Below are 51187 nucleotides of genomic sequence, written 5' to 3'. Positions count from 1 at the left end.
CAACGATTTCGCTTTGGCTTTTTCTATTAATGATTTTACTGACCTCACCCGGACTCGAACCGGGATCAACCGCTTAGGAGGCGGGTGCCCTATCCAGTTGTGCTATGAGGCCAAAAACAATACATGTCAATTTTCTCATTTATTAATCAACATGTAAAGAAAATTATTTAGTAGTCCGCTTATGCCGCATCCCTTTTCGCTTAGTATGCTTGTTCTTTTTGTGATGTGGTTTTGGCACCGGATTTGAAATTACCGGCCGCTTCTTTTGAGACTTCTGGTTGGCGACCCTTTCTAATCCTTGAGTTGGTCCCTCATCATTCTTATCATCTTTTTCCAGATCCGTTACCGTTTGTTCAGGTTTGGTGTCTGAAAGTTGGTTCCCACTAAAATAAACGTTTGACAAGTCAAATTGATCTCGAACCAGTTGCTTTAAATGACGCAGGTCGTGGTCATCTCCCATGTTAATCACTAAACCGTTTTGATGCATTCGGCCTGTCCGCCCAATTCGGTGAGTATATGTTCTGGCATCCCGAGGCAAATCAAAATTAATAACGGCTGGCAGTTTGGGAATATCAATTCCCCGTGCAGCCACATCCGTCGTTAAAAGAAGTCTCACTTTTCCCTTTCGGAAATCTCTTAATGCATTTTGACGACTGGTTTGATTCTGCTCGCTGGTCAGCTTAGCTGCTTCCCGAACATGACGATGGATTAAAAACCCGGACACTTTCTGAAGCGTATTTAACTGATCAAAAAAGACCAGTGCTTTAAAATCTTTCATGTGTAAAAATCGGAGCAACATTTGTTCCTTCTTCTTATTTGAAACTTGAAGAAGACCATGCTTCACAATTCCCTGGGTATCATCGATGTCCGTTACATCGAATATCTGCATATCTTGATTGAACCAACGATTAACGTGTTTTAAAATATCATTTTGAGTAGCCGAGAAAAATCCCAACTGTGTATCGTCAGGTGCCTGATCAACTAACTCTCGAATCGAATCCAGTGTATCTTCACTTAGCAAATTATCGGCTTCATCAATCACAATTGTCTGAATATCGTCCAATTTCAACTTACCAAGCTCAATCAGGTTCATCAAACGACCGGTTGTGCCAACAATCACATTGGGGTGTTCCTTCAGGCGCTCGATCTGCCGTGAAATATTAGCGCCTCCAACAGCCCCTTGAACTGTCAAACCGGTTAGGCTGCCCCATTCAAGCATTGTTTTTTGAGTCTGCATGGCTAATTCGGCAGAAGGTTCAACCACGATCAACTTAGTACCATCGATTGATTTAATTGATTCAAGTAATGGCAGCGTAAAAGCAACCGTTTTACCGGAACCGGTTGGTGCAATGCCAACAACGCTTTGACCATCCTTCAGTGGTTGATAAACCGCCTTTTGAATTGCCGTCCATTGTTGATATCCCAGTTTCTCAGCATGCTTTTCAAATTCACTAATCAATCTTTTTCTCCGTTCTACTATTTTTCCTCACCCACAAAGAAAATGTGTGCGTCCTGACGTAGGTTAAACAGAATCTTATTGACATAGACACTTAACTGACGCCAATATGCATAATCCTTCATATTTTGGTCATTATTTGGTTCATTAATCACTCTGGCAAAATCATTTGCCTCCGGAATCATTGGATTAGCCCCGTCGTCATCTCCAAGCGTTTGGCGTTTGCCATCCGGATCAATATAATCAACGTGTTGGATCTCCCCGGCATCATCAAGTTCAATTAAGTCTTTCAATCCATATATCTCGGACGTCATATGGGAATTCGATATTTTCGAAAAATTTAAAATAACGGTATATTCGGGATAACTCAAAACAGCCGTCCCCTTTCCATCAACACCCGTGCGAATCAACTGTGGATAATAGGAAACCTCTTCCGGCATACCAAACAGGGTTACTGCATCATAAACAGTGTATACGCCAAGGTCTTGCAAAGCGCCCCCCCCAAATTTTGGTGAAAAAACATTCGGAATTTCACCAGCTAAAACATGATCATAACGTGATGAATATTTGGAGTACGTGAATTCAGCCCCTGAAACAACGTTAAGTTCACTCAACTTCCTTTCAATTGCATGGAAGTTGGGGGTGTGAATATTTCGAGCCGCCTCAAAATACAAGACTTCCGGATGCTTATCAAGCAAATGCTGAATTTCTGCCATTTGCTTTTGATTCATAAATGCCGGTTTTTCAACAATGATATTTTTACCATTTTCAATTGCCTGTTTTGCCTGTTCAAAATGTAAACTGTTTGGTGATGCAATATATACCGTATCAAAGCTGTCACTGGCAAAAAATTCATTTAAATCATCAAATGTATTTTCAGCACCATTTTTAGTCGCAAATTCGGTTGCTGTCTCAAGATGTCGCGAATAAACGGTTGTAAACCCATATTTTCCTGTAAGCTTAACTGCCTCAACAAATTGTTGGGTAATCCAGTTAGTACCAATAATTCCTAATTTAATCATCTAGAAAACCGCCTTTCCTAGTTAAATTGTAACAATGTTTTAACGTGATTAACATCTAAAATATCTAGTATAGTCTTATAATAACGCTATAATGCTATAGTGTGTTGTAAGTATTACTGTGGGGGGATGTTTTTATTGCGTAAAAGAAGCATTGCTATTTTTTTAATTTCTTTTTTCATTGGACTTTTTCATGCACCTAAACGTAAAAAACAGATTGATCACATAGATCCACTGTTTTTTGCCGGAACATGGTTTTTTAAAGATTATCGGGGGCACAACCATAGAATTGAAATTGGGCCCGATCTCAAACTGTCAATCGATGGGGAAGATTTGTCAGCCAAGGTTTCATCTGTCAAAAAATATGAAGTTTCATATGTGGACCGCTATGGGTACACCTTGGAAATTCGGGCAAACGAAGCGCGCCCAACAAAATTTTACGATGAATCGGATAACAACACATACGGTTTATATCCAAATATGGAAATGTTATGAAAGCAGCCAAGGCAAAACAAACTTTGTCATCAGCTGCTTTTATTTTGTTAACTCCCCAGATACCTGGCCCATTGTCGTGCATCACCGTTAAATACGGACATCGGTAAAAAAACAACCTGTCGATCTAATCGAAAATCCTGCTTCTGGGTCACTTGAATAAAAGTTGCATCACCGTTTGGCTTACCAAGCTGACCGTCAGTCGTCCAAAACTGATGAGCATTTGTTGCCTCGATTTTCAAACGCTGAATAATCTCCTGGCTAGTTGAAATAACAACTGGTCGTTGATAATAATGTCGAATATCAGACATTAATGTCCGAACATTTTTCCGCGTTGATTTCCAATGAACCGAGTCATCATTATAGCCCCCATAATACTGAATAGAAATACAAATCGGCAAACTACCTGTATTGGTTTTTACCTGACGCACAAAATTTTTAAATTGGGCCTTCGGCGAGCTGCTAAAACTGAAATAATGGTAAACGCCAACCGGTAGTTGCGACCCTTGACTTCTTTGAAAATTACTTAGAAAGCTGTCATCAGTGTAGGTCGCTCCCTGTGTTGCTTTTAAATAAACAAACTTAACACCGTTGTTTTTCAAGCTTTCAAAATCAATATAGCCATTATCCTGGTTAATCGAAACGCCTCTTATTGGATATCTCTTAAGCTCTTGTTTTGCATGCCACCGCCAAACGGAAAAAGCAGTTATTAATAAGACAATCAACAAAAAAACGCCAAAAATTACCTTACGGGTTCTCACCCGTCGCCGGTAAGTTTCAGCATAAATTGGTTGAACATCTCTTCGTCGCATAAATAGTCATCTCAGTTAATCGGGATTAAGGTATGTCGTTTTGAATCACACACTTTTTAGGACTGCTCCTCAAAACAACACCGCTCCATATAAGGGATTGATTCGAAAAATCCAAATTCGGGATTTCCCCAATCAACGCCTTATACTCCGGGTGTTACCCGTTTTGAATCACACACTTTTATCCCCTAGTACTTTCAATTATATTTTGGACACTGCGAATTGTGTCTTCAGTAGCAGGTCCCATTCGAACTGTTGCCATCATAAATAATGTATCAATAATAGTTAATTGAGCCAACAGTGAATACATGCCTTCAGAGCGATAATTGGATTCATCGCTTGACGAAATAAATGTGATATCACTGTGTCCCACTAATGGTGAGTCTTGATAGCTGGTAATCGCAATGACAGGAACCCTTCGGCGTTTTAACGTCTCGGCAATTTTTATTGTCTGTCGATTCTTGCCCGAGTGTGAAACAACAATTGCGCAATCGTCCTCTCCCAATTTTACAGCTTGCATGAGCTGTACGTCAAAGTCAGGATAATAAAAGCAATCAATCGAAGTGCGTAAAAATTTATGATAACCGTCCAAAGCAACTACAGATGAACCTCCAAGACCAAAGAAGCCGAGTCTGTGGCAATGGATAATTCGAAGAACCGAACGGGCAAATTCATTCTCATCGATCCCCTCACGCGTATCCTGAAGTGCTCGCTGTGAACTGGTAAAAATTTTATCAGCAATGGTTGAAAGCGTATCATTTGCATCAATATCTTTAAATATTGGTAAATTCTGTGGCCTCAATTGTGTATAAGCCAACGATAATGTGAATTCACGGAAATTTGAATAGCCAAGTGTTTTCACTAATCTGGAAACAGAAGCCGTTGACGTTTCTGTTACCGCTGCCAAATCTTCTATATTGGCTTCTGAGGCGGCTTGGGGATTATCAATCACATATTTGGCAATTTTTTTATTTGTTCGACTTAAATTATCGAAAGACTGCTTCAGCATTTGAACTGGCGAGGAACTCATCTTAATCACCTTTCATTTCATTAAAACTAGTAATTACTACGATTTTTATTTCTTGTAAATATTTTACAGCTTTATTGTAAATATTTTACAACAAAATAGTTGCATTGTGAAATTGTTTTTCATATAATATTGTAGTCGCTTACATTTAATAAAAAGAAAGATGCTTATATTTGATGCAGCGCGATAGGCATGGTAAATTTAGTTCGAAGCGATACCGGCACTGTGCTGTGATCGATATTTTTTTGGATATGAAACCAGCTATTATTACTTTGGCGTGTATTTTCAGATTCGAAAACCGGTATTTGTAAATTTAGAACACAGAAAGGAAGTTGTATCGATGGCTTACACATTAGGTGTTGATATTGGGACCACCAGTGTAAAAACGGTACTTTATGATACTAACGGTAAGGTACATGGCTATTCAAACAATGGCTATCCACTTTATCAGGATACGCCCGACATGGCAGAAGAAGATCCAGAAGAAATTTTTTCGGCCATGCAAGACGGTATCACTGAGCTTATTCGAAAAGCAAATTTAAAGCCAGGTGAATTGAAAGGGGTTGCACTTTCATGTGCAATGCACAGTTTAATCCTCTTGGACTCAGACTATAAACCACTCACACGTGCTATCACATGGGGCGACAATCGTGCCGTTAAATACGCAGATGAACTAAAAGCCAGTCCGCAGGGAATGGAAATCTACCAACATACCGGCACACCCATTCACCCAATGACACCCTTAACTAAACTGATTTGGTTACGAAATGATCATCCGGACCTGTTTAAAAAAGCACGTTGGTTCGTTGGCATTAAGGAATATATTCTCTACAGACTCTTTGGCACGTTAAAAGAGGATTATTCAATTGCAAACGCAACTGGTATGTTCAATATTTACAATATGGACTGGGATAATCAGGCACTTAAGTTAGCAGGTGTAACGCGTGATCAGCTGCCTGAATTGGTAGATACAACATATCAGTTGAAGGGCATGCATGATCAATATGCAAAAGTTTTGGGAATTGATCCTGATACGCCGTTTATCATCGGTGCATCAGATGGGCCATTAGCAAACCTTGGCGTTAATGCCATTCAGCCGGGTGTCGTTGCCGTAACAATCGGAACCTCCGGTGCTGTCAGAGTGGTTACGGACAAACCACATACTGATCCAAAGGCACGGGTATTCTGTTATTACCTTGCCAAGAATATGTGGGTCATTGGTGGCCCTGTCAACAACGGTGGTGTTGTATTCCGTTGGGTTCGTGATCAATTATGCGCACCTGAAAAGGTTACTGCCGAGCAGATGCATATTGATCCATATGACTTGTTAACTCAAATTGCTGCTAAGATCCCTGCTGGCTCGGATGGTCTGCTTTTCTTCCCATTCCTTGGCGGTGAACGTGCCCCGATCTGGGATGCAAATGCTCGTGGGTCGTTCTTTGGCTTGAACAGAACCCATACCAGGGCACATATGATTCGTGCCGTACTTGAGGGAATCGTCTATAATCTATACACCGTTATGTTGGCTCTTGAAGAAGTTGTCGGCCGCCCAACCAGTATCCAGGCAAACGGTGGTTTTGCACGTTCTGCACTTTGGCGTCAAATGCTTACCGATATTTTTGAGCAGGATGTTGCTATCCCAGAAAGCTTTGAAAGTACCGCACTTGGAGCAGCAACTCTCGGCATGTACAGCTTGGGATTGATTGACAGTTTAACCGATGTCTCAAACTTTGTCGGAACAACCGTCGTTCATCATCCAGATCCGAAGAACTTCCCGGCTTACCGTGAATTAATCCCAATTTACATTCGTTTAAGCCGTTCTCTCGAACCCGAATATAAAAACATCGCTGACTATCAACGACGTCATGAACATGAAGATGATTTCTCGGGGAAATAATATCAGAATGAAGTCACGTTGAAAATTGAATATAAACGTCTTACAAATTTGAAAGGAGATTGATGATATGCAATTAATTGCACTATTAGCCGGTATCATTATTTTATTGGTTTTAATCATCAAATTTAAAATTAATACCTTCGTTTCCTTGGTATTAACTGCAGCAATTACCGCGATATTCCTTGGAATGCCGCTTGGTAAAATTGCCGATTCAATCACAAATGGTATTGGAAGCCAATTGGGTGAATTATCAATGGTCTTTGGCTTTGGAGCCATGCTTGGCCGACTGGTTTCCGATTCTGGTGGTGCTTACATGATTGCCAGCACCTTGATCAAGCGCTTCGGTAAACAACGACTGCAAATTGCCGTTATGATTGCATCATTTATTCTAGGAATTGCACTGTTCTTCGAAGTTGGAATGGTCTTATTGGTTCCTATTGTCTTTGCAATCGCTGTTGAAGCCGGTGTTCCTATCCTTTACCTGGGGATTCCAATGGCAGCTGCTTTGTCAGTTACCCACGGCTTCCTGCCACCCCACCCGGCACCAGTTGCTATCGCCCAAGTATTGGGTGCTAACGATGGTCGTGTTCTTCTATTCGGTTTTATTATTGCTATTATTGCCGCTTATATTGCCGGACCACTTTTCTCAAAATTGGCACGCAAATTTGCACCCGATGCCTTTAACAGAAAGGGAAATCTTTCATCAATCGGTGAAGTTAAGGAATTCAGTCCGGAGGAGTCACCATCATTTGGGTTATCAGTATTAACCGCCCTCTTCCCAGTTATCTTGTTGGCCATTGCCACAATTTACAAGATGACGGTTAACGGCGGCGCTGAGCCAAAGAATCCTTCATTGCTTGATTCGATTATCGAATTTATTGGGTCACCAAGTATTGCAATGCTGATTTCACTATTCTTTGCAATGTGGACAATGGGATGGGCTCGCAAACGAACAACTGCCCAAATCATGGAATCACTTGAAAATGCCGTTAAATCCATTGCAATGTTGCTATTAGTTATTGGTGGTGGCGGTGCTTTCAAACAAGTTCTGATTGATGGTGGCGTTGGTAAAGAAGTCGCTAAAATCTTCCTTGGCTCATCTATTTCACCATTGATTCTTGGTTGGTTAATCGCTGTTGTTCTTCGAATTGCACTTGGGTCTGCAACGGTTGCATCATTAACAGCTGCCGGAATTGTTGCCCCATTAATGGCTCAATCAGGTGTTGATCCAGCCTTGATGGTATTGGCTATCGGTGCCGGTTCACTTGCTGCATCTCATGTTAACGATGCCGGCTTCTGGATGTTCAGAGAATATTTCGATTTGACAATTAAGCAAACCTTGGAGACATGGACCGTGCTTGAATCGATTATTTCTGTGGTCGGTATTGTCCTTGTCATGATCATGAATCTATTTTTCCATTAATTCACTTGATTAAATAATTTGCTATTTTAATATCGTTTAAAAAAGTCCGATACCTCATTTGAGGTATCGGACTTTTTACTTTGAATCCGTTTAATTCAAGAACAATATCGTCAAAAAAACAAATCTGCATTAAACTTGATTAATCTTTGGAATCCGAACACGTTGGCCAACCAAACAGGCCACAACCACTTTTAACGTATCCCCAGGTATAAATACCAGATTGGACAGCAACGCACTTATTAACGGCATTCCAGAGCCTATTGTCAACCAAAGCGATCCAATGATGTCAACGATTAGCACTGCGCCGATCCAGGCACCCGTCATTTTTTCCCACGATTGTTTCATAAACTTAAATGACATCGAACTCCAAACCAAAGCCGGTGTTAACAGCCAACCGACCAGATATCCCCCTGTCGGCCCCACAAAGGCCGCCGGGCCTGCCTGTCCACCACTTAGTACAGGAAAGCCAATCAGCGCTAAGAAAAGAAATAAGGCCACTGAAACGGTCCCTCGTTTTGGCCCCAATACGATCCCAGCGATCATAATTCCTAAGTTTTGAAGCACAATCGGCACCGGAATAAATCCTAATGGAATTGGCGGAATCATCCCTAAAACAATAATAACTGCTGTTACTAACGCAATTTGCGTTATCTCTCGAATCTTCATTTGAATACCTCCTCATCATCACTCATCAAAGTGATGGTTAATCATTCCTTTATTTTGCTTAACCACTTTTGTACCCAAACGGATCTAGCCATGGTATGGATTCTCTGGTAAAAAGACCTTTTTGACCTCACCACTGGAAATTGTGACCATTTCGCCATCTTTTTTAAGAATAACCAACGCACCTTCACGATTAAACCTCATTGCTGTACCAATTACCGTCTGATTGCCCATCACAATTTCAACCGTCTGGCCAAGCGTCTCAGAAAGCGCTGCATATTCCGATAAGAAATTGCCTGTACGGTAGGTTTGATACATGTAAAAGAAATTATCAATAATACCTGCAACAATTTTGTTGCGATCAACATCACTTTTCTCAACAACCGAACCGGCTTTATGGATAATTTCATCCGGAAATCCATGAGAACTTATATTGAGACCAATTCCAACAATAACATTTTCATGAATGCCATCCTCCAAACTTGAGATTGTTTCGGTTAAAATACCACCACACTTTTTATGGTGCGCTAATATATCATTTACCCATTTAACTCGAAAATCCACTTGGGGAAAGAACTGTTTTAGTGCTCGTACTACGCAAACTGCTGTCCCAGTTGTAATTAAACCAGAATGAATCGTTCTTCGGTTCTGCAGTGGAACCAAAATACTCATGTAAATACCTGTTTTGCTCGGTGAATAGAAGTGACGTCCAAGCCGACCTCTACCATGAGTCTGTGTATCCGTTACAAAAACATGAGGCCTTTCAACATTGACATGACTACTAAATGCTTTTGCGTAATCATTAGTTGAGGTTATTTTCTTGAAGTCATGCACCTCAACTGGAAATGTAGTCGTCCGATAATGATCAATAACCTGCGCATCAAAACATTTAGAATATTGATAACAGTATCCCAATCCCTTTTTTGTTGTAATCCGGTGACCGCCACGTTCTAATTTCAAGATATTATTATACACAGCCGGCCGGCTGATATTCAGCCGTTTTGCCAACTCGTTTCCTGAAATGTAGCGGCCATTGGAGGACAACAGTTCATATAAAATTTTCGATTGATGATCTGCCATTATTGATTCCCCCACTCGTTCGTCAAAAAGCCAGCTTATCTTCACGTTACTTCTCGTGATAAAAAATAATCCGGCTAATTTACGATATGCCATAAACTAAATACCTCTCCGAATAGGTTATTCTTACCCGAGCACTTGATCTGATCCTTCAAATCAAGCACCTGTCATTAAGCTTTACTATTCGGACTGACTATTGATCATAAAATATTATCGCTAATCAGATTTAAATTGGATACCCACTTTATAAAGTGTTCCTCACAATCAATCGTACAGAAAGTACTAACACATTTTACACATCATGGGTATTAAATTTAGATCAGATGCACACCTTTATCTACATACACAACGTCACCAGTCATCCCCGTTGACAAGTCGCTCATCAAGAAAGCAGCAACATTTCCAATCTCAGAAGTTGTGACACTCTTTTGATCAACAGTTCGGGATTCTGATTCCTTAAGTAATTCACTATGGTGTTTAATGCCGGTAACAGCTAATGTTTTAACAGCTCCAGCCGAAATAGCATTTACGCGAACACCACTTTCACCCAAGTCTGAAGCTAAGTACCGAACACTTGACTCCAATGCGGCTTTTGCAACGCCCATCATATTATAGTTGGGAATTGCTCGAGTAGAACCAAAGTATGTCAATGTTAAGATGCTGCCGGGATTGTTTAAAATCGGTTGTGCATAACGACTAACCGCAATCAATGAGTAGGCACTGATGTTTTGAGCCAGATCATAACCATCCCTGGTCGTATTAACCAATCCTGAAGTTAACGTTTCTTTATCAGCATAAGCAATGGCATGAATGACGCCATCAATTTTGCCGTGTTTCTGACCGATTTTTTCAAAAGTTTGTTTAATATTGTCATCTTCAGAAACATCACATTCGATTAATTCAGCAGTTTCTGGAACAAAACGTTGCAAACTTTTCTTAATTCGATCATTTTGATATGTCAAAATAACATTGGCACCTTGCTCAAGAATTGCCTGGGTACATCCCCACGCAATACTTCGTTTATTTGCGACCCCCATGATCACAATTGTTTTTCCGTCTAAAAAGCCACTCATTTATTCGGCCTCCAAATTAATTTTCTCTAAAACTTCCGATATCGTTCCCGACGTTGCCGCAATAATTCATCAGTTGGAAGATTCTTCAATTCATTAAATTGATTATAAAGGAAATCGCGCAACGGTTTCAAATCATCACCCGGTCGATACTCATGAATAATTTGATCAATAATACCACTTTCCAGTAACCGATCCGGTGTTAGTTTAAGTTCTTCCGCTGCTTGAGCAACCTTTGATGAATCCTTCCACATAATACTTGCGTAACCCTCCGGCGATAATACGGAATAAATACTGTCTTCAAACATAAAGACCTTGTCCCCACACGCCAAGGCGATTGCGCCCCCACTACCGCCTTCACCAACAATCATACTAATATAAGGTACCTTAAGCTGCATGCCAACTTGTAGACACTGGGCAATTGCCGAGCCGACACCGTGATACTCGGCGTCAACATCAGGCCAGGCACCGGGTGTGTTAACCAATGCCAGAATCGGTCGGTGAAACTTTTCAGCCTGCTTCATCAAACGCAATGCTTTTCGGTATCCTTCAGGTTCGGGACTTCCAAAGTGGCGTTTAATATTTTCCTCAGTATCCGATCCCTTTCGAATTCCCACAACTGTTAGTGGTTCATCATTTAATAGACCAACGCCACCAATCACAGCCTGATCATCACCGTCTGATCGATCACCATGCAATTCAAAAAAGTCACTAATCAATCCATGGATCAGTTCATCAGTTGAAATTTTTTGAGTGCTCCTTGCAGCCTGAACCCGTTCATAAGCAGTTTTTTTAACCATTTGCATCCTCCTTTTGGTGCAAGGCCAACAACTTGGTTAACACTTGCCTCAAATCACTACGAGGTACAATGGCATCTATAAATCCGTGTTGGAGAACGGTCTCCGCCTTTTGAAAGTTTTTTGGCGGTTGTTTCATAATCGTTTGTTCAATTACTCGGCGCCCAGCAAAACCAACTAAAGCATGTGATTCGGCCAAAATAATATCACCTTGCATCGCAAAACTTGCCGTTACTCCTCCAGTGGTTGGATCACAAAGAACAACGATATATAATAGCCCTGCCTTATTGTGAGCTTCAACTGCCTGGGATACCTTTGCCATCTGCATCAGAGAATGAATCCCCTCCTGCATTCGAGCACCGCCTGATGCCGTAAACATGACAACTGGCAAGTTTTCATCAGTTGCTTTTTCAAACAGCCGTGTAATCTTTTCACCAGTGGCGCTTCCTAAACTACCCATCACGAAAAATGGATCCATAATGCCGGCTGCGACCTGCATTTTATCCAATGTCCCAATACCGGTCAGAACGCTTTCTTTGATCCCAGTTACCTTTTTTGCTTTGGCCACTTTTGCCATATACTTTTCATCCGTATACTGCTTGGGAACCGTAATATCGGAATCAATTTCATTGAAAGAATCAAATGTAAATTTAGCACGTCTTTTAGCAGTTATTCGAAAACCGAAGCCACAGTTCGGGCAGGTACGTTGCTTCCCCGCCCGCATCGAAAAGAACGTAGCATGACATACCGGACATTCCTTCATAATATTGTCGGGGATGTTGTCCATTCGCTTCTTTAATTCCTCACGGCTGGGCATTTTAAACCGACTTTGCAACATCTAATCCCCTCCTGTTGGCAAGCACGTCATTTTCGATAAAGCTGGTCGAATAAGTGCCTTTCTTAAAACGATCCGTTGAAATCAATTCATACAAAAAAGCCTGATTTGTTGTCACACCCGTAATTTCGAGTTCACCCAGAACCCGTCGCATTTTCGCAATGACCGCATCCCGATCGTTTAAATGAACAATCAATTTAGCGATCATCGAATCGTAAAACGGCGAAATAAAGCTTCCGTTTGTAACGCCGGAGTCAATTCGAACACCCAGGGATCCATCGGGGAAAAACAAGTGATTAATTTTTCCGGGCTGTGGTGCAAAATTATTTTCAGGATCTTCTGCATTTAACCGGCATTCAAGGGCATGCCCCTTAACGGCAGCATCTGCCTGGCTAAATGATAATTTTTCACCACTTGCCACTTCAAGTTGTCCTTTAACCAATTCAATTCCGGTCACTTCTTCGGTAATCGTATGCTCAACTTGAAGTCTGGTATTCATTTCCATGAAATAAAAATGGTGTGTTTCGTCCATCAAAAATTCGTAAGTTCCAGTATTGGTGTAACCGAGCTTAAGTGTGGCATGAGCAACAATCTCACCAAGCTTTTTTCGTTCTGCCGGCGAAATTAATACGCAGGGACTCTCTTCAATGACCTTTTGATGATTTCGCTGCAGTGAACAGTCCCGTTCGGGTAAGTAAACTACATTGCCAAAATCATCCGCAATCACCTGCATCTCAACGTGCTTAGCGTTTCGAATCAATTTTTCCACATACATACTGTCATCATTAAAAGATGCCTTTGCTTCTCGTTGCGCCTGCTCAAAAGCGTCTCGAAGCTGATCAGGCCGATCAACTTCCCGGATTCCTTTACCGCCGCCCCCAGCAGCCGATTTCAGCAAAACCGGGAAGCCGATTTTTTCGGCAATCTTTTCACCCTGATCAATCGACGTCACGTCACCCTCACTACCGGGAATAACGGGAACCCCCGCCGATTTCATTGCTTCACGGGCGTTTGCCTTATCACCCATTAAAGAAATCAACTTGTGACTTGGCCCAATAAACTTAATATGGCAAGATTCACACAATTCGACGAACTCAGCGTTTTCAGACAAAAAACCATATCCGGGATGAATGGCTTCACACCCAGTTAAAGTAGCTGCGCTGACAATCTGAGTCATATTTAAATAAGAATCACTGGGCTGCGGTCCGCCAATACAAATGGCTTCGTCGGCTAAATGGACAAATAGACTGTCCTTGTCGGCACTTGAATAAACTGCAACAGCCTCAATGTCCATATCATGAAGTGCCCTGATTATTTGTACAGCAATTTCTCCACGATTTGCCACTAATACTTTTTTAAACATATACTCACCTCTCAATTTGTTCCAGTTAAACATGCTTGTCTCTTATTCCACTGCAAATATTAAATCTGCCTCACAAATGACCTCGTCATCACGAGTAATTGTGCCATGTCCAAGACCGATATTGGCACGTAACTTCTTCATTTCAACATTAAAAATCAATCGGTCTCCAGGGCGAAAATCATCCTGAAAAACAGCATTTTTAATACCACCAAAGAAAACATTTTTTCCATGATATTGCTGTAATGTCAGGATAGCTGCTACCCCGGTTTGTGCCATTGCCTCAATCATTATTGGCCGTGGAACGGCCAATTGATGAGCCCCTTGATTGGCAAAAAACCATTCATTGATCGAAATTAATTTGACTGCTGTTGCGTTCTTACCCGCTTCAACGTTCAAAAATCGATCAATCATTTGAAAGGGATATCTTTGAGGAATAACATCATTGACTTCTGGTTTCATTCAAACTACCCCTTCGTTACCTGAAAAATCGGTTGGCCATATTCAACCATGCTGCCATCTTTGACCAAAACATTTGAAATTGTGCCCGAAACATCACTTTTAACTTCATTGATCATTTTCATGGCCTCAATGACGCAAACGACGTCTCCCTTTTTAACCTTGTCTCCCTGCTTCTTGAAAGCGGGCTTATCCGGATTAGGTGCAAAATAAATCACGCCAACCAAAGGTGCCGTAATTTCTTCAACATTGTCCGGCGAATCAGTCCCTTCCGATTTTAAATCGTCGGAAGCTGCTGATTGGCTCTGTGAATTTTGTTTATGGTGTGTACTATCACTTCCGACAAGCCCAGTTGCCTGAGAGTCGTTTACGGCTTGTTCATCGCCTTCGCGTTTACTCAACGCTAGCTTAAAATCATCCTGTGTTAACTCGAAATTTTTTAAAGACGACTTATCGAATTTGTCTAATAATCGTTCAATTTCTTTCTCATCCATAAGTTACTCACATCCCTTGAATGCAATAACGGCATTGTGTCCTCCAAAGCCAAACGAGTTACTGATTGCGTAATTAACAGGGGCCTTTTTATTGCTTTCATTAACCAAATCGACGGTACATTCCTCATCCTGGTTAACAACGCCGACATTAACGGGCATCTGGTTGTGACGAATTGCACCAATTGCAGCAACGGCTTCGATAGCACCCGCAGCTCCCAATGCATGTCCGGTCATTCCCTTTGTGCTGCTTACCTTAACATGGTCGTTTTTTGCAAAAACTTCATTGATTGCCTTGGACTCTGCACTATCATTTGCATGCGTACTGGTTCCATGGGCGTTGATATAATCAATTTGGGTTGCATCAATGCCTGCTTCGTCAATTGCCATTTGCATTGCACGTTTAGCGCCATTACCATCAGGATCCGGTGCAGTCATGTGATAGGCATCGCTGGTAGTGCCATACCCGACAATCTCTGCCAAGATATTGGCACCACGATTTTTGGCATGATCGTAACTTTCCAGAATTAGCGTGCCGGCCCCTTCGCCCATGACAAAGCCATTCCTGTCTTTATCAAATGGAATCGAAGCCTTCATTGGATCTTCAGTCTTTGAAAGCGCCGTAATTGCAGCAAAACCTGAAATACCGATTTCATTGACAGAGGCTTCTGAACCACCGGCGATCATTGCCTCGGCCTTGCCTTCTTTAATATATTCAAAGGCATTTCCAATCGCATTAGTCCCTGTTGAACAGGCAGTAACAATCGCTTGACTTGTATTACGAGCGTTAAAGGTAATTGAAATGTCGCCGGCAGCCATATTAACAATTGAATTAGGCACAAAAAGTGGTGAAACCCGTTTGGGCCCCTTATCATGCATCTTAATGACCTGTTGTTCAATAGTTGTTAAGCCACCGATACCGGATCCGTAAATAACACCCAACTCTTCCGGCTTAATGTTATCTTCCGTAAGACCAGCCATTTCCATTGCTTCATGAGCACTATATAAGGCGTAGTTCACAAAGAGATCGTTTCTCTTAACTGCCTTCTTATCAAGTCTTTTCAATGGTTCAAAATCCTTGACCTCCCCGGCAACAGAAATGCCGGTCGGTTCGGAATCAAATTTAGTAATTTTATTAATGCCGACTTTTGAATGAAACAAATTCTGAAGGAAACTTTCAACATCGTTTCCAATGGGCGTAACGGCTCCCATTCCAGTAATAACTACTCTGTTCATAAAATTACTCCTTCAATGCTTAAATTGTGAGTCCACCATCAACCGTGACAACTTGACCGGTGATGTATTGATTAGCAATCAAAAATGCAACTGTATCAGCAATTTCCTTAGCTTCGCCAAATCGTTTCAAAGGAATTTGATCTGCAAATTCTTTTTGACGACGTTCACTCATTTTTTCTGTCATATCTGTTCGAATCATGCCTGGTGCAACTGCATTACATCGAATGTTACGAAGTGCGCCTTCTCGCGCAGCAGTTTTTGTCAAACCAACCAAACCTGCCTTACTTGCCGAATAATTGGCCTGTCCAAGGTTCCCGTGTAACCCTGAGATACTTGAAATATTGACAATGGCACCTGTACGAGCCTTTTGCATGACTTTCATCGCAAATTTGGTCATGTTAAATGCCCCAACCAAATTCGTATCAATCACTGCTTTAAAATCTTCGAGACTCAGACGACTCAATAACTTATCCTTGGTTATACCGGCATTATTAACCAAAACGTCAAGTCGACCATGCTTCTCAGTAATGGCCTCAATCATTGATTTGGCATCTTCCTCATTTGAAACATCACCAATCAGATGATCATATTGACCGCTTTTTCCCTCAAGTACTGCCTTTGCATCGTCTGACAGGTCATGATGCGTATTCAATACAACAAAGAAATTCTCATCCAACAATCGTTTTGCAATTGCCAACCCGATTCCTTTACCGGCACCTGTTACCAATGCAACTTGTTTTGCTTCACTCATTATTTCACCAACTTCATGTTTGATCTGACATCATTCAATGTTTCGAGACTGTCCACGTGATATACCTTCACATTTGCAATCGTTTTAGCTGCAAACTTCATTAGTGTGTCCCCCGGACCAATTTCAATCATCGCCTGGGTGTCCATTCCATGAAGAATCTGCAGACAATCCACAAAATGAGTTGGATTAACCAACTGATCAACCAGTGTTTGTTTCGTTGATGCCACTTCAAACGGTTTTTTAGTCGTATTGCTGATAACCGGGAATTTGAAATCATGAAAATAAACATCTTTAATTCGAGTTGCCAGCAAATCACTAGCTTCCTGCATAAATGGTGTATGTGAGGCAACACTCATTTTTAACGGCACAACTCGCTTAATGCCGTGTTCATGCAAATAATCCGTTGCAGCGGCCAATCCATCTTTAGAACCACCAATCACAATTTGTGATGTGGTGTTAAAATTTGCGGGATAGATATCACCTGCCTGTGATCCTACTCGACAAGCTTCCCCAACAATATCAGGATTTGCTTTTAAAACGGCAGCCATTTTACCAGGATGATTTTTACCGGCCTGATCCATATACTGACTACGGTCACGGACAAGCGGCAATGCATCCTCGAATTGAATCCCTCGAGCCGCGATTAGGGCACTGTATTCTCCCAAACTTAAGCCTGCAGCTCCGATTGGTGAGCCAATCTCATTTTCAAGGATTCGATAAATACCGGTACTCATCGCAACAATGGCCACTTGCGTGTTTTGTGGATCGGACATGACAGAGGGATCACTTAAGTTGAGCCCTAAAACATCGGATGCCTCATCAATTGTTTGTCGATAAATATCCTCTTGTTGATATAGGTCTTGTCCCATACCATCAAATTGTTTTCCTTGTCCGCTAAATAAATAACCTAGTTTCAAAATATCAACCCACTATTCAGCTTTTTGCTTAAGTACGTAATTTACCAAATCGTCAACAGTTTCCATACCATCATCTGTTTCAATTTCAATGTCATATGTGTCTTCGATTTTATCAACAACTTCGAAGATGTCCAAACTATCTAAATCAAGGTCATTTTTGAAGTTAGTGTTTTCCTTAATTTTATCAGCGTCAACATCCAATTGGTCTACGATAATGTCCTTAACTTGGTTGAATACTTCTTCTTTTGTCATTTTAAAATTCCTCCGAATAGTTTTATTTTTTTATTGCTTAATCGACTGTTTCAATTTTTGATCATATACGTGACTTAATACTTTAAAATCATTGTACCCACTGTTAATCCGCCGCCAAAACCTGACAGCAAAACGACATCCCCCCTTTTAATGGTGCCGTTAGTGACCAGTTGGTCCAATAAGATTGGCTCACTGGCCGCCGCAGTATTCCCATACTCATCAATATTGATTGGAAACTTGTCCATAGAAACACCCAAGGTTTCTGCAATTTTTTCAACAATCCGGCTATTAGCCTGATGCAAAACAAAATGATCAATATCATCGGTCGTCAGGGATGCCTCGGCTAACGCTTGGTTAATTGATTCAGGAACATTATTAACCGCAAAACGATAAACACGCCGCCCATTCATTTGAAAAAATGGGGAGAATTCATCTTTTTTCTCCATAAATGGCGTTGGTGCACCCGTTTTGCCAGCTGTTAAATAACGACCAAGCTTTCCAAGTGTCTTAAGGTTCTCTGAAATAAATGCGCCCTCTGCTTTAGGCGTATTTTTAAGTAAAACACCGCCTGCCCCATCGCCAAACAAAACAGCTGTTGAACGATCCTGCCAATCAATTAATTTGCTAAGCATCTCACCACCAATTAAGATGGCGTTTTTAGGTGTCTCGGCTATCAAAAGCTGCTTTACCATGTTCAGTCCGTATACGAATCCCGAACAGGCCGCATCAATGTCCATGGCAACAGCATGATCGGCACCCAGGTTTCCTTGAACCATCGCGCTGACAGACGGCGTTAGATAATCCGGTGACATTGTTGCAACAATAATGAGATCAATTTCAGATGGCTTCAAACCAGTCTTTTCAAGAAGCTGTTTTGCAACCGACGTACATAACGAACTTGTTGTTTCGTCAACTGCAATGTGGCGACGCCTAATGCCGGTTCGTTGAACAATCCAGTCATCAGAAGTATCCATCATTGTAGATAATTCATCATTATCCACAACCCTTGTCGGAACTTGGCTTGCAGTTGCTAAGATTTTGAAATTTTCAAATTTCATTTTGCTGAAACCTCACCAATAAAGTCTTCGACGTTAATTAACGCCTGTTTCATTTTTTTAATTGCAGGACCATCAAACCCCTTCAAACATTGTTCGACCAATTTTCGATGAAATGCATAATGTGCCCGATACAACAATCGACCCTTACTGGTTAACGCTAAATTAATAATTCGCCGATCCTGTTGATTCGTAATTCGGGTAATATAACCTTTACGCTCAAGATTGTTCAAATTGGCAGTCAAAGTGCCCTTGCTCAACCTCAATATCCGGGCAACTTCGGAAGTTGTTTTATGGTCATGCAATCCAATCGTGTGAACCAAATGAAGTTCCTTTGCGGTGATGTCCTTAAAACGACTCTTTCTAATTTCGCTCTCTTCAATTCGCATAATCTGATCATAAATGTCCACCAGGGCGTCACTAATAAAGTTGTAATCCGCTTTAATTTCATCACTTTCTGTGGAATTCATTGGCTAATTCTCCTAGTTTCTGGTACAAATTAAATTTTCTTTTTGGGATCAGGAACAATAAACGTTAAAGTTGCGGAGCAGGCTACTTTTTCGTCAACCTTAGCTTCACACTTAACTTTTCCCATATTATCACGTTGTTTTTCCATCTCAACATGAAGTTTCAAAACATCACCGGGACGTACCACTTTTCTGAACTTCGCATTATCAATCGAACCAAGATAAGCTGTTTTTCCTTGATATTTTTCAGTCTTCAAAATTAAAATTGAAGCTGCCTGGGCAAGTGATTCAATAATCAAAACGCCGGGCATTACAGGGTTACCAGGGAAATGTCCTTGGAAAAACTCTTCGTTAATGGTGACATTCTTTGTACAAACAATTGATTCGCCGGGGTTTAATTCATCCACCTTATCCATAAATAAAATGGGGTAACGGTTCGGAATTAAATCCATTATTTCAGATGCATCTAGTACACTCATTGGTTTCTTCCTTTCAGTTGTTAAACTGGTGGCGTAACTTCCTAAATAGTTTGAGAATCAAACTATTAGTTATAAAAAAATGTGGACAGTTACTCCACAGGTATCCGTTTTTTAGGACAAAACACACTATATACTAAAATAGTTTGAGAATCAAACTATTTTAGTATATGGCATTATAGATAATACTATTTTACCTAAACAAATCCCGAAAATAAAGGAATTGTGGGAATGAAAAACGAAATATAAAAATTTAATGAGAAAAAATCATTTTATCGCCAAAAAAGCTTGAGACATTTTATATGTGCCTCAAACTTGTTATACCAAATTTAAAATTTATCTACCACGTGATCAGCTTTTAAAATCACCCATTAATCTTCTACAGACCAACCCACTGTTTCATAAATCAACTTTGGTTTTTTAGCTGTTGCTGAAATTTCAATATTATCATAAAGTATTTTCTTAATGTCTTCAACATCTTTACGGTTACTATGAATCGTTAAGATCGACTCACCTTCGGAAATCGGATCACCAATTTTCTTATTGAGATATATACCGACTGAATAATCGAGTTTGTCATTGGCTTTCTGACGTCCTCCTCCAAGCAGCATGCTTGCAACACCGATTTCATCTGCAACCATTTTTGAAATGATTCCGGTCCTTTTTGCCGGCAGATCAATTTGATAGGCTGCTTGTGGCAAAATATCAGTCGGCTCATCAACAACGTTTGAATCGCCGCCCTGATCCTGAATCATTCTCTTAAAGCTTTTAAGGCCTTGCCCATTATGGATAACAGTTTCAGCAAGTTTTTGCCCTTCACCGATCGTTTTAGCCTTACCACCCATTACAACCATATAACCGCCGATAGCTGTGATCAGTTTTTCTAAGTCAGTCGGTCCGTTCCCTTTCAAAACATCAATCGACTCTTGAATTTCAAGGGCATTGCCAATTGCTCTTCCAAGTGGTTGATTCATATCAGTAATTAGTGCCATACACTGCATACCGACTCCCTTACCGATACTCACAAGTGCTTTGGCAAGTGCTCTTGAGTCATCAAGTGTCTTCATAAATGCACCAGCTCCGGTTTTAACATCAATAATTAAAGCGTCGGTTCCAGAAGCAATTTTCTTACTCATAATTGAACTCGCAATTAAAGGAATCGAATCGACTGTATCAGTGACATCCCGTAATGCATAAATCTTTTTATCAGCAGGTGCAATATTACCGGTTGCGCCAATAATTGCACACTTATCCCGCTTAATTTGCTCAATAAACTTAGCTTCCGACATCTCCACTTGATAACCGGGAATAGCTTCCAACTTATCCAGCGTCCCACCGGTGTGGCCAAGTCCCCGCCCGGAAATCATCGGGATGGGAATGCCCATTGCAGCTATCACGGCAGCTAATGGAATACTGACTTTATCACCAACACCACCGGTTGAATGCTTATCAACCTTAATGCCCGGAATTGAACTCAGATCAAGATGATCACCTGAAGTCATCATTTTCATTGTCAACGTTGCCTGTTCACTGTCCGTCATCCCTTGAAAATAGATTGCCATCAAAAGTGCGCTAATTTGATAATCAGGAATTTCTCCTGACACAACGCCATCAACAAAAAACTGAATTTCTTGATCCGATAACACGTTCCCAGAACGTTTTTTATGAATGATATCCACCATCCGCATAAATAAATCCCCTTTACTATTGTGAATAATGTGTCTACATGTCTAACAGCAATTGTGCCAATCCTTGATCAATAACGACTCGATTTGCGTATCCGGCCTTCAATACCGCATGTACACCTGCTGTTTTCTGTTTTCCAGTAGCAACCAGAATAGCGTATTTTTTATTTCTTAACTCGTCAAGCTTGATGCCAATTGTCCGATCATCAATTTGTTGATTAACGATTTCCCCGTTTCGATCAATAAACCGTGAAAACACATCCCCTATGGCTTCTTGTTGAAGTTGTTTCTTCTCCTCATCATTAAAATAGCCAAGTTGAAAAATCAACGCATCGGATCTAACTGTCCCCACAGTAAACAACGCAATGTCGGCGCTTCTACCCAGATCAAGGATGCGCTTGATGTAGCGATCCCGTTCAACCATTTTCTTTGTTATCTTATTATCAAAAATCACTGGTAATGGTAAATAATCAGGAGAGGTATGATAGACCCTTGCTAATTCATTGACGCTTTCGTACGCCCATGTTTTTTCCTCTGAATAACTGACACTGCCCTTCAATTCAACAACCCGAACATCAGAGACCGCTTGTTCTTCAACCTGCTGGGTAATCGCATGGATCGTTTTGCCCCATCCTAATCCAATAACATCACCATGCCTAACAACTTTCGCCAAAAAATCAGCAGCATATTTCCCAACTCGCTCTTGTAAAGAATGGGAATGCCCATAATTGTTTGAAACAACATAAATATTAACCCCGTATTTTTGCTTGAGTTGTTTCTCAAGTATCTTGGCATCTACTAAGGGATTAACAATTTGAATCTTCACAAGCCCGTTGTCTTTCGCATATTGAAGTAAACGCGAAATTGTTGGTCTTGAAATTCCCACTGATTTAGAAATTTCAGTTTGACTTAAATCGTCTTCATAATACATTTCGGCAACTTTCAAACTCTGTTTTAATTTTTCCAAATCATGAATTTCAGCCATCCGTCTCTCCCGCTGTTAATCTGTCGCAACGATAAATCCCCGTTAGTCATTAATATTTCTGTAGGCTGTTTCAAGTGATAATTTAGCCATTTCATCAAATGACGTTTCGCGTTCTTTGGCTGACAACGCTTCACCCGTTAAGAGATGATCACTAACCGTCAAAATCGTCAGTGCCTTAATATGGTGCTTAGCAGCCAGCAAATACAGACCGGCCGTCTCCATTTCAGTTGCCAAAACACCATAATCAATTAATTTTTGTAAATCTAATTCATCATTATAAAAACGATCTGCGGCAAAAATATTCCCCACTTTTGTATTAATGCCCATTTCCTGAGCAGTATGGTAGGCAGAATCCAGTAACCCAAAGTCAGCAATCGGCGAATAATACATACCGGCTCCAAAAGTATTGGCAATAATCGATGAATCGGTTGTACCTGCCTCTCCCAAAATAACGTCACGAATTTTGACATCCGGACTCATTCCACCACAACTACCAACTCGATAAATTGTCTTAACACCGTATTCTTTAATCAGTTCAGTTGTATAAATTGCCAGTGATGGGATACCCATTCCAGATCCTTGAACGGAAATTTTCTTACCCTTGTAAGTACCCGTGTACCCAAGCATATTTCGAACTTGACTATAGCAAACCGGATTTTCCAAATAGGTTTCGGCAATGTACTTTGCTCGAAGAGGGTCTCCAGGCATCAAAATTGTCGATGCAATTTCGCCGGCTTTCGCGCCAATGTGTGTACTCATTTGATTTCCTCCGTATTCATTAATTCCTTTAGAAAACTTGTGCCAACCGCATTTCCTGAAACATTAAAGTTATCTAAAACAGTTGCACCAAAATCTGCAAACGTTTTTCGAATGCCAAGACTGCCGTTTGACTTCATAGAAGGTGAATAAGCAAGCAGTGGCACTTGTTCACGCGTATGATCTGTTCCCTTAAAGCCCGGGTCATTTCCGTGATCGGCTGTTAAGATCAATAGATCATCATCTTTAAGATTCTTCAAAACTGTCCCAAGGCGCTTATCGAAGTCCATTAATGCCTGTCCAAAGCCTATTGGGTTGCGGCGATGTCCATACATTGCATCGAAATCTACTAAATTAATGAAACAGAAGCCTGTAAAATCTTCCTGCATGACTTTATCAACGTGATCCATCCCATCCATGTTGCTTTCATTATGAAAGCCAACGTCAATACCCTGACCGGAAAAGATATCGTTGATTTTTCCAATACCAATCGTATGAACCTGTGCGGATTTTAAATAATCCAAGTCGGTTTGTCCAATTGGCGCTAGTGTGAAATCATGACGATTTGCCGTTCGGGTAAAATGATCTTTGTCCGGACCAACATATGGTCGTGTAATCACCCGGCCAATCGTATAAGTCGGCCCGTTAACAAGTGATCGAGCATACTCACAAATTTTATAAAGTTCCTTCAATGGAATAACATCCTCATGTGCAGCGATTTGAAGAACAGAATCACCGGAAGTATACACAATTAGATCTCCAGTTTCCATCTGATGCTCACCAAGTTCTGCGATAATCTTGGTACCGGACTCGGGACGATTGCCGATGATCTTTCTGTCAGAAAAAGTTTCAATCTTTTTAATTAACTCACTTGGAAAACCGTTTGGAAATGTATCCAACGGCTTACTAACAGGAAGTCCCATCATTTCCCAGTGTCCATCCATACTGTCTTTACCGGCAGATATTTCCTGCATAACGCCATAATAACCAATTGGTATTTCAACCTTGGGTACCCCTAAAATAGCCTTTCCCCTTAGATTAGAGAGCCCCATTTTTTGCAAGTTGGGAAGTGCCAATCGTCCTTCATATGCTTCACCCACATGTCCCAATGTATCTGAACCAACATCATCAAACTTATTTGCATCAGGTGCTGCACCTGTACCAACCGAATCCAGCACAATCCCGAAAATTCTCTTGTATTCTTTTGTATCCATAACTTAGCCCCTCCCCAAGGATTCAGCTTTATTCTGACAGAATCGCAATTGTTGAGCTAACACCTAAGCGATTCGCACCCGCGTTAATCATTGCCAACGCTTCATCTCGTGTGTGAATTCCGCCAGAGGCCTTCACACCAAGCCTGCTGCCAACCGTTTTTCTCATCAATGCAACGTCATCAATTTTGGCCCCGGCAGAGCTAAATCCGGTTGATGTTTTAACAAAATCTGCACCGGCATCCATTGAAGCATGGCATCCCATTACAATTTGTGTGTCATTTAAATAGGAAGTTTCCAAAATGACTTTTAAAAGCTTACCTTTTGCATGAACAGCTTCAGCAACTTTTAAAATGTCAGCGGTTACATTTTTTCGATCACCATCAATTAATTGACCAATATTTAGGACCATGTCAATCTCTTCCGCTCCTTGGTCCATTGCTGTAACGGCTTCGAACACTTTTGTTTCTGTATTAGTGGCTCCCAACGGAAAGCCAACTACTGTGATTGGTTTAACAGAACTGTTTTTTAATTGATCAGCTACAAACGGAATCCAATATGAATTGATACAAACAGATGCCGTATTGTATTTAATTGCTTCTTCACAAGTCTTCTTGATATCTGTCTGCGTAGCATTAGGCTTTAAGTTTGTATGGTCCAAATATTTAGCTAATTTTGAAGTTGTTAATACTGTATCCATGGCAATGTAACCCCTTTCATTGTTTACAAAACAATCATACATGAAGGATGAACAACTGTAAAGAACTAATTTGAAATAAATTTCACATTGAGCTTTCAAATCTCCTTTTTTTGTCATTTCATCAGCCGAGATAGACCAGCCTAAAAGAATCTCCATATATTGAGTTAAGTCAATCCTCAATGATATGAATAAAATGGTTGCCTGGAAAAAATCATCGCCTAAATTGCATTTTAAGGCATATATAAAAGTAGTGTTAAGCAAAAAACTATCCACCTCATTTGCCAATAGCGCCTTTTTCCTCATTTTCCAATAAAAAAACGACAAATGAATTGAAAGCAAATATAAATTTACCCTTCAATCCCTTTGTCGCTTTTTATCATAATCTGATTAAAACCTATCACTCTTAATGATGAAGCTACATCACACATCAACATCAATTATTTTAAATCAGAAATTGAATTAACATTTTTCATATAAGTTGGAACTGCCAAGCCAACTTTAGCGCCGTGCAGATTTTCACCCAAATCATCAAAACGCCCTTTAAAATCATTGTAATAAAGCCCCTGCGTATTTGGTAACCAAGCACTCACAGTACCGTCAGCAGCTTTAGTTGCAATAGATGTCCACATAGGCTGCAATTCCATCGCCTGAATAGTGACTTTATAGCCAATAGAACGCAATGCGTTAGCAACAACGTTGGTCGAAGCAATTTCCGAATCCCAAGCCACATATGTCAGCTTTAATTTTTGACCATGAACATGCTTAATTCCCTTTGTCCAGGAATTAACCTGTGCTTGATTCTGTTTAATCCAATCGCCGGCAGCTTTTCTTGGACTTTCACCATGATTAACTTTTAGCATCACTGATGACATTTGTTCAGGTCGCCAGTGGAATCGATTTAGTAATTCATAAGCTTCGGGTTTATCCTTTTTTAAGCCTTTTCGAACAATTGTGTTGATATCCTCGGTTTTTCCATATATATTCTTAGGATCTTTCAGGAACTTAAGTTTATATTTGGTAAACATCCAATGAGGCGTCCATCCTGTAATCACGATCGGCTGCTTATATCGAATTGATTTTCCTAACGTGGACAACATAGCAGCAGTCGAGCTTGTTTGCAACTGCCAATTTCCCTTATCCAGCCCATAAGCTTTCATTGCCTTTTGAGTAGTGGCCATTTCACCAGCCCCGGCCTCAATACCGGTAATGGTGTAGTTAATCTGCTTGCCAACACTTTCCTTAGGGTTATATTTCGCCATCTGGCTAGAGCAGCCTGAAAGGAGAACGATGGAAAAGAAGACCGAAATAAATATTAATAATTTATTGGTTATTTTTTTCATTATTAACTCCTTTCTATGCTTTTGGTGATTTGCTCCGATTGATCGCTTGTGTAATTCGATCTAAAATAATGGCTAAAATAACAATCGCCAAGCCGGCCGCAAAACCGCTCCCGGCATCGTTTCTTCCAACCGCAAAGTAAACTTTGTTTCCAAGCCCCATTGCCCCAATCATTGATGCAATAACAACCATGGAAAGGGAAAGCATCATGCTTTGGTTTACACCAGCCATCAAGGTCGATTTAGCCAATGGCAATTGAACTTTAACCAATTTTTGCCAAGAAGTAGAACCATATGAATCTGCAGCTTCAATTAAATCTTCAGGAACTTGACGAATTCCCAAATTGGTCATTCGAATGGTTGGCGGCATTGCAAAAATAACTGAAGCAATCACGCCGGGAACCATACCTATTCCAAAGAATGCAACTGCCGGAATCAAATACACAAAGGCCGGCATCGTCTGCATGAAATCAAGAATCGGTTTGACAATAATTTCAACAACCTTTGATTTCGCCATCCAGATACCGATTGGTACACCGATAACTAATGCAATCAGGCTGGAAGTCAATACTAAAGTCAGTGTCTGGGTCATATCCCGCCAGTAACCTTGGTTCCAAACATACAGCAACCCGATAACTTCAAAACCAATTAATGTCCAGTGCTTTGTTTTCCGGTTAAGCCAATAGGTACCGCCAACAACGAGAACGATAAATAGCCAAATTGGAATCAAGTCAAAGATCCATTGGAATCCATTAATAATGCCCCCAATAAAATTGGTAATACCATTAAAAAAACCGGTAAAGCCTTCCAACCAATTAACAAAATGATTAATCCAGTCTGAAACTGGTAATTGAGGAATATTAGTCACTTACATTCACCTCATTTCCCGAAATCGCACCTAATACTGCACCACGAATAATGATGCCCAACAAATGCCTTTGATCATCTACAACTGCAAAAGGAATTGACGTTTCAGAAATTTTTTCCATGATAGTCGTAATTGGTGTATCTGGTGAAGTCGTAGGTACATCGCGTTGAACAACTGAATCAAGCTTTGTAATTTTCTTACGAATTAAATCCATCACGTGACTTGCGTCAACAATTCCAATAAATTGTCGTTTATTGTTCACAACGTAAACTGATGAAATTTCATTTTCAAGCATTCGTCGCATCGCAATTCTTGGACCGTCTTTATCAATATTGACGATATTAGGTCGAATCATAACATTTGAAGCTGTTAACACTTTCGTTCGATCAACATCTTCAATAAATCGTTCGACATAATCATCTGCAGGCTGTGTTAAAATTTCTTCAGGTGTCCCGATTTGAACAACCTCTCCGTCTTTCATAATCATGATACGATCACCGATTCTCAATGCTTCATTTAGATCATGAGAGATAAACACAATTGTTTTATGCAAATTCTCTTGCAAATCCAGCAATTCATCCTGCATATCTTTTCGATTTAAAGGATCCAATGCAGAAAAGGCCTCGTCCATCAACAGAATTTCCGAATTATTTGCCAAAGCTCTGGCAAGCCCAACTCGCTGCTGCATACCACCAGAAAGTTGAGTCGGATATTGATCATCGTATCCGTGAAGCCCAACCAATTCCAAAGCTTCATGAGCCTTTTTGTGGCGGGCATCTTTATCAACACCTTGTATCTCCAAGCCGTATGCCGTATTTTCTATGATTGTGCGATTTGGAAATAACGCAAAGTTTTGAAAAACCATACTCATTTTTTTTCGCCGAACGCTAAGTAATTCTTTTTTATCCAATTTGGTCAAATCTTGACCGTCAATAAAAATCTTACCAAAAGTTGGCTCAATTAGTCGATTGATCATTCGAATAATCGTAGACTTCCCACTACCGGAGAGTCCCATGATAACAAATATTTCACCATCATTTACATTGAAGGATGCATTATTAACACCCACAGTGGCACCAACTGAATTTAGAATTTCAGCCTTCGACTTACCAGCCTTCACAAGTTCCTGTGCTTTCTGGATTCGTCTGCCAAATATTTTAGTCAGATTTTGCACTTTAAGTTTTTCTGTCATGTGCTTCCTCCTTCTGTCAAAATTAAATTATAAAAAATGACACTCTACTAAGGGTGTCATGTCTTTTCATAAAAGAATAACGATTACTACCATAACAAAAATTCAACTTTCAATCAAACATTTGTCTTAAAGCCACAGCCAATATCAAAAAACTAAATAACGCCAGAATCACCTTTATAATCGTATTCACAGCGATTTCATTATATTTTTGTCATTTTTATCAAAATGGTCATTTGCATTGATAAGTCGCACATTAAAGGCCAAATAATTAAAAAGTAATAGTTTTTTAATTAAAAGGCATTATTCGTGACTTTGGACACTATTCTTTTATTTTGAAAATGGGTGTTATTCTTTTTGATGATTTAAAAAAATCAAAAAAAGCACAAACGAGAAGTTTTCATCTGTACTTTTCAATGACTAATAATCAAAATTCTTTAACGACTTTTTTCAAAAACCGTTACTGATTCAACATGAACGGTTTGGGGAAATTGATCAACTGGTTGGATTGGCTGATTAATTTGATATCCATGTTCAGCAAATAACTTAGCATCTCTTGCAAGCGTTGCCGGATTGCAAGACACATAAATCAATCGTTGAAGCGACATCTCTGCGACACTTTCAATCAGTGATTCATCCAATCCCTTACGAGGCGGGTCAACAACAATAACATCAGGTTTAAGACCGGCTTTTTGCCACTTGCCTAATTGTTCCTCGGCCTTAGCAACAACAAACTTGCAATTTGATATTTTGTTAATATGTGCATTTCGTTTGGCATCTTCAATTGCTTCCGGCACAATTTCAACACCGTAAACCTTTTTAACAACTTTTGCGAGTGATAAAGAAATGGTCCCAATTCCGCAATAAGCATCAATCACAATATCATCTTTATTAAGCTGCGCCTTTTGAATTGCTAATTTATAAAGCTTCTCTGTTTGGATAGGGTTAACTTGATAAAATGAGTTGGGGGAAATTTCAAAGTCCAATCCCATCAACTGATCTGTAATTGTTCCTTTTCCCCAAAGTACCTTATTCTGATTACCCATGAGAGAATTTGTGTTTTTAGGGTTAATATTTTGCACAATACTTTTAACTTCAGGAAGTTGATTAACAGTTTCGGAAATAATTTCTGCTTCACTTGGCAACTTCTTACTCTTGGTGATCAATACAATCATCATTTCATGAGAATAATGACCTCTTCTAACCATAATGTTCCGAATAACTCCACGATGAGTTTGCTCATCATATGGTGTTATCTGAAACTTTCTTAAGATGTCGCGCACAATGACAACGGCTTTATCAATTTCCGGATCTTGAATATAGAAATCTTCAATCGGTACTAAATCGTGGGAATGCTTGCGATAAAAGCCTGTCTGTAAACGTCCATTTAACATCCTAACAGGAATTTGCGCCTTGTTTCGGTAGTGATAAGGTTTGTCCATTCCAATGGTTGGAGATACTTCAACGTCAAGCTTCATTTTGTTAAAATCGTTTAGAATTTGATGACGCTTAAATTCTAATTGTGCCGGATAAGCCAAATGCTGCAATGGTGCAATTCCCGTTTGGGTATAAGCACCATCAATTGGTTTAACCCGATCTTTACTTTGCTGATTGATTTTTAGTGCTTTTCCAAAAGCAAAATTTTTCTTTACTTTTGTCACTAAAATCGTTACTAACTCAGTAGGAAGCGCATCCTCGATAAAAATCGGAAAATCATCAATCTTTGCAACCCCTAATCCCTGGTAAGTCAAATCCGTTACTTCTACATCATATTTTTGATTCTTTTGTACTGGTACTTGTATTTTCATTTATTCACCTTTATTAACCTATAAATAAAAATTGCGAGTCGAGAATTCGAATCGCAATTTTCTTCAACAACCTATTAAACTATTCTTTATCGGGCAACTTGTCAACACCTTTGACGAAGTTCTTTTCAACCTGTTTCATTTCATCCGTTTCTTCAGAATAAGCATTATCCGGAATTTCGTCAAGATTTGCAAAAAACGTGATGTGTTGTTTTAAATCAACAAAAGTCATTGGCGCATCGCCACCATACTCACCATCAAGATTGATTAACATTCTATCCCCATTTTTGGCCGGCTTTGCAGTCACTTTTCTTGTCTTCTTATAGATTATTCGTGGGTCATCCACATGTCGACCACCATTTAAAACTTTTGAGGCCAAATGTAAAATCTCGACTAAATTACTAGTCTTTACGATAATCAAAGTAAACTTCCCATCATCTAAAGATGCATCCGGTACAATCTGTTCAAAACCACCTACAGAATTTGTCAAAGCCAGGAAAAACATTGACGCTTTTCCTTTAAATTCACCTTCATCGTATTTAATGTCCATCTCAATCGGCTTAATCCTTGGCAACAGTTCTGCACCTTTCACCAAATAAGCCAAATATCCAAAGAATGTCTTCAAATCTGAAGGCACATCGTAAGTTAACTCGGTTAAAAGTCCTCCGGCGGCAATATTGATAAAATAGTTTTCACCTGCACGGCCAATATCCATATCGATTGTTTGGTTTTTGTAGATAATCTTTGCAGCATCAACCGGGTCTTCACGCGGTATATGAAGTGCACGAGCATAGTCATTTGTTGTTCCTGCAGGAATAATAGCCATTCTAGGACGTTTCTTTAAAGGGGCAATGCCATTAACAACTTCATTAATGGTACCGTCTCCTCCCGCAGCAACAACAAGTTCAAATCCATCTTGGGCTGCCCGACGCGCTTCATTTTTTGCTGAATCCTTCTCTGGTGTGGTCGCAAAAGCACTGGTTTCATATCCTGCTTGTTCAAAAACATTCAAAATATCAACCATTTTCTGCTTTAAAATTTCTCGGCCGGAAGTAGGATTGTATATCACTCTTGCCCGTTTTCGCATAACAATTCTGACCTTCTACTTATTCATAGAATCCTTTAATAGTTTATTGACAACTTGTGGGTTAGCTTTCCCATGGGTTTCTTTCATAATTTGACCAACCAAGAATCCAATTGCTCGATCCTTCCCATTATGGAAATCCTCAACTGATTGAGGATTTGCGGCAACAATCTTATCAACGATTGGTTGAAGCTGTGATGGATCTGATAACTGAACCATTCCCTTTTCTTCAACAAACTTTTTAGGTTCTTCACCCTTTGTAATCGCCTTAAAGACTTTTTTAGCCATTTTTGAAGAAATTGTACCATCGGTAATTAATTTGATCATTGTTGCCAAATGTTCTGGTGTAATATCAGTATTTTGAAGTTCTACTTGATTATCGTTGAGATATTCATTAACGCTTCCCTGCAGGTAGTTGGCAGCCAATTTAGCATCCGCACCTGCATTGATCATTTTATCAAAGAAGTCTGACATTTCCTTAGTTTGTGTGACAACCATTGCATCGTAGTCAGTAATACCAAGTTCATTTACGTACCTTTGTCGACGCTCAGCAGGCGGCTCTGGCAATTCGTTTGCAATCTGGTCAATCCACTCTTGAGAAATTGTTAGAACTGGTAAATCCGGTTCAGGGAAGTAACGATAATCATCGGAGCCTTCCTTAACACGCATCAATTCAGTTTTGCCGGTTGTCTCATCAAATCGACGAGTTTCCTGTTGGATTGTACCACCGGACATCAAAACCCTTTGCTGACGTTGTTCTTCGTATTCAAGACTCTTTCGAACATAATTAAAAGAGTTGATGTTCTTCATTTCAACCTTAGTACCATATTCTTTTTGGCCAACCGGTCGAATTGAAATGTTGGTATCAACCCGCATGGAGCCTTCTTCCATCTTGACATCGGAAACACCTGTAAACTGCACAATTTGTCGTAACTGTTCCAAATAAGCATACGCCTCATCAGGTGAAGCAATATCCGGCTTTGAAACAATTTCAATTAGTGGCGTCCCTTGACGGTTTAAGTCTACGAAAGAATGCTCTGATTCATGTGTATTTTTACCAGCATCCTCTTCAATATGCATTTCAGCAATGCCGATTTTCTTCTTTTGACCGTCAACTTCAACTTCCACCCAACCATCATGTGCAATTGGTGTTTCAGATTGAGTAATTTGGTAAGCCTTCGGATTATCGGGATAAAAATAATTTTTTCGGTCAAAATGCGGACGTCGCTCAATTTCGGCATGTAAAGCCAAGCCGGCCATAATACCATCGTGAACGACACCTTTGTTAGTCGTTGGCAAAACACCTGGGTATCCCCAGTCAATAACGTTTGTATTTGAATTTGGCTTATCACCAAATTCAACGGGGGAAGGACTAAAAATTTTGGAGTTTGTTTTAAGCTCGACGTGGACTTCTAGACCAATTGTTGTTTCAAAATTCATTAGTTATTTCCTCCCATCTTTGGTGTTTGCTTTGCAAAATCAGTATCTTTTTCAAAGGCGCTGCCAGCCTGGTATACAGTTAATTCATCGTATGGTCGTCCAATCAACTGGACGCCCACTGGTAGTCCTTTTGAGAAGCCGGCAGGAATAGACATTCCCGGAAGTCCTGCCAAATTGACAGGTAATGTTAACACATCATTCATGTACATGGTCATCGGATCCGACACATCTTCACCAATTCCGTATGCCGGTGTAGGCGCAGTTGGTGCCAAAATCAAATCATAGTCTTTAAAGACATTTGTGAAATCGTTGATCATCAAAGTTCTAACTTGAGCAGCCTTTTTGAAATAAGCATCATAAAAACCAGCCGAAAGTGAGAACGTTCCCAACATGATTCGACGCTTAACTTCGTCGCCAAAGCCTTCTGACCTCGACTTAATATATAGATCATCGAGATTTTTAACATCTTTAGCACGACGTCCATATCGAATACCATCAAAACGTTGCAAATTAGAGGATGCTTCAGATGATGAAATAATATAGTAAGCAGCTACCCCATATTTTGTATGTGGTAATGATACTTCACCAACAGTTGCACCTAATTTTTTAAACGTTTCAGCAGTGTCATTAACGACCTTTTTAACGTCTTCGTCTAAGCCTTGTGACATAAATTCTGAAGGGATTCCAATTCTTAATCCTTTAACACCTTTGTTTAAGGTGCTTGTAAAGTCGGGAACTTCCTTAGTAGAAGATGTTAAATCATGGTCATCATGACCCGCAATGGCATTTAATAATGTGGCATTATCGGATACGTTTCGAGTAATTGGTCCAATTTGGTCTAAACTAGACCCAAAAGCAATCAGCCCCCAACGTGATACTCGACCATATGTTGGCTTCATACCAACAACGCCGTTAAAAGAAGCAGGTTGTCTAATTGATCCACCTGTATCCGATCCCAAAGCCGCAATAACCTCTCCGGCAGCGACAGCAGCCGCAGAACCACCTGATGAGCCACCAGGAACTTTGGTTTTATCCCATGGATTATGTGTAATCTTGAATGCGGAGTTTTCAGTAGAACCACCCATGGCAAACTCATCCATATTCGTTTTGCCAACGGTGATAGTCCCAAGATTTTTAATTTTTTCAGCCGCAGTTGCATCGTAAATTGGTGTGAAATTCTCTAGGATTTTTGAAGCTGCTGTTGTTTTCAATCCTTTGGTCACAATATTGTCCTTAACAGCTACCGGCATTCCTGACAAAAGGTTATCTGAGTCAATCCCCTTTTCATCAAGTTTGTTTGCCTGCTTTAAGGCACCTTCTTCATCAAGCGTTAAGAAAGCATTAATGTCACCATCAACCGCTTTGATGTTATCCAGAGTTTGTTTTGTTAATTCTTCGACAGAAATGTCTTTGTTTACCAACTGCTTGTGAATGCTGGTCAATGATTGGTTAAAGTAATTCATTATTCGTTCGACCCACTTTCATCAATAATTGTAGGAACTCTGATGTAACCATCTTGAGTATCCGGCGCATTATCAAGCAGTGCTTGACGCTGGTTCCAATTGTCAGCAATATCATCACGCATCACATTAATTTGATCGGTGACACTACTCGTCGGCTCAACACCATCGGTATCAACCTTACTCAAAGTCTCAAATAAACCAATAATTTTGTCCAACTGGGTGGTAAAGTAAGGAAGCTGATCATCGTCAATCTTCAATTTTGCCAGTTCGGCAACGTGTTTTACCTGATCTTCGGAGATCTTTTCAGTCATTGAAATCCTTCTCTCTTCTGAAAATAGTAAATTTTAGCAACAACGTTCATTTTAACATATAAATTAAGCTAATTTCTTGCAAAATTAGTAACTATTAAAGATATGCGCAGAAAACTTCTTCTCGTTTGTCTTTCTGCTTAAGAAACTTTGAATCCCTTCTGTAGATTGAACAGTAATGTCGATTGGTGCATTAGCCGGAAGGTACTTTTGTGCCGCACTCTGAATATACTGTGTGAAACTAATGATCTCGGTTTGACTATAGAACTGTGTTGTAATATCTATGTTCATCCCTGTCAATGACCCATCCGTGTATTGAGCTTGTGCAGTCACACCACTTAGATTTGGGAAAAACGTTTGAACTTGTGATTTAAAATTATCAAATGAGTCTTCATCATTTTGACTTGGACCCTTTTTATTGGATTGCAACGGGAATACATAATTCTTCTGCTTAACTTTTGTCCATTTGGTAATCGTATTTGCCCCACTGTTGTTAGTAGCATACGCAAAGAAGTTTCCCCCTACGAGGCTGTCATCAGAAGCCTGTTTATACAGTGCGATCACAATGGGAATATTTTTCAGTTTCTTGTTTTGACGTAAACGTTGCAATACCTGTCCGGCAATCTTTTTGCCTTCTTTATTAACCTGTGCGTCTGAAATATGAGTTTCATAAGTGGGTCCATATTGTGTCTTTTTATAATAATCAACCGAATTAATTGCCAAACCAATGGTCATTCCTTTTAAGCTCAAAGATTTCCCATTCTGTGTCATGAAATCCTGTTCATCAATTTGTGACAGATATATTGGGGTTCTTGTATTTGGATTAGTTGACTTGGACTGCTTAGGATTTAAACCAGTTGGATTGGATTTGGATTTACGTTCCAACCAAGCTTCAACCCGTTTAGTAGAAAGATATTGTCCTTCTTGAAAAATGTACTTTTTGGTAGAAAATTGTTTCTTTGAAATATTAAGCAGCCCATTTTCAAAGCCTTTAATATTAAATTGATTTGATTCCTGTTGAACACTTACACCACGTGATTTACTGGTCTGATAGCGACCATTCTTGATAACACCTTGATAATAACCTGTGTTTGTTTGCCCAGTCAGCTGCGTTTTTGCTTTCGAGCTTCCAGAACTATTAGTATCATTTGATAAATTGTCAACGCTCCCGCAAGCTGACAGCAGGATCCCAGTTAGAATAACCGAAATTCCCAGAAATATTTTTTTCAAAATTGATTCCTCCATTGTTACTTTTCATCAGCCATTGCTTCGGCGAATCTATTTTCATCCCAAACATCGATACCTAAGTTTCGAGCTTTATCATATTTACTACCAGGGTCTTCTCCGACAACTACAATGTCGGTTTTCTTAGAAACAGACCCGCTCACTTTGGCGCCGTGATTTTCCAACCATCGAGTGGCCTCAGGACGGGTAATATGTTGAAGTTTCCCAGTCAGTACCAACCGTTTGCCATTAAAAACAGAATCCGATTCTTTCAAAGCCTCATCAGTAGCCCCTAGGTAATCCATATTCACACCAACCTGCTTTAACTGACTAATAAGTTCCTTTGATTGCGGCATTGAAAAATACGTGACAACACTATCCGCAATGATCATTCCCATTGTATCAATTTCAGCAATTTCTTGCGCTGTTGCATCCATAACCTTATCAATATTTTTAAAACGTTGTGCGATTAATCTGGCAGCTTTTGCACCGACATGACGTATCCCAAGTCCAAACAATAAACGTTCACAGGAATTATTGCGGCTGTTGTCAATAGCTGCTAGTAAATTGCCAGCAGATTTTTCACCAAATTTATCCAAAGTCATCAACTGATCAAATGTTAACCCATAAAGTCCTGCAACATCTGTTAACATGTGCTTTTTAAACAATTGTCCAATAATTTTGGGGCCCAACCCATCAATATTCATTGCATCTCGTGAGGCAAAATGTGTTAATCCTTCTTTCAATTGAGCTGGACACTGTGGATTAATGCATCTTAATGCCACTTCTTCATCCAAATGTACTAATTCAGAACCACAAGATGGACATTCAGTTGGAATCTCATAAGGTTGACTGTCAACTTGACGTTTGTCTTTAACATATGTTGAAATTTCAGGAATAATATCACCGGCTTTATGCAGCCTAACTGTATCACCGATTCGAATATCTTTTTCTTGTAAATAGTCCGGGTTATGAAGTGATGCGCGACTAACAGTTGTGCCTGCAAGCGTCACTTCATCCATAACAGCAGTGGGTGTAACAACACCCGTTCGTCCTACTGTCCACTCAATGTCTCGCACGGTTGTTTCAGCTTCCTCTGGTGGGAATTTATATGCAATTGCCCATCTTGGCACTTTCACAGTTGCTCCAAGTGACCGCTGAAGTGGTAGTGAATTAACTTTGATTACGATCCCGTCAATTCCATATGCTAAAGTATCTCGCTGCTTTGTGTACCTTTCAACGTATTGATCAATATCATCCATATTATGGGCAACTTGATAGTCGGAATTAATTGTGAAGCCCAACTTCTTTAATTCCTCCAACATGCCACTTTGGGTGTCTGACTCCAAGTCATCGTAATTAGCAACATTATACATAAAAGTACTAAGCTTGCGATGTGCTGTTACTCGTGAATCCAGTTGACGTAAACTGCCTGCTGCAGCATTCCGAGGATTAGCAAATGGCGCTACCCCCTCTACTTGCCGTTGTTGATTAAGTTCAACAAACGACTCTTTAGGCATATAACACTCGCCGCGAACCTCAATGTTAATTGGCCGGCTAAGACGTTGAGGGATTGATTTGATTGTTTTTAAATTGCGGGTAATATCTTCACCAATTTGCCCGTTCCCTCGAGTAGCTCCCTGAACCAATATGCCGTCCTCATATCTTAGTGAAATTGCCAATCCATCGATTTTTAATTCACAATTATACTCAAATGGCACAGATTCCGAATCAGAAAGTCTGTCAGCAAAAGCTTTCAACTCTTCAATAGAAAATACATCACCCAAAGACAGCATTGGAATCTCATGCGGTACTTTTGTAAACCCAGGAAGCGTGTGATCACCAACTTTTTGCGTCGGAGAATCCGGTGTTACTATTTGAGGAAAGGTTGTTTCTAGATCAACGAGTTGTTGATAAGTTTGATCATATACAGAATCCTCAACACTAGGCGAATCATAAGTGTAGTATTCATCAGCCCACTTATTCAATTTTTCTCGCAATTCTCGAGCGGCACTTTCAGCCTGTTGTTCAGTCATATCTTCAAAAGCCACAATAACACCTTCTGCTAGTTAATCATTAATTATCGTTTACATTATAACTGTTCATTAATTGGCGGCACTTTTTTAACGACACGTCCCGGTGTGCCTACCACAACAGAATTATCCGGAATATTGTGTGTGATAACACTTCCAGCTCCAATAACGACATTATTACCAATCGATACCCCTGGAAGGATTACGACATTACCGCCAATCCAAACATCATTGCCAATACAAACCGCTTTACTAAATTGTTCACCATTTCGTCGTCTGGGTCCTTCAAGAGGATGGCCAGTGACAGATATCAAGACATTAGGGCCACACATAACGTGATTACCAATCGTAACAGAAATATCATCGACAATTGTTAAATTAAAATTTGCATAAAAGTCGTCGCCGATAGTTGTATTACACCCATAAGAAGTATAAAGCGGTCCTTCAATAAACGGACGTTTTCCAACCTGATGAAACAATTGTTTCATCAGTGACTGTCTAGTCAATTCGTCGTTTGGATCAGTTTGATTAAATTTGAAAGCCAAGTGTTTTCCAAGTTGTCGCTGCTTTTCAAGTTCCTTCGCATAATTAATATCTATCGGATCAGTAAAACCACTTTCACGATAGACTTTTCCACTCTCCATTTTACTTTTTAAACTCATAGTCATCCCCAACCTTTATTTTGTCCTTACTCTTGCTTGGTAATAGGTGCGAACGCTGCTAAAAGACGTTTAATTCCCTTCTGCTCAAATGCAATATCCAATTCCATATCCTCACCGATCCCTGAAACTTTGACAACTGTTCCTGTCCCCCAGGCTTTATGTGACACTTTATCTCCTACCGACCATGAAGACTTGTCAGCTCCAGTCCCTTTGGGCTTAATTACTTTTTGGGCTGGTTGATGATAAGTTGTTGCAGTTGCGCGTCTAGTTCGGCGATCAAACGGTGTCGATAATGGTTTTTCTTGTTGATTAACGTTATCATACTGAATCAATTCCGGCTTAATTTCATTAACAAACCGAGATTCAGGATTGTTTTGTCGGCGTCCATATAACATTCGTGAATAAGCATTCGTTAAATATAGTTTTTCTTTTGCACGCGTAATACCAACATATGCCAATCGTCGCTCCTCTTGTAATTCGGATTCATCCTGGGCAGCACGTGAAAGTGGGAAAAGTCCTTCTTCCATTCCCATGATGAAGACAACCGGAAATTCCAGCCCTTTAGCTGCATGCATTGTCATTAACGTTACCTCGGAAGTCTCTTCATCTAAGTCATCCTGATCTGAAACCAATGCCAAATCACTTAAAAAGTTAACTAAATTGTCTTGGCCAACTTGGTCAGGATTATCCTGATCATATTTTTGAGTAACTGAAATGAATTCTTCCAAATTTTCCAAGCGGGTTTGAGCCTGCAAAGACTTTGAAGATTTTAAAGTACTTAAGTAACCACTCTTATCAAGAATTTCTTCTGTTAATTCAGTGATAGTCATTGTATCCAATTTCTTAGCGACATCACTGATTATTTGTTCAAACATTGAAATCGAGTTTTTAGCGCGACTAGAAATTTCATTTGCAAGATCAATATTTTTTGAAGCCTCAAGCAGCGACCAACCATGATCGTTTGCAAAAGTCCGTAACTTTTCAAGGCTCGTTTCGCCGATACCTCGCTTAGGCTCATTAATAACTCTTTCAAAACTCATCGAATCCCTTGGATTTCCCAGTAACGTCAAATAAGCAAGTGCGTCTCGAATTTCTTTTCGATCATAAAATTTATGGCCACCGACCATAGTATACGGAATGTTGGCCTTTAAAAGTGTTTCTTCAATCACACGTGATTGCGCATTGGTCCGGTACAGAATCGCAAAGCTCCCGTAATTACGCTTAGGTTTACCCATTTCTTCTTGGATCTTTGCCACAACATAACGTGCTTCATCATTTTCTGTCTGGCCCCGATAATAAGAAATCTTTTCGCCTTGCTCGTTTTCTGTCCACAAGTTTTTATCAGCCCGATTCAAATTATGCGCAATAACAGCATTTGCTGCATCCAAAACCGTCTTGGTTGAACGATAGTTTTGTTCAAGTAAAGTAACATGGGCATCAGGGTAATCTTCTTTAAAGTCGAGAATATTCTGCATGTTGGCACCACGCCAACCATAAATACTTTGATCTGCATCACCCACCACACAGATGTTTTTGCTTTTTTTTGCTAACGTATTGACCAATCGGTACTGAGCTTCATTAGTATCCTGATATTCGTCAACATGGATATAATGAAATTTATCCTGATAGTAAGATAAAACATCAGAGAATTGATCAAATAACTCAATTGTTGTCATGATTAAGTCATCAAAATCAAGTGATTCATTTTGACGCAACTCAGCTTGATAACGTTCATAAACATCTGCCACAATCTGATCAAAATCGCTATCGGCCTGGGCCTTAAATGCCTTTGGCGTTAATAAATCATTTTTTGCATTTGAAATTGAAGATAATACGGCTCTTGGGTCAAACCTTTTGGGATCAATATTCAATTCACGCAAAACACGCTTTACCAACGTTCGCTGCTCACTTGTATCCGCGATGGTAAAGGCACGATTAAACCCTAATTGATCGATATTACGGCGTAAAATACGCACACACAACGCATGGAAAGTTGATACCCATACATCATCACCACTTTCATCAAGCAGCTTAGACACCCGCTCGCGCATCTCACGAGCAGCTTTATTAGTAAAGGTAATTGCAAGAATGTTCCATGGCATTACATGATTGTGTTCAATTATGTAAGCAATTCGATGTGTCAATACCCGCGTCTTTCCACTACCTGCACCAGCCATAATCAGCACAGGTCCTTCAGTGTGAATAACTGCATCTTTTTGATCTTTATTTAGACCTTTTAATAAACTATCTTCTACCACTAATTATTCCATCCTCTCAAAAGTATCGAGTTAATTATACCAAATATACGTTTGGCTCGTCTTGCCCACAAACATAAAAAAAGCCGGAAAATCCGACATTTTTAATTTTTCTCATATTTTGATTTAAAATCAATATCATTCCAAATACTGGTTGCTTCGACTTTCATTAGCGTGTCCGAAATTGACTTCGTTGGGATTAAAATATGTCCAATAGAGTTATTGGGATTATCAGTTTTATTTCCATAGAAGGAAAAATGCCAATTTCCTTTTATTACCCACTGTGTCTGCACCCTTTGATATTCTTTTTTTCTAATAGCTTGAAAAACGGTTGGAATGCCAGCAATTATTTTAGTTAACGGTAATCCTGCAATTGCACGAATATGTTGCTCAAATTCATTCGTATTAGCTGCAAAATCAAACAAGAAACCAGCAGGACTTAAAATTGGTGCAACCCGATTGACGTAAATCGATCCACTTTTTGCTAAAAAGAGTGATACTTCAAAGGTGCCGACATAATCAATATTTTTGGCAATCTCATTGGTAATTCGATTCATTTCTTTTTCGACACTCGGATCAAGCTTCACGGGTGTAAAGGCTGTCATAATTTGTTCACCATTATATATGACCTCAACAATTGGGAAAACGACTGTTGTACCATCCATTTGACGCGTTACAATGATTGAATAGTCTGTATCGTGCTCAACAAATGATTCCATAATATAAGTCCCTGAATCAAGCAAACCAGATGCAGCAACAATATCGGCTTGATTTTTAATTACCAGTTCTTTGTCCCCCAGCAATCCTCTTTGAATGGGCTTTAAAATTGCTGGATAACCAATTGAATTAATTGCTTGATAAATATCCTCAAGTGTCACAATTGTCGCGTATGGAGCCATATTAATGTTAAGTGTCTCAAAAAAGCTACGTTCAATTAATCGATCTTGAATAATATCCAATAACGAATCACTTTGAGGTACTGAAGTGAACTGTGAAATATAACGGATCACTTCGGAATTAATTGACGGGCTGTTGTACACAACAACATCACAGCGCTCTGCAAACATCTTTAGCGTTTGTTTGTCATCCATGGGTTCAATATATTTATAATCGGCTAAACGGATTGTTTTACTATTTTCATTTGAACTATACATGCCAACATTAAAACCCATTTTTTTGGCAAAATAAAGAAGCGTCGGACTACTAATACTGTCACCTAGAATTCCAATTGTCTGGTCAGGGTACAAGATGTTTGCTTCAGCCATGATTTCACTACTTTCATTTCTCGATTACTTAGAATGAGCAGGAATTACTAATTACCTTACTCCAGTTAATAAAACCTAATAACATTAATTCATTGTACTACTTTATTGTCTAGTCAACAAAAGTGACTTTACCATCGTTCAAAGAAGCAATACGGGCAAGAGACTCTAGTCGAATGCCTGCCTTCTCGATCAGTGTGTGACCCTTTTGGAAACTCTTTTCAATTACGATTCCGATTCCGGCAACTGAAACATCGGCTAATTTGGCAATCTCCAATAATCCTTGAACAGCTTGTCCATTTGCCAAAAAATCATCGATAATTAAAATTCGGTCATCGGAATTCAAGAAGCGCTTATCAACACTAATATCGTTGCTAACTTGCTTTGTATACGAGTAAACACTGGCCGTATATAAATTATCAGTCAAAGTTAGAGATTTATGCTTTCTGGCAAAAATCAGTGGAACCCCTAAATGAATCGCAGTAGTCAATGCAGGCGCGATTCCAGAAGATTCAACTGTAACTACCTTGGTAACCTTCTCATCCTTAAACAGTCTTGCAAACTCAGCTCCAATTTTGTCCATTAGCTGAGCATCCACTTGATGATTCAAGAAATTATCAACCTTCAATACATTTCCAGGTAATACAGTACCATCCTCTACAATCCGCTTCTTTAATAAATCCATTATTTGCATTCCTTTCTAGTCGTCAAACTGATACAGTTTATAATTCTTTATTAGTGAGATAAGCTTTTCGGTGTACGTTGGGTCCGTTGCATAACCATCTTTTTCCAATCCTTGGGCCGCTTGAACGTAGTTATTTGCCGAAACAACATCCCGATATTGATCAGGATTCCATTTGGTTCCGTATGCAAGTAATTTTGCATGTTCTGCTAAGGAATCATTCCAACTGTCATATACCTCAAATCGTGCTTTAACAGTGACGTATCGCCCATCAACATACTCTTGCGTATCCAAATAAACTGATTTTGTATTCGAACTTTGAGCCTTCACGCCAAACAGATTATTGTACTTGTTGGATAGTTGACTAGTCCCCCAATTAGATTCAAGAATTGCCTGAGCTAACGTCACGCTTGGAAGAACATTGTATTGTCCCTGTAGCAGTTGTGCCTGCGGTGCAAGTTTGTTAATAAATTTACGATGCTGTGCCGCTAACTCACTTCTAGCGTTATCAACTTGATTAGACTCGGGAACATTGGCCGATAATAATCGAAAGCCCAAAATAATAAACAACCCGAATCCAATCAATACCAGCATCACAATTAAATTTGATGTTTGTTTTCGACGTTTCCGTCTACTATTATACTTCGCCAATTCAACCTCAAACTTTCTAACTATTAAAATTAATTCTAACTATATTCATCAATAAAGACAATTACTATTTTTAATAAATAAATAGACTATTCATTATTATTGACAAATTCGACAATATCGGTTATGTTATCATCTGACACTTAAAATCTGGAGATGGAAACCAATGGCTAAAAACACCGAAGTATCAGAAGCGCAATCAAAATTCAATGTTGGTGATGAGGTTTCGTTTAAGATTGAAAAACAAACGTTCAAGGGCTTTATTGATAAAAGCTATACGAACTCATTTTTAATCACATTTGAATCTGATGACCCTGAAATCATTGACAAGTATCACAAGAAAGTTGTCATTAACAACCGTCATTTGAAGTTAATTAAAGCTGCACCTAAGATTAAAGAGCCTGACAGCGATAAAGAAGATAAAGATGACAAACCCGCTAAGAAATAATTCTTTTAAAAGGTCACACAATGTATTTCTTCGTTGTTGGCCTTTTTTCATACCATTATCAACTAGTCCAAACGTCCCTTTAGAACTTTCTGAAGCGGCAAAGCGATTAAGGGTGTCACAATGCCACTAAAAATAGCTTCGGGAATACCATTTGTTCCAACAACACCAAGTAAATAAGGCATTAATTCTCTGATATTTATTTGATATAGTTGTGGTGCCTTTGCTTTATAAAAAAGATAAATTAATCCTAATACAAAAATTGTATTTGTCAGGGATCCGAGTATAGCGGCTATTGAAACGCTGACTGCTTGTCTTTTGATCCATTTTCTTAGTGCGTGATATGTGACACCTGCGACTACTCCAATCAGGACTCGCGGTAACACTGAAACAACTGGATTGACAAACACAATGGTCGCTAAGGGACTTGTTGGCCAAATATACGCTCGAATAAATGTAATCAACCCCCAGACGCCTCCAATAATAGCGCCATCTCTCGTTCCCATCAAAATTGTAGCAATTGTGACAGTCGCAGAAATAATTGTAATGCTCAATGGACCAATTGGGATATAACCAATCAAAGGAATCGAGGTTTGCAGAATAATAATAGCTATGAACATTGCCAACAAATTAAATCTTAACGTTTTTTTCTTCTCTGCCATTTTCTATCTCCTGTTTAGATGGGTATATTATACCAGACAATAACACCGTTTCTTGGTATTAAAAATGAGCTTATATTTTTTTTAGAATATCCCTAAACATTTCCAAGACCAGTTAAATGAATTTTTGAAATATCGTTTCTCAAGCCTCGAAATGATGACCAAAATATACTCATCTGATACCTTTGTTCCTGTCTTAAATCTTCAAAATTAATACTAACATATAGTGGATTAAATTATTGAAGCATTGGTTTGCTACTTAGTTTACTTTAACAGGTTAACTCATAAACACTAATAAATTACAGCTAAATAAAAAACACCTTCTCTTTGAAGGTGTTTTTCATAATAAATAAAGTAAATATTAACGCTTTGAAAATTGTGAAGCTTTACGTGCCTTTTTAAGACCTGGCTTCTTACGTTCTTTCATTCGAGCGTCACGAGTTAACAAACCCGCACGCTTTAATGGTCCACGGAAGTCTGGGTCAACTGACAGCAATGCACGTGCAATACCATGACGAGTTGCACCTGCTTGTCCTGAAAAGCCACCACCATTAACATTAACTAATGTATCGTAGTTACCAAGTGTTTCAGTAACGTTAAACGGTTGTACAACAACCTCACGTAAATTAGCAAATGGAATGTAATCTTCAATTGCTTTATCATTCATAATAATTTTACCAGTTCCGGGTACTAAACGTACACGCGCAACTGAATCTTTACGACGGCCAGTGCCGCGATATTGTACTTGAGCCAAAGTGAGTTCCTCCTTAAATTAGGTTCTTAATGTCTAATGCTTCTGGTTTCTGTGCTTGATGATCATGTTCAGGACCTGCATAGACATGTAACTTCAAACCGATCTTATGACCTAATGTTCCATGAGGAAGCATTCCTTTAACTGAAGTTTCAATAAGCTTTTCTGGGTTCTTTTCACGGAACTCACCAGCTGTCTTTTGCTTTAAACCACCAATGAAACGAGTATGGTGATAATAAATCTTGTTTTTGTCCTTACGACCTGTTAATCCTACCTTACCGGCATTGATAACAATGACATTATCACCAGTATCAACGTTTGGAGTGTAAGTAGGTTTATTTTTACCTTTTAAAATTGAAGCGACTACTGATGAGAGACGTCCTAACGATACGTCTGTTGCGTCAACAACGTACCATTTACGTTCTACTTCACCAGGTTTTGCCATATATGTTGTACGCACTTTATATTCCTCCAAGTTCTGTGTTTGTTCGACACCAAATAAGTTTCCGGGGCTCATCGTGGGGCAAACAATACCAACTAACATAATACAAATAATTCTGCGGAAAGTCAATTATTTTTCAGTAAAATCGTTAACGTTTAGGCAATTTTGTTGGGTGCTCAGGATCGTCGCCCTCATAGAAGACACGTTTCAAGTAAAGACCGGATGCAGGCATCGTTCTTCGAGCCTGATCACGATCCTTTACTTCAAATAATCTTAGAACATCACTTTCTGGACGCATTCCTGAACCGATTTCAGCTACAACTCCTACCATAATTCGAACCATATTGTACAAAAATCCATTTCCATAAAACTCTAAATGCACTTCATTTTCCGCCTGGTCTAATTTGGCAGATGCAGAATAAATCGTTCTAATATTAGAACGGGCCGTCGATCCAGAAGCAACAAAGCTTGAAAAGTCATGTTCTCCCACTAAATCTGCTAATGCATGATTAACTTTCTCCATGTCAATTGGAAATTTCCAATGTCCTGTATAGTTTCTCTTAAACGGGTTTTGAAATTCTCCAAGATACATTCTATAAAAATATTTTTTCCCAGAAACATCATAGCGTGCATGAAAGTCATTACTGACTTTTTCAACTTTCGTAATTTCCATGTCTAATGGCAGCATGCTATTCAACCCGCGATAAATAGCTTCAGCCGATAAATCAAACGGAAAATCAAAGTGAGCAACTTGTGCGACTGCGTGAACGCCTGCATCGGTTCTCCCCGAACCATATATAATAATCGGTGGCTCAGGCAATTTTGCCATCACATTGACTTTTTGAGTTAAGACGCCTTCAATTGTTCTTCTGTTAGGCTGTCTTTCGAACCCACTAAAATTTGTACCATCATACATAAAAGTTATTTTGTAACGACTCGTAATTATGACCAACTACTTTCTAATAAATATAACAACTGCCCCAATAGCTAAAAAAAAGAGCCAGCTGATCGTATCTTTTACTTGCCAACGATACTGCCGATATTTAGTCCGATGCTCGCTGTCTGAAAATCCGCGAGCTTCCATTGCTGTTGAAAGATTCTCAGCATGGTTAATAGCACCTGTAAATAGCGGCACCAGCAATGGAACAGCAGCCTTAACCCTATGTTTTAGACTCCCTGACCCAAAATCAACTCCCCGCGCACGTTGAGCATTCATAATAGTTTCCATTTCGTCCATTAGTGTAGGAACAAATCGAAGTGCAATGGATAGCATCAATGCTAATGTATCAACAGGAAATTTCACTTTTTTCAATGGCTTAAGTATCGTCTGAACACCATCAGCAATAGCTAGAGGAGTGGTCGTTAATGTTAAAACAGTCGATATCATAATAATCAGTAAAAACCTCATAAAAATGAAGCCACCGTTTATCAAACTTTCATTAGTTACAGAGAATGGGCCAAAATGCCAAAGGACTCGTCCACCACTACTAAATAAAATTTGAAGTAAGACGGTAAAAATAATTAACCATATTAATGGCCGAATTCCCTTTAGAAAATACATAATTGAAATACCTGAAAGTAAAATGACAATAAGAATAAGAATAGATAGGATTCCATAAGAAATAAGATTGTTTGCAAAAAAAATAATAATAACAAAATAAAAGCTTAATAATAGTTTCGATTGGGGGCTCATCTGATGAATCCACGAATGACCGGGAAGATATCGTCCAAAAATGAAATTACTCATTTGGTATCTCCTTTCCCGACAAGTCTCACAATTCTGTCTGCAAGAGCATCTATTGTTAACGGCAACTGACCAATATTAACCCCTGCTTTTTTTAGCTGTTGTGCAAATTCCGCACTGCTTGGTAAATCTAGTTGCATACCGTAAACCCACTTTGGATCACTAAAGACTTGTGCAGGTGACCCAACCTTAACAACTTTTCCCTTATCCATCACGATAACATTTGTCGCATAATCAATAACATCGTCCATCTGGTGAGTAATGAGGACAATTGTCATTTGCTTATTTTTATTGAGATACCGAGCAAGATCCATGATTTCTTGATGTCCTCGCGGATCTAATCCCGCAGTAGGCTCGTCCAGTATAAGAATTTCAGGATTCATTGCCAACACCCCGGCAATTGCAACCCGTCTCATTTGTCCACCCGACAAATCAAACGGTGATTTATCCGCCAATGCCTTATCCAAGCCCACTAACTCCATCGCATTAAAGGCAGATTTTTTTGCTTCGCCATCATTTACACCATAGTTCTTAGGGCCAAACATGATATCTTTTAAAACTGTTTCTTCAAATAACTGTTTTTCCGGAAATTGAAAAACCATTCCGACGTGTTTTCTAAACGCCTTGAGGTTCTTGTTTGTTGTATTGGGATCTATAACTCTTCCTAAGACCTCTAGATGCCCTTCCGTTGGCTTTAAAAGAGCATTGATGTGTTGAACCAAGGTTGACTTTCCACTCCCTGTATGACCGATTATCGTCGTAAAAGAGCCCTTTGAAATTTGAAGTGTAACATTATCTATTGCATTTTGAGCAAAGGGCGTGTTCGCCTGATAAGTATGAGTTACTTTGTTGAGACTAATTGCTGTATCCATGCGATTAACTCCTCATCATTCATATATGACTTTTCATCACTAACGCCACGCTTGCTCAAAGCTGCAAGCAATTTAGATGTATAGGGCGCATCAAGTCCAATTTGTCTTAGCTTGTCCGGATGGGAAAAAATTCCCCGCGGTGTATTCTCATCAATAATTTCCCCATGATTTAAAATAACCACTCTATCTGCGCCTGCAGCTTCATCGATGTCATGAGTAATTGAAATGACGGTTAAATGGTTTTCATTCTTAAGTCGTTGAACCAATTCCAAAATTTCTTTTCTTCCACGAGGGTCTAACATACTGGTAGCTTCATCTAAAATGATAATTTTAGGACTAAGGGCTATAATCCCAGCGATTGCAACTCTCTGCTTTTGCCCACCAGATAAATTGGCAGGGATTCGTTCACGAAAATCCCACATTCCCACACTCTTTAAACTTTCTTCAACAATGTCATGCATTTTACTACGGTCAAACAACTGATTCTCCAAGCCAAAGGCAACATCATCCTCTACTGTTGCGCCAACAAATTGATCTTCCGGATTTTGAAAAACAATTCCTATTTTGCTTCGAACGTTATAGATATTTTGATCGTTTACTTGTAATCCATCAACAGTGATGTGTCCCTCATTTAAAACAATTAGCCCATCAATTAATCTGGCAAGTGTACTTTTCCCACTTCCGTTTTGACCAATGATAGCCAACCACTCACCCTCATGAACATCTAAGGATAATTGATCAAACAGTAACGGTTGGTCCGGATAATTATAAGAAATTTTGTCTACTTGAACTATATCTTTCATCAAATTGACCTCATATTTTCTGACATCATTTTATGTACAAAAAAATCACTAACAAGTGATTAGTGCGTGGAATTTATTCCACATTCAAACTAGACTAGGGATTTATCAATCCCACCATCATGACGTTCTATACCAAAAACCTGAGTGATTCTCGTGAAAATGTGACAATTATGCTTAGAAAAATAAATGAAAATTTAGTCTACTAATTCTAATACGACCATAGGTGCACCGTCTCCACGACGTGGCATAGTCTTAAGAATCCGTGTATACCCACCATTACGATCAGAATACTTAGTAGCTAATTCTCCAAATACCTTTTGCAATGCAGTAGTGACAGTAATGTCATCGCCATCTTCCTTAACATCAGCAACCACATTACGAACAAATGAAGCAGCTTGACGACGAGCGTGTAAATCACCGCGCTTACCAAGTGAAATCATCTTGTCGGCAGTAGAACGTACTTCTTTGGCTCTAGCTTCGGTAGTGATAATTTGACCATGAATAATCAACTCAGTGGTTAAATTACGAAGCAATGAGCGTCGATGTTCACTGGAACGTTGTAATTTCCGATAACTCATTTCCGGTTGTCCTCCTTTATAAAATTAATTAATCTTCTTTACGAAGTGAAAGGCCCAAAGCAGCAAGCTTTTCTTTTACTTCTTCAAGTGACTTGCGTCCAAGATTCCGAACTTTCATCATATCAGCTTCTGTCTTTTCAGTAAGTTCTTGAACAGTATTAATGCCAGCACGTTTCAAACAATTGTAAGAACGAACAGATAAATCAAGTTCTTCAATTGTCATTTCCAGCATTTTTTCTTTATGGGTTTCTTCTTTCTCAACCATGATTTCGGTATTCTTAGCTTCATCAGTTAGGTCTACAAACATTTCTAAATGTTCAGTTAAGATCTTAGCTGCCAAACTAACCGCTTCACTAGGTGTGATAGAACCGTTAGTCCAAATATCCAAAGTTAATTTATCAAAATCATCGCGTTGACCAACCCGCGTACTTTCAACCTGATAGTTGACACGTTCGATTGGGGTATAGATGGAGTCGACAGGAAGAACGCCAATTGGCATCTCAGTAGCACGTTTCTTATTTTCAACAGCAGAAACGTAGCCTCGACCTCTGTTGGCTGTTAACCGCATATGGAAAGTAGCACCTTCAGCAACGGTAGCAATATGCAGATCAGGGTTGAGAACTGTCACATCACTGTCGCCTTGAATGTCACCGGCAGTAACATCAGCAGGGCCAATTACATCAATTTCCAAGTTTTCATCTTCGTCTTCTGGTCCATCCAATTTCAACGAAATTTTCTTAACATTCAGGATGATCTGGGTAACATCTTCAACAACGCCTTTAATTGTTGAGAATTCATGAAGAACATCATCAATTTGGATACTGGTTACAGCAGCACCCGGCAGTGACGACAACAATGTGCGGCGAAGTGAATTCCCGAGAGTAGTACCGTAACCTCTTTCGAGTGGTTCCACAACAACCTCACCAAAGTTCTTTGTTTCTTCAATTTTATGAATGTTAGGCTTTTCAAATTCAATCATTCTTATCATTAACCCCTTTCAAAACGTGTGAGTCCATGTGCAATATATCAATACGTATAGGCAAACTAAACATCACTATATTGAATCAATAAAAACTAAACTCGACGACGCTTTGGAGGACGAGAGCCATTGTGAGGTACAGGTGTAACATCACGAATAGCTGTAACTTCCAAACCTGTAGCTTGAAGTGCACGAATTGCAGCTTCACGGCCAGAACCTGGACCCTTAACCGCAACTTCTACAGATTTCATACCATGTTCCATTGACGATTTTGCAGCAGCTTCAGCA

General features: G+C 39.6%; 53 protein-coding genes and 1 tRNA gene (1 of these 54 cut by a window edge). 4 read left to right on the top strand and 50 right to left on the bottom strand.

Translation table 11 applies throughout. The features are described from left to right. Positions 1-39 precede the first annotated feature (39 nt). From HMPREF0519_RS09540 to HMPREF0519_RS09530, 3 genes are all read right to left on the bottom strand, one after another. A tRNA-Arg gene (locus HMPREF0519_RS09540) sits at positions 40-112 on the bottom strand. A 51-nt stretch (positions 113-163) separates the two neighbouring features. Next, the gene (locus tag HMPREF0519_RS09535; RefSeq protein ID WP_003559652.1) at positions 164-1459 is read right to left on the bottom strand and encodes a DEAD/DEAH box helicase; all 1296 of its coding nucleotides are present in this window, start codon (positions 1457-1459) and stop codon (positions 164-166) included. 17 nt (positions 1460-1476) lie between these two features. Further along, positions 1477-2478 (bottom strand): Gfo/Idh/MocA family protein, encoded by a 1002-nt coding sequence (locus tag HMPREF0519_RS09530; protein ID WP_003635730.1) that lies wholly within the window; start codon positions 2476-2478, stop codon positions 1477-1479. Between the two features lie 126 nt (positions 2479-2604). Here HMPREF0519_RS09530 and HMPREF0519_RS09525 point away from each other — a divergent pair, with 126 nt between their 5' ends. Next, positions 2605-2970, top strand: a complete 366-nt coding sequence (locus HMPREF0519_RS09525) for a DUF4828 domain-containing protein (protein ID WP_003635727.1) — start codon at positions 2605-2607, stop codon at positions 2968-2970. A gap of 47 nt (positions 2971-3017) precedes the next feature. On the opposite strand, the gene HMPREF0519_RS09520 is transcribed toward HMPREF0519_RS09525, so the two are convergent. Together HMPREF0519_RS09520 and HMPREF0519_RS09515 are read right to left on the bottom strand one after the other, a co-directional pair. Then, positions 3018-3779 carry a GH25 family lysozyme gene (locus HMPREF0519_RS09520; protein ID WP_003559646.1) on the bottom strand — a complete coding sequence of 254 codons (762 nt, stop codon included), beginning with the start codon at positions 3777-3779 and terminating at the stop codon, positions 3018-3020. A gap of 178 nt (positions 3780-3957) precedes the next feature. Next, on the bottom strand, positions 3958-4806 hold the full coding sequence (locus HMPREF0519_RS09515) for a MurR/RpiR family transcriptional regulator (RefSeq protein WP_225428971.1): 849 nt from the start codon (positions 4804-4806) through the stop codon (positions 3958-3960). Between the two features lie 337 nt (positions 4807-5143). On the opposite strand from HMPREF0519_RS09515, the gene gntK reads away from it, so the two are divergent. Both gntK and HMPREF0519_RS09505 read left to right on the top strand, forming a co-directional pair. Next, positions 5144-6700, top strand: a complete 1557-nt coding sequence (gene gntK, locus HMPREF0519_RS09510; RefSeq protein WP_035462617.1) for a gluconokinase — start codon at positions 5144-5146, stop codon at positions 6698-6700. A gap of 67 nt (positions 6701-6767) precedes the next feature. Further along, the gene (locus HMPREF0519_RS09505; RefSeq protein ID WP_003559640.1) at positions 6768-8123 is read left to right on the top strand and encodes a gluconate:H+ symporter; all 1356 of its coding nucleotides are present in this window, start codon (positions 6768-6770) and stop codon (positions 8121-8123) included. A 129-nt stretch (positions 8124-8252) separates the two neighbouring features. On the opposite strand, the gene HMPREF0519_RS09500 is transcribed toward HMPREF0519_RS09505, so the two are convergent. The 35 genes from HMPREF0519_RS09500 to HMPREF0519_RS09330 form a co-directional block, all read right to left on the bottom strand. Beyond that, positions 8253-8789, bottom strand: a complete 537-nt coding sequence (locus HMPREF0519_RS09500; protein WP_003635723.1) for a biotin transporter BioY — start codon at positions 8787-8789, stop codon at positions 8253-8255. 84 nt (positions 8790-8873) lie between these two features. Further along, positions 8874-9866, bottom strand: a complete 993-nt coding sequence (locus tag HMPREF0519_RS09495; protein ID WP_035462615.1) for a biotin--[acetyl-CoA-carboxylase] ligase — start codon at positions 9864-9866, stop codon at positions 8874-8876. A 311-nt stretch (positions 9867-10177) separates the two neighbouring features. Then, positions 10178-10936: an enoyl-ACP reductase FabI gene (gene fabI / locus HMPREF0519_RS09490; RefSeq protein WP_003559633.1), complete on the bottom strand. Its 759-nt coding sequence runs from the start codon at positions 10934-10936 to the stop codon at positions 10178-10180. A 26-nt stretch (positions 10937-10962) separates the two neighbouring features. Then, positions 10963-11733: a carboxyltransferase subunit alpha gene (gene accA, locus HMPREF0519_RS09485; protein WP_040472775.1), complete on the bottom strand. Its 771-nt coding sequence runs from the start codon at positions 11731-11733 to the stop codon at positions 10963-10965. Beyond that, positions 11726-12568, bottom strand: a complete 843-nt coding sequence (locus HMPREF0519_RS09480; protein ID WP_003635718.1) for an acetyl-CoA carboxylase carboxyltransferase subunit beta — start codon at positions 12566-12568, stop codon at positions 11726-11728. Before HMPREF0519_RS09480 ends, accA begins: the two co-directional genes overlap by 8 nt. Next, positions 12549-13928, bottom strand: a complete 1380-nt coding sequence (accC, locus tag HMPREF0519_RS09475) for an acetyl-CoA carboxylase biotin carboxylase subunit (RefSeq protein ID WP_040472774.1) — start codon at positions 13926-13928, stop codon at positions 12549-12551. The genes HMPREF0519_RS09480 and accC overlap by 20 nt, the downstream gene beginning before the upstream one ends. Before the next feature lie 42 nt (positions 13929-13970). Next, on the bottom strand, positions 13971-14387 hold the full coding sequence (locus tag HMPREF0519_RS09470; RefSeq protein WP_003635714.1) for a 3-hydroxyacyl-ACP dehydratase FabZ family protein: 417 nt from the start codon (positions 14385-14387) through the stop codon (positions 13971-13973). Between the two features lie 5 nt (positions 14388-14392). After that, entirely contained in the window at positions 14393-14878 is a 486-nt protein-coding gene (gene accB / locus HMPREF0519_RS09465; RefSeq protein ID WP_003559622.1) for an acetyl-CoA carboxylase biotin carboxyl carrier protein, read from the bottom strand. Between the two features lie 3 nt (positions 14879-14881). After that, positions 14882-16111 (bottom strand): beta-ketoacyl-ACP synthase II, encoded by a 1230-nt coding sequence (gene fabF, locus HMPREF0519_RS09460; RefSeq protein ID WP_003635712.1) that lies wholly within the window; start codon positions 16109-16111, stop codon positions 14882-14884. 19 nt (positions 16112-16130) lie between these two features. Next, positions 16131-16862 (bottom strand): 3-oxoacyl-ACP reductase family protein, encoded by a 732-nt coding sequence (locus HMPREF0519_RS09455; protein WP_003559618.1) that lies wholly within the window; start codon positions 16860-16862, stop codon positions 16131-16133. Continuing rightward, on the bottom strand, positions 16862-17779 hold the full coding sequence (locus tag HMPREF0519_RS09450) for an ACP S-malonyltransferase (protein WP_003635711.1): 918 nt from the start codon (positions 17777-17779) through the stop codon (positions 16862-16864). Before HMPREF0519_RS09450 ends, HMPREF0519_RS09455 begins: the two co-directional genes overlap by 1 nt. A 12-nt stretch (positions 17780-17791) precedes the next feature. Continuing rightward, positions 17792-18031 carry an acyl carrier protein gene (locus tag HMPREF0519_RS09445; protein ID WP_003559614.1) on the bottom strand — a complete coding sequence of 80 codons (240 nt, stop codon included), beginning with the start codon at positions 18029-18031 and terminating at the stop codon, positions 17792-17794. A 74-nt stretch (positions 18032-18105) separates the two neighbouring features. Further along, positions 18106-19089: a beta-ketoacyl-ACP synthase III gene (locus tag HMPREF0519_RS09440; protein ID WP_003635709.1), complete on the bottom strand. Its 984-nt coding sequence runs from the start codon at positions 19087-19089 to the stop codon at positions 18106-18108. Beyond that, positions 19086-19556, bottom strand: a complete 471-nt coding sequence (locus HMPREF0519_RS09435; RefSeq protein ID WP_003559611.1) for a MarR family winged helix-turn-helix transcriptional regulator — start codon at positions 19554-19556, stop codon at positions 19086-19088. The genes HMPREF0519_RS09440 and HMPREF0519_RS09435 overlap by 4 nt, the downstream gene beginning before the upstream one ends. Before the next feature lie 29 nt (positions 19557-19585). Further along, positions 19586-20032, bottom strand: coding sequence for a 3-hydroxyacyl-ACP dehydratase FabZ (gene fabZ / locus HMPREF0519_RS09430; protein ID WP_003559609.1), 447 nt, complete (start codon positions 20030-20032; stop codon positions 19586-19588). A gap of 368 nt (positions 20033-20400) precedes the next feature. Further along, complete coding sequence (locus HMPREF0519_RS09425) at positions 20401-21717, bottom strand: pyrimidine-nucleoside phosphorylase (RefSeq protein WP_003635706.1); 1317 nt, start codon at positions 21715-21717, stop codon at positions 20401-20403. A 34-nt stretch (positions 21718-21751) separates the two neighbouring features. Next, complete coding sequence (locus tag HMPREF0519_RS09420) at positions 21752-22699, bottom strand: sugar-binding transcriptional regulator (protein WP_003559605.1); 948 nt, start codon at positions 22697-22699, stop codon at positions 21752-21754. 42 nt (positions 22700-22741) lie between these two features. Continuing rightward, entirely contained in the window at positions 22742-23458 is a 717-nt protein-coding gene (deoD, locus tag HMPREF0519_RS09415) for a purine-nucleoside phosphorylase (protein ID WP_003635704.1), read from the bottom strand. Then, positions 23455-24669 (bottom strand): phosphopentomutase, encoded by a 1215-nt coding sequence (locus HMPREF0519_RS09410; RefSeq protein ID WP_003635702.1) that lies wholly within the window; start codon positions 24667-24669, stop codon positions 23455-23457. Before HMPREF0519_RS09410 ends, deoD begins: the two co-directional genes overlap by 4 nt. A 28-nt stretch (positions 24670-24697) precedes the next feature. Beyond that, positions 24698-25366, bottom strand: a complete 669-nt coding sequence (gene deoC, locus HMPREF0519_RS09405) for a deoxyribose-phosphate aldolase (protein WP_040472787.1) — start codon at positions 25364-25366, stop codon at positions 24698-24700. A 437-nt stretch (positions 25367-25803) separates the two neighbouring features. Further along, a complete protein-coding gene (locus tag HMPREF0519_RS09400) occupies positions 25804-26706 on the bottom strand; it encodes a glycine betaine ABC transporter substrate-binding protein (RefSeq protein ID WP_003559597.1) in 903 nt (300 codons plus the stop codon). A 13-nt stretch (positions 26707-26719) separates the two neighbouring features. Next, positions 26720-27571, bottom strand: coding sequence for an ABC transporter permease (locus HMPREF0519_RS09395; RefSeq protein ID WP_003559595.1), 852 nt, complete (start codon positions 27569-27571; stop codon positions 26720-26722). Then, positions 27564-28763, bottom strand: coding sequence for a quaternary amine ABC transporter ATP-binding protein (locus HMPREF0519_RS09390; RefSeq protein WP_003635697.1), 1200 nt, complete (start codon positions 28761-28763; stop codon positions 27564-27566). Before HMPREF0519_RS09390 ends, HMPREF0519_RS09395 begins: the two co-directional genes overlap by 8 nt. A gap of 434 nt (positions 28764-29197) precedes the next feature. Further along, positions 29198-30568, bottom strand: coding sequence for a 23S rRNA (uracil(1939)-C(5))-methyltransferase RlmD (gene rlmD, locus HMPREF0519_RS09385; RefSeq protein ID WP_003635693.1), 1371 nt, complete (start codon positions 30566-30568; stop codon positions 29198-29200). A 79-nt stretch (positions 30569-30647) separates the two neighbouring features. Beyond that, a complete protein-coding gene (locus HMPREF0519_RS09380) occupies positions 30648-31652 on the bottom strand; it encodes a diacylglycerol kinase (RefSeq protein WP_003559587.1) in 1005 nt (334 codons plus the stop codon). A gap of 15 nt (positions 31653-31667) precedes the next feature. Beyond that, positions 31668-33089, bottom strand: a complete 1422-nt coding sequence (gene gatB / locus HMPREF0519_RS09375; protein WP_003559585.1) for an Asp-tRNA(Asn)/Glu-tRNA(Gln) amidotransferase subunit GatB — start codon at positions 33087-33089, stop codon at positions 31668-31670. After that, positions 33089-34552, bottom strand: a complete 1464-nt coding sequence (gene gatA, locus HMPREF0519_RS09370) for an Asp-tRNA(Asn)/Glu-tRNA(Gln) amidotransferase subunit GatA (RefSeq protein WP_003559583.1) — start codon at positions 34550-34552, stop codon at positions 33089-33091. Before gatA ends, gatB begins: the two co-directional genes overlap by 1 nt. Next, entirely contained in the window at positions 34552-34863 is a 312-nt protein-coding gene (gatC, locus tag HMPREF0519_RS09365) for an Asp-tRNA(Asn)/Glu-tRNA(Gln) amidotransferase subunit GatC (protein ID WP_003559581.1), read from the bottom strand. Before gatC ends, gatA begins: the two co-directional genes overlap by 1 nt. 84 nt (positions 34864-34947) lie before the next feature. Next, positions 34948-36090 carry a CamS family sex pheromone protein gene (locus tag HMPREF0519_RS09360; RefSeq protein WP_133281511.1) on the bottom strand — a complete coding sequence of 381 codons (1143 nt, stop codon included), beginning with the start codon at positions 36088-36090 and terminating at the stop codon, positions 34948-34950. A 17-nt stretch (positions 36091-36107) separates the two neighbouring features. Then, positions 36108-38135: an NAD-dependent DNA ligase LigA gene (gene ligA, locus HMPREF0519_RS09355; RefSeq protein WP_003635688.1), complete on the bottom strand. Its 2028-nt coding sequence runs from the start codon at positions 38133-38135 to the stop codon at positions 36108-36110. A 41-nt stretch (positions 38136-38176) separates the two neighbouring features. After that, positions 38177-38779, bottom strand: a complete 603-nt coding sequence (locus tag HMPREF0519_RS09350; RefSeq protein WP_035462605.1) for a sugar O-acetyltransferase — start codon at positions 38777-38779, stop codon at positions 38177-38179. Between the two features lie 26 nt (positions 38780-38805). Then, positions 38806-41037, bottom strand: coding sequence for a DNA helicase PcrA (gene pcrA / locus HMPREF0519_RS09345; protein ID WP_003635685.1), 2232 nt, complete (start codon positions 41035-41037; stop codon positions 38806-38808). Between the two features lie 101 nt (positions 41038-41138). Beyond that, positions 41139-42299 carry an ATP-grasp domain-containing protein gene (locus HMPREF0519_RS09340; RefSeq protein WP_003635682.1) on the bottom strand — a complete coding sequence of 387 codons (1161 nt, stop codon included), beginning with the start codon at positions 42297-42299 and terminating at the stop codon, positions 41139-41141. Between the two features lie 109 nt (positions 42300-42408). After that, positions 42409-42981, bottom strand: a complete 573-nt coding sequence (locus HMPREF0519_RS09335; RefSeq protein WP_035444683.1) for a xanthine phosphoribosyltransferase — start codon at positions 42979-42981, stop codon at positions 42409-42411. A gap of 15 nt (positions 42982-42996) precedes the next feature. Continuing rightward, positions 42997-43572 (bottom strand): glycoside hydrolase family 73 protein, encoded by a 576-nt coding sequence (locus tag HMPREF0519_RS09330; RefSeq protein ID WP_003559566.1) that lies wholly within the window; start codon positions 43570-43572, stop codon positions 42997-42999. 220 nt (positions 43573-43792) lie between these two features. Between HMPREF0519_RS09330 and HMPREF0519_RS09325 the strand changes: the two genes are divergently transcribed. Further along, positions 43793-44074, top strand: a complete 282-nt coding sequence (locus tag HMPREF0519_RS09325) for a hypothetical protein (RefSeq protein WP_003635680.1) — start codon at positions 43793-43795, stop codon at positions 44072-44074. Between the two features lie 62 nt (positions 44075-44136). Here HMPREF0519_RS09325 and HMPREF0519_RS09320 read toward each other — a convergent pair whose 3' ends face one another. The 10 genes from HMPREF0519_RS09320 to rpsK all read right to left on the bottom strand — a co-directional run. Further along, a complete protein-coding gene (locus HMPREF0519_RS09320) occupies positions 44137-44733 on the bottom strand; it encodes an ECF transporter S component (protein ID WP_003635678.1) in 597 nt (198 codons plus the stop codon). A gap of 358 nt (positions 44734-45091) precedes the next feature. Then, a complete protein-coding gene (rpsI, locus tag HMPREF0519_RS09315) occupies positions 45092-45484 on the bottom strand; it encodes a 30S ribosomal protein S9 (RefSeq protein WP_003559561.1) in 393 nt (130 codons plus the stop codon). Between the two features lie 13 nt (positions 45485-45497). Then, positions 45498-45941: a 50S ribosomal protein L13 gene (gene rplM / locus HMPREF0519_RS09310; RefSeq protein ID WP_035444682.1), complete on the bottom strand. Its 444-nt coding sequence runs from the start codon at positions 45939-45941 to the stop codon at positions 45498-45500. 130 nt (positions 45942-46071) lie between these two features. Next, the gene (truA, locus tag HMPREF0519_RS09305) at positions 46072-46839 is read right to left on the bottom strand and encodes a tRNA pseudouridine(38-40) synthase TruA (protein WP_003559557.1); all 768 of its coding nucleotides are present in this window, start codon (positions 46837-46839) and stop codon (positions 46072-46074) included. Positions 46840-46875: 36 nt separating this feature from the next. Then, the gene (locus HMPREF0519_RS09300) at positions 46876-47670 is read right to left on the bottom strand and encodes an energy-coupling factor transporter transmembrane component T family protein (RefSeq protein ID WP_003559555.1); all 795 of its coding nucleotides are present in this window, start codon (positions 47668-47670) and stop codon (positions 46876-46878) included. Beyond that, positions 47667-48539 (bottom strand): energy-coupling factor ABC transporter ATP-binding protein, encoded by an 873-nt coding sequence (locus HMPREF0519_RS09295; protein ID WP_003635675.1) that lies wholly within the window; start codon positions 48537-48539, stop codon positions 47667-47669. Before HMPREF0519_RS09295 ends, HMPREF0519_RS09300 begins: the two co-directional genes overlap by 4 nt. Further along, positions 48509-49342, bottom strand: a complete 834-nt coding sequence (locus HMPREF0519_RS09290) for an energy-coupling factor transporter ATPase (RefSeq protein ID WP_003559551.1) — start codon at positions 49340-49342, stop codon at positions 48509-48511. Before HMPREF0519_RS09290 ends, HMPREF0519_RS09295 begins: the two co-directional genes overlap by 31 nt. Positions 49343-49536: 194 nt before the next feature. Further along, the gene (gene rplQ, locus HMPREF0519_RS09285) at positions 49537-49920 is read right to left on the bottom strand and encodes a 50S ribosomal protein L17 (RefSeq protein WP_035444681.1); all 384 of its coding nucleotides are present in this window, start codon (positions 49918-49920) and stop codon (positions 49537-49539) included. A gap of 28 nt (positions 49921-49948) precedes the next feature. Beyond that, positions 49949-50899, bottom strand: coding sequence for a DNA-directed RNA polymerase subunit alpha (locus HMPREF0519_RS09280; protein ID WP_035462603.1), 951 nt, complete (start codon positions 50897-50899; stop codon positions 49949-49951). Between the two features lie 95 nt (positions 50900-50994). Next, positions 50995-51187: the 3' portion of a 30S ribosomal protein S11 gene (gene rpsK, locus HMPREF0519_RS09275; RefSeq protein WP_003559545.1), read on the bottom strand. 197 nt of this gene lie beyond the right edge of the window; only the last 193 of its 390 coding nucleotides appear in the window; the start codon falls outside the window, past its right edge — the gene reads right to left on this strand; the stop codon is at positions 50995-50997.

This window comes from Lentilactobacillus hilgardii DSM 20176 = ATCC 8290, assembly GCF_000159315.1.
Lineage (GTDB): Bacteria > Bacillota > Bacilli > Lactobacillales > Lactobacillaceae > Lentilactobacillus > Lentilactobacillus hilgardii.
The sequence above is the reverse complement of the archived record's forward strand: the minus strand, read 5'-3'. Positions and strand labels throughout refer to the sequence as shown.

Excerpts from the sequence above, each read along its gene's own strand:
- HMPREF0519_RS09530 (WP_003635730.1), bottom strand. The coding sequence starts at position 2,478 with ATGATTAAATTAGGAATTATTGGTACTAACTGGATTACCCAACAATTT.
- HMPREF0519_RS09525 (WP_003635727.1), top strand. The coding sequence starts at position 2,605 with ATGTTTTTATTGCGTAAAAGAAGCATTGCTATTTTTTTAATTTCTTTT.
- HMPREF0519_RS09520 (WP_003559646.1), bottom strand. The coding sequence starts at position 3,779 with ATGCGACGAAGAGATGTTCAACCAATTTATGCTGAAACTTACCGGCGA.
- HMPREF0519_RS09515 (WP_225428971.1), bottom strand. The coding sequence starts at position 4,806 with ATGAGTTCCTCGCCAGTTCAAATGCTGAAGCAGTCTTTCGATAATTTA.
- gntK (WP_035462617.1), top strand. The coding sequence starts at position 5,144 with ATGGCTTACACATTAGGTGTTGATATTGGGACCACCAGTGTAAAAACG.
- HMPREF0519_RS09505 (WP_003559640.1), top strand. The coding sequence starts at position 6,768 with ATGCAATTAATTGCACTATTAGCCGGTATCATTATTTTATTGGTTTTA.
- HMPREF0519_RS09500 (WP_003635723.1), bottom strand. The coding sequence starts at position 8,789 with ATGAAGATTCGAGAGATAACGCAAATTGCGTTAGTAACAGCAGTTATT.
- HMPREF0519_RS09495 (WP_035462615.1), bottom strand. The coding sequence starts at position 9,866 with ATGGCAGATCATCAATCGAAAATTTTATATGAACTGTTGTCCTCCAAT.
- fabI (WP_003559633.1), bottom strand. The coding sequence starts at position 10,936 with ATGAGTGGCTTTTTAGACGGAAAAACAATTGTGATCATGGGGGTCGCA.
- accA (WP_040472775.1), bottom strand. The coding sequence starts at position 11,733 with ATGGTTAAAAAAACTGCTTATGAACGGGTTCAGGCTGCAAGGAGCACT.
- HMPREF0519_RS09480 (WP_003635718.1), bottom strand. The coding sequence starts at position 12,568 with ATGTTGCAAAGTCGGTTTAAAATGCCCAGCCGTGAGGAATTAAAGAAG.
- accC (WP_040472774.1), bottom strand. The coding sequence starts at position 13,928 with ATGTTTAAAAAAGTATTAGTGGCAAATCGTGGAGAAATTGCTGTACAA.
- HMPREF0519_RS09470 (WP_003635714.1), bottom strand. The coding sequence starts at position 14,387 with ATGAAACCAGAAGTCAATGATGTTATTCCTCAAAGATATCCCTTTCAA.
- accB (WP_003559622.1), bottom strand. The coding sequence starts at position 14,878 with ATGGATGAGAAAGAAATTGAACGATTATTAGACAAATTCGATAAGTCG.
- fabF (WP_003635712.1), bottom strand. The coding sequence starts at position 16,111 with ATGAACAGAGTAGTTATTACTGGAATGGGAGCCGTTACGCCCATTGGA.
- HMPREF0519_RS09455 (WP_003559618.1), bottom strand. The coding sequence starts at position 16,862 with ATGAGTGAAGCAAAACAAGTTGCATTGGTAACAGGTGCCGGTAAAGGA.
- HMPREF0519_RS09445 (WP_003559614.1), bottom strand. The coding sequence starts at position 18,031 with ATGACAAAAGAAGAAGTATTCAACCAAGTTAAGGACATTATCGTAGAC.
- HMPREF0519_RS09440 (WP_003635709.1), bottom strand. The coding sequence starts at position 19,089 with ATGAAATTTGAAAATTTCAAAATCTTAGCAACTGCAAGCCAAGTTCCG.
- HMPREF0519_RS09435 (WP_003559611.1), bottom strand. The coding sequence starts at position 19,556 with ATGAATTCCACAGAAAGTGATGAAATTAAAGCGGATTACAACTTTATT.
- fabZ (WP_003559609.1), bottom strand. The coding sequence starts at position 20,032 with ATGAGTGTACTAGATGCATCTGAAATAATGGATTTAATTCCGAACCGT.
- HMPREF0519_RS09425 (WP_003635706.1), bottom strand. The coding sequence starts at position 21,717 with ATGCGGATGGTGGATATCATTCATAAAAAACGTTCTGGGAACGTGTTA.
- HMPREF0519_RS09420 (WP_003559605.1), bottom strand. The coding sequence starts at position 22,699 with ATGGCTGAAATTCATGATTTGGAAAAATTAAAACAGAGTTTGAAAGTT.
- deoD (WP_003635704.1), bottom strand. The coding sequence starts at position 23,458 with ATGAGTACACACATTGGCGCGAAAGCCGGCGAAATTGCATCGACAATT.
- HMPREF0519_RS09410 (WP_003635702.1), bottom strand. The coding sequence starts at position 24,669 with ATGGATACAAAAGAATACAAGAGAATTTTCGGGATTGTGCTGGATTCG.
- deoC (WP_040472787.1), bottom strand. The coding sequence starts at position 25,366 with ATGGATACAGTATTAACAACTTCAAAATTAGCTAAATATTTGGACCAT.
- HMPREF0519_RS09400 (WP_003559597.1), bottom strand. The coding sequence starts at position 26,706 with ATGAAAAAAATAACCAATAAATTATTAATATTTATTTCGGTCTTCTTT.
- HMPREF0519_RS09390 (WP_003635697.1), bottom strand. The coding sequence starts at position 28,763 with ATGACAGAAAAACTTAAAGTGCAAAATCTGACTAAAATATTTGGCAGA.
- rlmD (WP_003635693.1), bottom strand. The coding sequence starts at position 30,568 with ATGAAAATACAAGTACCAGTACAAAAGAATCAAAAATATGATGTAGAA.
- HMPREF0519_RS09380 (WP_003559587.1), bottom strand. The coding sequence starts at position 31,652 with ATGCGAAAACGGGCAAGAGTGATATACAATCCTACTTCCGGCCGAGAA.
- gatB (WP_003559585.1), bottom strand. The coding sequence starts at position 33,089 with ATGAATTTTGAAACAACAATTGGTCTAGAAGTCCACGTCGAGCTTAAA.
- gatA (WP_003559583.1), bottom strand. The coding sequence starts at position 34,552 with ATGAATTACTTTAACCAATCATTGACCAGCATTCACAAGCAGTTGGTA.
- gatC (WP_003559581.1), bottom strand. The coding sequence starts at position 34,863 with ATGACTGAAAAGATCTCCGAAGATCAGGTAAAACACGTTGCCGAACTG.
- HMPREF0519_RS09350 (WP_035462605.1), bottom strand. The coding sequence starts at position 38,779 with ATGAGTTTAAAAAGTAAAATGGAGAGTGGAAAAGTCTATCGTGAAAGT.
- HMPREF0519_RS09340 (WP_003635682.1), bottom strand. The coding sequence starts at position 42,299 with ATGGCTGAAGCAAACATCTTGTACCCTGACCAGACAATTGGAATTCTA.
- HMPREF0519_RS09335 (WP_035444683.1), bottom strand. The coding sequence starts at position 42,981 with ATGGATTTATTAAAGAAGCGGATTGTAGAGGATGGTACTGTATTACCT.
- HMPREF0519_RS09330 (WP_003559566.1), bottom strand. The coding sequence starts at position 43,572 with ATGCTGGTATTGATTGGATTCGGGTTGTTTATTATTTTGGGCTTTCGA.
- HMPREF0519_RS09325 (WP_003635680.1), top strand. The coding sequence starts at position 43,793 with ATGGCTAAAAACACCGAAGTATCAGAAGCGCAATCAAAATTCAATGTT.
- HMPREF0519_RS09320 (WP_003635678.1), bottom strand. The coding sequence starts at position 44,733 with ATGGCAGAGAAGAAAAAAACGTTAAGATTTAATTTGTTGGCAATGTTC.
- truA (WP_003559557.1), bottom strand. The coding sequence starts at position 46,839 with ATGTATGATGGTACAAATTTTAGTGGGTTCGAAAGACAGCCTAACAGA.
- HMPREF0519_RS09300 (WP_003559555.1), bottom strand. The coding sequence starts at position 47,670 with ATGAGTAATTTCATTTTTGGACGATATCTTCCCGGTCATTCGTGGATT.
- HMPREF0519_RS09295 (WP_003635675.1), bottom strand. The coding sequence starts at position 48,539 with ATGGATACAGCAATTAGTCTCAACAAAGTAACTCATACTTATCAGGCG.
- HMPREF0519_RS09290 (WP_003559551.1), bottom strand. The coding sequence starts at position 49,342 with ATGAAAGATATAGTTCAAGTAGACAAAATTTCTTATAATTATCCGGAC.
- rplQ (WP_035444681.1), bottom strand. The coding sequence starts at position 49,920 with ATGAGTTATCGGAAATTACAACGTTCCAGTGAACATCGACGCTCATTG.
- HMPREF0519_RS09280 (WP_035462603.1), bottom strand. The coding sequence starts at position 50,899 with ATGATTGAATTTGAAAAGCCTAACATTCATAAAATTGAAGAAACAAAG.